Here is a 57,671-nt window from a genome sequence, read left to right on the forward strand (position 1 = left end):
TTTTGTGGGAGAGTATGTCGTCGCCTTTCTTTTGAGAATCCTCATCATTCACTTGATGAGGATTTTTTTTGTTTTTATGGATATTTTATTCTTGCTACTTTTGCAGGAATTGAAAGGCTTATATGTACCCATATTCATCTGTATAATCTGTTAAATTAAAGTCAATTTTAGGTTTTAAAGTTAAGGGAGCTAGCCTTTTTGACTACTAATCCCTATTTTTGTTTTTTTAAATATTATAATATAAGTATGAAAAAAACTATTGTATTGTTGACATTGTTTGTTATCGTAAATTTAAATGCTCAACAGCGTCCTAAGTTAGTTGTTGGTATTGTTGTGGATCAGATGAAAATGGAATATTTATATCGTTTTTCTGATGACTTTACGCAAAATGGCTTCAAGAGATTAATGAATGAAGGATTTACTTTTCAGAATATGCATTATAATTATATGCCAACTTATACTGCACCGGGTCATGCTTCAATTTACACAGGTACAACGCCAGCAACTCATGGTATTGTAGGTAATGAATGGTTCAGCAGAACTTTAGGCAAAGAAATGTATTGTACAGATGATGCAGGTGTAAAAACTGTTGGTGATGGAACTGCTGAAGAAGGTGCAATGTCTCCAAGAAATCTTCAGAGTACTACTATTACCGACGAAGTTAGAATGGCGACTAATTTTCAAGGTAAAGTTATCGGAATGAGTCTTAAAGATCGTGGCGCAATCTTACCTGCTGGGCATTTTGCTAATTGGGCTTTTTGGTACAGTAAAACAGGTTCGTTTATTTCCAGCACTTTTTATGGGGAAAAATTGCCAGAATGGGTAACTGAGTTCAATAACGAAAAAAACTACTTGAAATATATTAATAAAGGTTGGGATTTATATAAGCCAGCTTCTGTTTATAATGAAAGTCTTCCTGATAATAATCCGTATGAAGGTAAGTTATACGGAAGTGCTACTCCAGTTTTTCCTTATGATTTAAAAAGCATGTATGAGAAAAATGATGCAGGAATTTTAAGATCTACTCCATTTGGTAATGATCTTTTAGCTGAATTCGCTAAAAAAGCTATCGAAAAGGAAAATCTTGGTAAAGATGATATTACAGATTTTTTGACGGTAAGTTTTTCTTCAACGGACTATGTTGGACATTTACTTGGACCACGTTCAATGGAACTTCAAGATACATATTTGAGATTAGATCAAACTATTGCTGACTTTTTAGAATATTTAGACAAAACTGTTGGTAAAGGAAATTATTTATTGTTTTTAACAGCTGATCACGCCGGTGCTGAGAATGTAATTTATCTGAAAGATCATAAGTACAACGTTGATAATTATCCATCAAAGGACGTGCGTAAAAGTCTTCAGGATTTTTCAGTTAAAACATTTGGTGTTGATTTAGTATTGAATTATTCTAATTTTAATCTTTTCTTTAATAAACAAATTATACAAGATAAAGGCTTAGAATTGTCAAAAGTAAAACAAGCTTTTAAAGATTTTTTAATTGCGCAACCTCAAGTTAAAAAGGTGTATACAGAAGAAGAAATTTTAGCTAACGGAGGAAATGATTATTACTTAAATTTTGTTGCAAAAGGTTATGATGTAACGCAAGATGGTGATATGATTATAATAGATAAAGCTGGTAATATTGAATATTCGACGACAGGTACATCACATGGGACACCTTATAGTTATGATACTCATGTGCCTGCTATATTTTTTGGATGGCATATTAAAAGAGGAGAATCGTATGACAAAAAAGCAATAACAGAAATTGCTCCAACTGTTGCACAAAAAATCAAAGTTGCTTTCCCTAATGGAACTGAAGCTAAGGTATTGCAGGAAGTTTTAGATGAGAAAAAAGAAGTTTTGAGTACAAAAAAATAATTCAGAATAATTACAAAATAAAAAGCCAGTCAAATTGACTGGCTTTTTATTTTGTAAAAAAAATGACTTTTCAATTAAGAAAAGCCATTTAGATAGTGTTTAGTAAGCACTAGTTTTAATGTTAGCACTATGCGTTTGCTAACACTAATTCTTCGTTATAAGGAAGATTCCAAGCTTCAGCAACTCCTTTGTAAAGGATTTTTCCATTCGCTACGTTTAATCCTTTTCTTAATTCTTCGTTTTCTGCACATGCTTTTTCCCATCCTTTATTTGCTAATTGTACAGCATATGGTAAAGTTGCATTAGTTAAAGCTAAAGTAGATGTGTAAGGAACTGCTCCTGGCATGTTTGCTACACAGTAGTGAACAATATCATCAATAATAAAAGTTGGATTTTCGTGTGTTGTTGGAGTACAAGTTTCTATACAACCACCTTGATCAACCGCAACGTCAACAACAACTGCTCCTGGACGCATTAGTTTAAGCATATCACGAGTAATTAAGTGAGGTGCTTTTGCTCCTGGAATTAAAACAGCGCCAACAACTAAATCAGCATCTTTAATTGCTCTAGTGATATTATAATGATTTGACATTTCTGTATTTACGTTTGCTGGCATAATATCGTCTAATTGACGTAAACGTGGCAAACTTAAATCCATTATAGTAACTTGAGCTCCTAGACCTGCAGCCATTTTAGCTGCTTGAGTTCCAACGATACCTCCACCTAAAACCAATACTTTTGCTGGTGGAACACCTGGAACACCACCTAAAAGAATTCCTCTTCCTTTTAATGGTTTTTCAAGATATTTTGCTCCTTGTTGAATAGCCATACGACCTGCAACTTCAGACATTGGAACTAATAAAGGCAAACTACGATCTGTTTTTTCTACAGTTTCATAAGCTAAACATACAGCTCCTTTTTCAAGCATTGCATGAGTTAATTCTTCTGATGAAGCAAAGTGGAAATAAGTGAAAAGTAATTGATCTTTTTTGATTAAAGGATATTCAGATGCAATTGGCTCTTTTACTTTAATGATCATTTCTGCAATAGCATAAACTTCTTCAATAGTTCCTAAAACTACCGCACCTGCAGTTGTATACTCGTCATCACTAAATCCGCTTCCTAAACCTGCAGTTGATTGTACATAAACAACGTGTCCGTGTTTTTTCATTTCAGAAACACCAGCTGGAGTTAATGCTACACGATTTTCATTGTTTTTAATTTCTTTTGGAACACCTATTATCATATTGTTATATTTTTTTGTTTTTCTTGAATTTGTTTTACAAAGTTACTAGTAGAGAATATATTATTGATTATAGACTCATAAATAAGAAAATATTATTTTATTTTATACTTTTACAGAAATATTTTCTGTTTGAAAGCATCTGAGTTTCTCAAAAAAGAAAAAATAACTAATTTTTATTAATTAAAGAAAACGTTTTCGTTATGGTTTTAGATGATATTGACAAAAAAATCTTACGTCTTTTGCAGGAAAATGCACATTATACTCTAAAAGACATAGCAAACAAAATAAATTTGTCTCTCACACCTGTTCATGACCGGGTTAAACGTCTTGAAAAAGAAGGTGTTATAGAGAAATATGTATCTATTTTAAACAAGAAAAAATTGGGCAATAATCTAACTGTTTATTGTCAAGTTACTTTAACCAAACAAACTTATGATACTTCTGAAGGATTTAATCAAGCTATTTTAGAAATGCCCGAAGTTGTAGAGTGCAATTATGTTTCTGGAAACTTTGATTACATGCTAAAAATTATCATTCCAGACATGGAAAGCTATCATCATTTTCATCAAAAGAAATTATCTGTTTTGCCTGAAGTTTCTTTAATAAATACAGTTTTTGTGATTTCCGAAGTAAAAAGTACAACCGTTCTTCCCATTTAATAAATAAAAAACCACCAAGTAAACTTGATGGTTTTTAGAAATGGTTGGTTTTGGTTTTATATTAATAGTATGTAAATCGTCTTACTTTTGCAATGTATTTTGCAAGACGAATTACCTGATGGCTGTAGCCATATTCATTATCGTACCAAATGTAGAGCACAATATTTTTCCCATCTTTTGAAACAATTGTAGCATTACTATCATAAATTGCCGGAGCAGAAGTTCCCACAATGTCAGATGAAACTAATTCATTGTTCAAAGAATATTTGATTTGCTCAACAAGTTCGCCTTCAAGAGCATATTTTTTCATGATTTTATTTATTCCTAAAATCGTAGTTGCCTTTTTTACTTCTAAATTCAAAACCACTAATGAACCATTCGGAACCGGAACACGAATAGCATTCGAAGTCAATTTTCCTTCTAATGAAGGTAAAGCTTTTGCAACAGCACTTCCTGCGCCAGTTTCTGTAATAACCATATTTAATGCAGCAGCTCTTCCACGACGGTATTTTCGGTGCATATTATCAACCAGATTTTGGTCGTTTGTATAAGCATGAATGGTTTCCAAATGTCCTTTTACAACACCAACTGTATCTTCAATAGCTTTTAAAACTGGGGTAATGGCATTTGTAGTGCATGAAGCTGCAGAAAAAATATTGATTTCATCTGGATTAAAATCATTATGGTTTACGCCATGAACAATATTTGGGACCCCTTTTCCAGGAGCAGTAAGTAAAACTTTGCTAGCTCCGTTTGAGGTTAAATGTCTTTTTAGTGCTTCTTCTGTGGTAAATGCTCCAGTATTGTCAATTACAAGGGCATCATTGATTCCATATATAGTATAATCAATTTCTTCAGGTGTATTTGCAGTTATAACATGAACAGTTGTTCCGTTAATTATTAAAGCGTTATTTTTTGGATCTGCCGTAACTGATCCTTGAAAATCTCCGTGAATTGAATCATAACGCAAAAGAGAAGCTCTTTTCTCTAAACTTGATGCATCATTTTTATCACGTGTCACAATTGCTCTCAAACGCAATTGATTTCCTTTTCCGGTTTTAGACATTAATTCCCTCGCTAATAAACGTCCAATTCTTCCAAAACCATATAAAACAACATCTTTTGGCTGAATTTCTTCTGAAGATTTTGCTTTCTTTAGTTTGTCCATTACAAAGTATCTTGCATCTGGATATTTTTCATCTTCTAAGCGATATTCGTAAGTCAGTTTGCCTAAATCTATTTTTGCAGGTGGCAAATCTAACGATAAAACAACTTTTGCGATTTCAACCGAATCAAAAATGGTAATTGGCTTGCCAACAAATTCACCTGCATATTGATGCAAATTGATTATATCGCTGACATTTTTGTCCAATAATTGGTTTTTAAATAAAACCATTTCGATGGATTTGTCATACCATAAATCACTTATAACTTTGATTAATTCGACACCAGCTCTTCTTCGGTCGACTTGTAATGATACCTCTTTTTGGTACAAGGATTTTTTGCTCATAATTGACTAAATTGAAAAAATAAAATGCTCACTATTTTAAAATTTGGCGCAAAAGTATCCATTTCAATCGATTTCGTAAACTATTTTAGCATTTATTTTCGAAAATAAAAAAGCCACCTTAAATTTTTTTAAGATGGCTTTTTTTGAGTTTTCAGTTGGAGTCACAGTTTTCACTTTTAAAAAGAAACTGAAAACGAAACTGAAAAGTGTGATTAAATAATAATTCTAAATCTCTCTCCGTTTCTGTTTATCATTTCGATTCGGACACTTTGGCCTTCATCTTTTTTGCTCAAAAGTTTAGAAACAGTTTCAACATTTGTTGCTTTGACATTATCAATGCTCAAGATAATATTTCCTTGCAATTCATCTTGATATTGCATTAAATTCTCATTTGTGATGTTTTTGATTTTAACGCCATAATCAATTCTGAATCTCTTTTTATCGGAAGCATCGATATTTTCGAGTTCGATTCCTTTAAATTCAGCGCTGTAAAATTCATTTTTACTTAACGTTACAGGAACTGTTTTTGTTTTTCCGTCTTTGATGTAAGTGACTTTTACAACATCATTTGGTCTTTTTGTATTGATATATCCAGAAAGATCGGCATATGTTGAAATGTTTTGATCATCTAATTTTACAATAATATCGCCTTTCATAAGTCCTGCTTTTTCTGCTCCAGAATTTTTAGATACTCTATTGATGTAAAAACCTTGCGTTTCAGTAACTCCTAATTCTTTTGAAGCAGTACTGTTCAATTCACCACCTTCGACACCAAGAATTCCTCTTTGAACATTTCCGAATTCCATGATATCTTCAATAATTTTTCGGGCAATATTGGATGGAACTGCAAAAGAATATCCAACATAAGAACCTGTCATAGATGAAATCATTGTATTGATTCCAATTAATTCTCCACGGGTATTTACTAACGCTCCACCGCTATTTCCTGGGTTTACTGCGGCATCAGTTTGAATAAAAGATTGGATACCACTTTGATCTAAATTTCTGGCTTTCGCCGAAACAATTCCCGCTGTAACAGTCGAAGTCAAGTTATAAGGATTACCTACGGCCAAAACCCATTCGCCTACTTTCACAGAATCTGAATTGGCAAAAGCAGTGTATGGAAGTTTTTCATCGGCATCAATTTTTAATAGCGCGATGTCCATTTTAGAATCGGTACCAATAAGTTTTGCCTTATATGATTTTTTATTGTTCAGCGTAATTTCAATTTCTGAAGCATCTTTGATCACGTGATTGTTTGTCACAATATATCCATCTTCGGAAATAATAACTCCAGAACCAGTTCCAACTTGTTCTTGCTGTTGTCCTCCGCCATAACCATAGAAAAATTCCAGCATCGGATTATTTACTGTTCTACGCGAGACATTTTTTACGTGAACGACAGTATGAATTGTCTTATCGGCAGCAGCTGTAAAATCAACTGTTTCGGCTGATAATGCGACATTTCTGCCAAATGAATCGGGGGCTTGAGTAACAACAGAATTTTCTCTTCCAAAAAAAGAATTGCCGCCATCAAATAATAATTTGTACGCACCAAGTGTAGTAGCACCACTTAGCAATGACACTAAAAATAAGGTTGAAAATCTTTTCATAATTACAATTTATGTTTAAGTTACTAACGTAAAATTAAAGCAAAAAATTATTTGAAAAAACGCTTTAACGCTCTTTAACAATGATTAACATTTCATTAATTAATCTTCGCAGTTTCTTCGTACTTTTGTATTTCTTAACCACTAAAAAATGCAAATAGAATTTTATAAATATCAAGGTACAGGGAACGATTTTGTGATGATTGATAATTGTTCTAATTTTTTTCCAAAAGAAGATATTCAGTTAATTGAACGTTTGTGCGACAGACGATTTGGTATCGGCGCAGACGGACTTATTTTACTCGAAAATGACTCAGAAACTGATTTCAGAATGGTTTATTATAACTCTGACGGAAATGAAAGTTCAATGTGCGGTAACGGCGGACGTTGTCTTGTAGCTTTTGCTAATCAGCTAGGTGTAATTAAAGATAAAACAACCTTTATTGCGACAGATGGTTTGCATCATGCTTCAGTAGGAAATGATGCTATTGTTTCATTGCAAATGATTGATGTTGATGAAATTCAAAAACACGTTTCACATACTTTTTTAAATACAGGTTCTCCGCATCATGTTCAAATAGTTGAAAATTTAAAAGAATATAATGTAAAAGAAAACGGAGCGGCAATTCGCTACGGAGCATTATATGGCGAAAAAGGAAGCAACATTAATTTTGTTAAAAAAATTGATGAAGATACTTTTTCACTTCGAACTTACGAAAGAGGAGTTGAAGACGAAACCCTTGCTTGCGGAACGGGAGCAACTGCAGTCGCTATCGCTATGAACGCAATTGGACAAACCGATAAAACTTCGATTAATTTAAATGTTGAAGGCGGAAAACTAGTTGTTTCATTTGATAAATTAGGGGAGCATTTTTCGAATGTTTTCTTGACAGGACCAGCAAAATTTGTTTTTAAGGGAACAATAGAAATATAATTAATAATGTCAGTTTGAGTGAAGTCGTAGAGAAATTCCAAATTTAAAATCGACAATATACAATCTGAACTCTAAAATCTAAAATTATTAATGATCACACTCAAAGGCGAAAATATTTATCTGCGTGCATTAGAACCTAATGATTTAGAGTTCGTGTACAAAATGGAAAATGATCAAAGCATTTGGGAAGTCAGCAATACTAATACACCTTACAGCAGATATTTAATTAGGCAGTATCTTGAAAATGCACAGCAGGATATTTATGAGGCAAAGCAATTACGTTTGGCTATTTGCCAAGATGAAGATTTTCCGGCAATCGGATTGATTGATTTATTTGAATTTGATCCCAAAAATAATAGAGCTGGTATTGGAATTGTGATTAAAAATAAAGAATTTAGAAACCAAAATATTGGTTCTGAGGCACTAGAGTTGCTAATAAAATACTCTTTTCACAATTTAAATCTGCATCAGCTTTATGCAAATATTAATGTAGGAAATGTAGCTAGTATAGCACTTTTTACTAAATTTGGTTTTGAGAAAATAGGAATTAAAAAAGATTGGATTTTGCTGAATAACCACTATCAAGATGAAGCAATTTTTCAGTTAATTAACAAACAAATTTAAAATTTAAACTTTGAGCTTAAAAAAAATTATCACGATAGTAGCTGTAGCCGTAATTTCAGTTTTAATGATTTACGGATTTATTTTAATTAATAAAATTTTCAGCTCGAATACCAAATTTGAAAAAGAAGAGCTTTACGTTTATGTGCCAACTGGCGCAAATTATACAGACGTAAAAAAGATACTAGAGCCATATGTCAAAAACTTTGATAATTTTGAAATGGTTGCCAATAAAAGAAGTTATCCTGAAAATGTAAAATCAGGACGCTTTTTGCTTAAAAAAGGGATGAATAATATTGATTTAGTTCGCGCCATGCGTTCAAATGTTCCTGTAAAATTAGCTTTTAATAATCAAGAGCGTTTGGAAAATTTTGCTGGAAGAGTTGGTTCTGAAATCGAAGCAGACAGTTTGTCTTTATTGAAAGCGATTAAAGATTCTACTTTTATGGCTCAAAATGGTTTCAATGAAGACAATGTTTTTGCAATGTTTATTCCAAATACGTATGAAATTTATTGGAACACTTCTGCAGAGAAATTCCGCGATAAAATGATCAAAGAATATCATAAATTTTGGACAGATGAAAGAATCGCAAAAGCAAAAAAACAAGGACTTACTCCGGTTCAAGCCACAATTCTGGCTTCTATAGTTCATAAAGAATCTGTAAAGAAAGATGAAAGACCGCGTATTGCCGGTGTTTATTTAAACCGTTTGCGTTTAGATATGCCACTTCAGGCAGATCCAACTGTTATTTATGCTTTGAAATTGAGAGATAATAATTTTGACCAAGTTATAAAAAGAGTATTTTATAACGATTTGGTTATGAGATCTCCATATAATACTTATGTAAATACCGGATTACCTCCAGGGCCAATCGCAATGCCTGATATTACGGCTCTTGAAGCAGTTTTAAATCCGGAGAAAAACGATTACATCTATTTCTGTGCAAGTGTTGACCGTTTTGGTTATCATGAATTTGCATCTACTTTAGCGGAACATAATGTAAATGCAAAAAAATATTCAGATTGGATTGCCAGCCAAGGCGTTACGAGATAATATTTTTTATTATATAAATTATTGAACCGAAGTAAATTTACTTCGGTTTTTTTGTAGATAAAATTTACTTGATAATTGAGAAAATACTATCATTATTTTTCTTTCGCATTTAAAAGTTAACTCAAATTTGATGTTTTGGTGATTTTCAAAACTGTTTTTTTATTCGAAAAACCTAAAAAACATTCAATTTTTAGGTTTTTTACTACAAAATTATTTCGAATATTTTCCATTTAAAATTATATTCAGGCTAAAAAAGAGTGATTTTTGTAAGCTTTATCTTTGTTTTTTAACTATTTTGATAAAAAAATGATAAAAATGACATTTTTTTGCTTTTAATTTTCTTTGTTTTTTAGCGAATTTTGACTTAGGCGAAAAAGCTCGTAAACTGCATGAGCAAAGGAATTAAACGGTATTTTTGATTTTTATATTTTATGTAAATACCTGATTTACAGTATTGTTTTGTATTTGTTATCTTTGCACTGTAGAAATTTCAAGAGGGTGACAGCGTCTTGAAGAAAAACAATTTATGATAAAGAAATGGTATTTTTATGCGAGTTTAGTCGTTATTATTACATTTTTAAGTTTGGGTTTTAGGCCCTTCAATCTAGAAACCAAAAGATGGTTTCTCACCGAAACAACAGATGGAGCCGAATACATTTTTCCATCACAAGAAAAGGATGATTATCCTAATTTAAACTTCCCATACACAGGAAATCATTTTATAGGTTTTAAAGAAGCAGTAGCTTTCAAAGAATCTCAAGGAAAGTACCGCTTAGTTAATTCACTTGGTTATATGGGAAAATACCAGTTTGGTTCTGAAGCTCTAAGAGCTATTGGTATAAAAAACAACAAAGCCTTTTTAAAGGATCCTGCATTACAAGAAAAAGCTTTCATTGCATTATTGTCTAAAAACAAATGGATTTTGCGCTATGAAATCGAAAAGTACGAAGGAAAAGTAATTAATGGTATTGAGATTACCGAATCTGGAATTTTAGCCGCGGCACACCTTGGTGGAGCTGGTTCAGTTAAAAACTTCTTTAAAAATAAGGGAAATAGACATTTTAGAGATGCTTATGGAACTTCTTTAAGAAGCTATATGAAAGATTTTGGAGGTTATGATCTTTCTTATATTGAAGCGGATAGCAACGCCACAATACACAAGATCTAAAAAAAAAGCATAAAAAATCCCGAATATTACTTCGGGATTTTTTATGCTTTTTAGTCAATTAATATTTCTAATATTTGAATTGCGGCTTCGCTTATTTTTGTTCCTGGACCAAAAACAGCAACTGCACCTGCATCAAATAAATATTGATAGTCCTGCGCCGGAATTACGCCGCCTACAATGACCATAATATCCTCTCGACCGTGCTTTTTTAATTCTTCAATAACTTGCGGAACTAAAGTTTTATGTCCAGCAGCTAATGAAGAAACACCAAGAATGTGAACGTCATTTTCAACTGCTTGTTTCGCTGCTTCTGCAGGAGTTTGAAAAAGCGGCCCTATATCAACGTCAAAACCAACATCGGCATAACCTGTTGCCACTACCTTTGCGCCGCGATCGTGACCGTCTTGCCCCATTTTGGCAATCATAATTCTTGGGCGTCTTCCTTCTTGTTTTGCAAAAGCATCAGCTAATTGCTTTGCTTTTTCAAAATGTTCGTCATTTTTTATTGCTGCACTATACACACCGCTAAAGGATTTAATTTGCGCTTTAAATCGTCCAAAGACACTTTCCAGAGCATCGCTTATTTCACCTAAAGTTGCTCTTTCACGAGCAGCTTCAGTAGCGATTTCTAATAAGTTTCCTTCTCCCGTTTTGGCGCAATGAATTAATTTTTCCAGTGATTGATTTACTTTCTCAGTATTTCGTTTTGCTTTTATTTCTGTAAGACGTTCAATTTGCTGTTTTCGAACCATTTGGTTGTCAACATCTAAAATATGAAGCGGATCTTCTTTTTCTAATCTGTATTTATTAACGCCAACAATAATGTCTTGTCCGCTATCAATTCTAGCTTGTTTTCTTGCAGCAGCTTCTTCAATTCGAAGTTTCGGAATTCCGGCTTCAATTGCTTTTGTCATTCCGCCTAATTCTTCAACTTCTTCAATTAATTTCCAAGTGCTTTCTAGAATTTCATTTGTCAACGATTCAACATAATAACTGCCTCCCCAAGGATCAACGGTTTTAGTGATTTTAGTTTCTTCTTGAAGATAAATTTGCGTATTTCTTGCAATTCTGGCCGAAAAGTCAGTTGGTAAAGCAATTGCTTCATCTAAAGCATTGGTATGAAGAGATTGCGTTCCACCAAAAGCGGCCGCAGTGGCTTCAATACAAGTTCTGGCGACATTATTAAACGGATCTTGTTCGGTTAAACTCCAGCCACTGGTTTGGCAATGTGTACGCAATGCTAATGATTTATCGCTTTTCGGATTAAATTGTTGAATCAGTTTTGCCCAAATCATTCTTCCGGCTCTCATTTTTGCAATTTCCATAAAATGATTCATTCCAATTGCCCAAAAGAAAGATAAGCGTGGAGCAAATTCATCAATCGTCATTCCTGTTGATAGACCTGTTCTAATATATTCTAAACCATCTGCTAAAGTATAGGCCAATTCAATATCAGCCGTTGCTCCGGCTTCCTGCATGTGATAACCTGAAATTGAGATGGAATTGAATTTCGGCATTTTTTTGCTCGTAAATTCAAAAATATCAGCAATAATTTTCATTGAAGGCGTTGGCGGATAAATATAAGTATTACGCACCATAAACTCCTTCAAAATATCATTTTGAATAGTTCCCGATAATTTTTCGATTGCAACGCCTTGTTCTTCTGCCGCAACAATATAAAATGCCATAATAGGTAAAACGGCGCCATTCATGGTCATTGAAACCGACATTTCATCAAGTGGAATCTGATCAAATAATACTTTCATATCTTCAACCGAATCGATTGCAACGCCTGCTTTTCCAACATCACCAACCACGCGTTCATGATCTGAATCATAACCACGGTGTGTAGGCAAATCAAAAGCAATAGAAAGTCCTTTTTGACCTGCGGCAAGATTTCTTCTGTAAAAAGCATTGCTCTCTTCTGCAGTCGAAAATCCGGCGTACTGGCGAATTGTCCAAGGACGACGAACATACATTGTTGCATATGGTCCGCGCAAGTTTGGAGCAAAGCCAGCTCCGAAATCCAGAAACTCTAAATCTTCTATATCCTTTTCAGAATAGTTTTTTTTGAGTTCGATTCCTTCGGCTGTAATGAAGTTATGAGTTATGAGTTTTGAGTTATGAGTTTGTTCACTTAACTCATGACTTTTAACTTCTAACTTAATATGTTTAAGGTCTTTTCTCATCATGGAGACACTTTCTTTGGTGTGAATATAATTACGTTTAAAAAGGATTATTCAAGCTCAAGTCTTTCTTGTTCCAATTTTTCAGCTAATCTTTTTTCTATTATTGGCGTAATTAAAGTTTTTCTTGGTTTTATTTTTACAAAGGGAAACAATTCCAAATCCTGTTTCATCCTGTCTTCTTTGTTTGGATATTTATTGGTGCCTAACAAAATTTCCTTTTTAGAGTCGAATAATTCTTGCTCTTTGGTAGCGCTTTCTTGAATTTTCTTTTTTATTGTTCCGTCATTCAAAAGCTTTAAGAAACCTCCTTCGGCTTCGATATCTTTAAATAATTTTAGACTTTTTTCTGCCAATTGCATTGTTAGACTTTCAATGTAGTAACTTCCATCAGCTGGATTATCGACTTTATCAAAATAGCTTTCATGTTTTAAAACTAAAAGCTGATTTCTAGCAATTCGATCGCCAAATTCATTGTCTTTATGATATAATGCATCGTAAGGTAAGTTTGCAACAGCATCGGCTCCGCCTAAAATTGCCGACATACATTCGGTCGTCGTGCGAAGCATATTTACATTATAATCGTAAATTGTTTTGTTTCGTTTGGTTGGTGTAACTAGAAAATGACAATCTAAATCTGGATTATATTCGGCAGCGATTAATTTGAAAAGCATTCGCAAAGCACGAAGTTTTGCAATTTCAAAAAAGTAATTTGTTCCAACAGATATCTGAAAAACTATTGGTTTTGCCAAAGTCGGAAAACGATTCAAATATTCATTGGCATGTGCTAAACTATAGGCGATTTGCTGTGTAATATTAGCTCCAGAATTTTGATACAAACCTAAATCCACACTTAAGAAAGGCAGATTGGTTTGATTCGAAATTTTTTCAAGCGTTTCAAAATTGTTTTTATCCGATGTTGTAAACCAATTTCCGTCACGCGCTAATTGCCCGATTGGATCTAAATTACAATAAAATATTGCTTTTTTCTGAGCAGAAGTTACGTCCAGTTTTTTTACGAAATCGATTGAGAGAAAACTTAAATGAAAATAAACCGTTCTGTTTTCTAAAGGAAGATTTTCTAGTAATTTTTGAACATCAGTGTTTTCGTTTTGAATTGTAAAACGCAAACTTTCAGCACCTCTTTCAATGGTGTTAATTGCTTTTTTAATCGATTTTTCGATGTCAAAAACAAATATATTTTGGCAGATTTTAAAATTAGAAGACTGAGTTTCAACAGAAGCGCCTTTTGTAAATTCATCAATATGATAAAAAGGCTTTACCTGAATGTCTTCTGGAGAATTCCAAATTACAGTTTGGTTATAGTCGGCTCCATCCAATTCAAACTGAATTTTTTGTTTCCATTGTTTGGATGAAATCGGATTAAAATCTTCGAATAGGTTAGTGGCCATTGGGTATTTTTTCTGAATTATTCTTTATCTTGAATAGTGTCTCCTTCAAAGTGGATGATGTAAATATCTTCGCTGTCTTTTTTCATAAAGTACTTTTCGCGAGCATATTTTTCTATTTGTTCAGGATTTTTAAGTTGTTTTATCTGTTCTTGATCTTTTCTTATTTCTTCCTGATAATATCTTTTATTGTCTTGTAATTCATTGATTTGACCGTCTAGAAAGCGATGATCAAAATAAGAATAATTGTCTAAAAACAGCATCCAAATACAAAAAAACAGCAAAACCCAAACGTATTTGTTTCCTAGGTATTTGAACCATTTTTTGTCTTTATATGGATTTTTGAATTTCATTTTTAAACGAATTTTTCTTTTGAATACGATTGGTCTTTTCTAGCCCCGATAGTAGTGAAAATCCTTTTGTGTCTCGTTTTTTTCTAACGAGACACAAAAGATTGTAACGTATAGCGGGAAATAGCTCCTAACTTTTATGGTTTAAATTTACAATAAAAATTATGAAATTCGCTGATTAATTACGGCGCGAACTACATCAATTGCTACGGTATTGTATTTGTCGTTCGGGATAATAATGTCTGCAAAAGCCTTTGATGGCTCGATAAATTGCTCATGCATAGGTTTTAAAGTTGTTTGATAACGGTTTAAAACTTCGTCAATATCACGTCCGCGTTCTGAAATATCTCTTTTTAAACGACGAATTAATCTTTCGTCCGAATCTGCGTGAACATAGATTTTAATGTCAAACATATCACGAAGTTCAGGATTTGTCAAAATCAAAATTCCTTCAACAATCATTACTTTTCTAGGATGCGTCGAAACTGTATCGTCTGTTCTGTTGTGCTGAATAAATGAATATACCGGCTGATCAATTGTCTCACCAGCTTTTAACGCTTTTAAGTGTTTTACCAATAATTCAAAATCGATAGCGCGCGGGTGATCAAAATTGATTAATGCTCTTTCGTCAAAAGATAAATTATCGGTTTGTTTGTAATACGAATCCTGAGAAATTACGCCAACTTCTGTGTCTGGTAATTCGTTCATGATTTGGTGTACTACTGTTGTTTTTCCACTTCCTGTTCCTCCTGCAAGTCCAATAATGAGCATAAAATTTTTGTTTGATATTTGTTTGACAAAATTAATAATTAAAGTGAATTTCTAAACATATAATTTAATTTAACCATATAAGTAATGTAAGTAAATTTAAGCTATAAAATGTTTATGCGATGCAGTACTTAACTGAGCTTATATCACTTATATGGTTAAAAATATGGTGAAAAACATAAAAAAAATCCCGAAAGTAAACCTTCGGGATTTCGTGCAATCAGTATAGTTTTTAAAAAATATTCTGAATTTAGTAAGCACTTGTAATTATTTATTCTTTTTTGCTTTTATCATCATTTCAAGCTGATCCCAAAGTTCTTCTGGAATTGCTTCAAGTAAGTTAAATTGTCCTGCACCTTTCAACCATTCACCTCCGTCAATTGTAATCACATCACCATTTACATAAGCTGAAAAATCAGAAACTAAATAAGCAGCTAAATTTGCCAATTCTTGGTGATCTCCCACGCGTTTTAAAGGTACTTTTTTTGCCATATCGAACTTTTCAGAAAGATCTCCAGGCAATAATCGGTCCCAAGCTCCTTTTGTTGGGAATGGTCCTGGTGCAATGGCATTCGAACGAATTCCGTATTTTGCCCATTCTACAGCAAGACTTCTTGTCATGGCCAAAACTCCTGCTTTTGCAGTCGCACTTGGCACAACATAAGCTGAACCTGTCCAAGCATAAGTCGTTACAATATTTAAAATCGTTGCCGATGTTTGTTTTGTGTCGATCCAGTGTTTCCCAAAAGCAAGCGTACAGTTTTTAGAACCTTTAAGTACGATATCTATCACAGTATCAAAAGCATTTGCAGATAAACGTTCTGTTGGCGAAATAAAATTTCCGGCAGCGTTATTTAAAAGAACATCTACTTTTCCAAAAACTTTTAAAGTTTCTTGAAGCATATTTTCTACTTCTTCATAATGACGAACGTCACATTGAAGTGGCAAACATTTTCCGCCAGTTTCACTTTCAAGTTCTGCAGCAGTAGTTTTCAGTTTTTCTAAATCTCTTGAAGTAATCGCTACCTGAGCGCCTAATTCTAAGAAATATTTGGTCATTGCTTTTCCCAAACCGCTTCCGCCGCCTGTAACTACAATAACTTTGCCTTTTAAGGCGTCATCGCGCAGCATTTTATCTGTATAGCTCATACTTTTCTTTTTTTACAATATTAATTAAAAAAATAGGATGCACGCATAATAATGTTATAAAATTTTGATAAACTTTATATATCGCACAGTTTTTTTGCGGCAGCTTCTAAGGTGAAATTGTCTTTGGCGAAACAAAAACGAATCAGTTTTTGATCTTTATGATCGGAATAAAAAGTAGAAATTGGTATTGCAGCAACACCGTGATTAATGATTAGATTTTTGCAGAAAGTCACGTCGTCTTCATCAGAAATATTGGCATAAGAAGCCACTTGAAAATAAGTTCCTTCACAGGGTTTCAATTCGAAGCGACTGTTTTGAAGCAGTTTTTGGAAATAATCTCGTTTTTCTTGATAGAACTTTCCAAGCAAATTGACATCAACAACATCTAAATATTCGTTGATCGCAAATTGTGAAATACTATTCACGCTGAAAACCAAAAATTGATGCACTTTTTTGATTTCTTTCATTAAATATTCTGGTGCAATCGTATAGCCAATTTTCCACCCCGTAATATGAAATGATTTCCCGAAAGAAGAAACCATAATACATCGGTCTAAAAGAAAGCTTTTTGTGTGTGCCGAAATATGTTTTTCTTCAAAAGTGATGTATTCATAGACTTCATCGGACAAAACTAAAAGATCTGGATATTTTGAAAGGATTTTTTCTAGTTGAAGAAAATCGGCTTCATTCAATATTTTTCCTGTTGGATTATGCGGATTATTAATGATGATCATTCGGCTTTTCGCTGAACAGGCTTTTTTGATGGTGTCCCAATTTGGCGTATAATCGTCATTTAAGGCAACTCGAACAGGTTTTGCATTACAAAGTAAAACTGGTGACTCATACGAATCATAACTTGGATCTAGAATAATTACTTCATCATTTTCTTTTACTAAAGCTAAAATCGAAGTGAAAATTCCTTGTGTTGCTCCGGCTGTAACCAAAAGTTCTAATTCAGGATTAATTGTTCTGTTATAAGAATCGTGAATCAGTTTTGCAATTTTGCTCATCAACGGCGGATAACCAGCCATTGGTGTATATTGGTGTACGTTTTCTTTTGATAATCTGGCAACAATATCCGTCAATCTTTCGTCAACAGGAAAATTTGGAAATCCCTGCGAAAGATTGATAGCATTATATTCGGCTGCCATTTTAGACATTACCGTAAAAATGCTTGTCGTTATGTTTGGGAGTTTACTCATAATAAAGTTTGATTTGGGGTAACTTGTGAGTAATTAATTCGAAGGAATATTTATGTACAATGGAGCAGAATAAAGAACTCTTACTAATTTATTGTTCTGTTTTCCTGGTTTCCATTTCGGAGATAGTTGCAAAACACGGATCGCTTCAGAACCTGTTTCATACCCAATATCTCTTAATATTTTAATTCCGCTTAAAGAACCATCTTTTTCAATAATAAAAGTGGTGTAAATTTTACCTTTTAAACCGTCTTTTGGAATTTTGAAATTCTTTTCAATAAATTTATTAAATTCCTGTACACCGCCTGGAAACTCAGGTTTTTCATCTAATCCTGCAGTATTATAAATAGTGTTTTCTTCAGAAGTACTTGCTTGAGAAGTATCTATAGTAAGAGCTTCATGTGTTTCTTTTGCAGGAAATATTTTTTGGGAAAAAATGTTTTGTGCCGAACAAATTAAAACAAAGAGAATAAGTTTTTTCATAAGGTGGTTTAAAGGTTAGTTTACATTTTATGAATAATAAAAATCGTAGGGCGTTTATCAATATCAATTTTTAATTTTTTCCAATCCGTAATTTTCATTGTTTTTATGAATTCTGTTGGCAAAGTTATGTCAGTAGCAATACACAAATGTGTTGACGGATTTAAAATCTGCAAAAGATCTTCGATCAGTTTGTTGTTTCTGTATGGCGTTTCAATAAAAATCTGCGATTGGTTTTTGTCCTGAGATAATCGCTCAAAATGTCTCAATGCCGATTTTTTCTCGTCTTTATCGATTGGCAAATAGCCATTAAAAGTAAAGCTTTGGCCATTCATTCCAGAAGCCATCATAGCTAATAGGATAGAAGAAGGTCCAACTAACGGAACAACTTGAATTCCTTTTTCATGTGCCAGTTTTACAATTACAGCTCCGGGATCAGCAACGCCAGGGCAACCGGCTTCGCTCATTAATCCCATATTTTTTCCTTCTAATAAAGGTTTTATGAAGTCTAAATGTTCACTTGGTTCGGTGCGTTTATTCAAAGTAAAAAGCACCAATTCCGATTGTTTTTTCTCAGGATAAACTGCTTTTATGGATTTTCTAGCCGTTTTATCGTTTTCAACAATATAGTGATCTATAAGTTCGATACTTCTTTTTACAGTTTGCGGTAACACATCCATTGGATCGCTTTCGCCCATTGTAGTTGGAATTAAATATAATTTTCCTAGAAGTTTCATTGTGTATTATTTTAAATTAAAAAAGAAAATGTACTTCAATTATTTTGTAAATAACTGAAATACAAGTTATGAATGTTTTTCGATAAGTTTATTTGCGATTATTTCAGCAGCTTCATCCAACATTTTGTAAACATTGTCAAATCCATTTGCTGATCCGTAATAGGGGTCTGGAACATCAACATTTTCATTTGGAAATATTTCATTCAGAATAAGATTGACTTTGTTTTTGTGTTCAGGGGTTTTTGCAAGATGAATGACATCGCGAAAATTTGAGTTGTCCATTACATAGATATAATCAAATTCATCAAAATCAGAAGATTTAAATTGTCTTCCTTTTTGATTGCCAATACTTAAACCATTTTTTTGAGCCACCGCAATTGAGCGTTTGTCTGGTGCGTGCCCCACATGCCAAGATCCAGTTCCGGCTGAATCGACAATAAATTTGTCTGCGGGTAATTTAGATGCTAAAATTCCTTCGGCTAAAGGAGATCTGCAGATATTCCCCAAACAAACCATTAAAACTTTTACTGGCATGATTCGCGTTTATAGCGTTAATTTCTTATTGATGTCTTCGACAAATTTTTTGAATTGTTTGTCTGTAGAAACTAAATTGTCAACAGTTTTACATGCGTGCAAAACGGTAGCGTGGTCGCGGTCTCCAATTTGTGAACCAATATTTGCCAAAGATGCTTTAGTGAATTTCTTTGCGAAAAACATGGCCAATTGTCTCGCTTGAACAACATGCCTCTTTCTGGTTTTAGATTGAAGTGTTTCAATATCTAATTGGAAATAATCTGAAACGATTTTTTGAATATAATCGATAGAGATTTCTCTCTTTACGTTTTTAACAAATTTCTCAACTACACTTTTCGCTAGTTCAATTGTAACTTCTTTTTTGTTGAAAGAAGATTGAGCGATTAACGAAATAATAGCACCTTCAAGTTCACGAACGTTAGTTTTGATATTGCGGGCAACATACTCCAAAATATCTTCTGGCATATCCACACCATCTCGGTATAAAATATTTTTCAAAATCGAGATACGCGTTTCATAATCAGGTTGATGCAATTCTGCAGACAATCCCCATTTAAAACGAGACAATAAACGTTGTTCAATATCCTGCATGTCAACAGGCGCTTTGTCTGAAGTTAAAATTACCTGCTTTCCGTTTTGGTGCAAATAATTGAAAATGTGGAAAAATACGTCCTGAGTTCCTGATTTTCCAGATAAAAACTGAACATCATCAATGATTAAAACGTCGATTAATTGGTAAAAGTGAATAAAATCATTACGATTGTTCTTTTTAACCGAATCGATATATTGTTGTGTGAAAATCTCGGCAGAAATATATAAAACCGTTTTTTCAGGATATTTATCTTTTACTTCAACTCCAATAGCGTGCGCTAAGTGTGTTTTTCCTAAACCAACTCCTCCAAAAATCAACAACGGATTAAATGAAGTTCCTCCAGGTTTGTTGGCAACAGCCATACCTGCAGAACGAGCCAAACGGTTAGAATCTCCTTCAAGGAAATTGTCAAAGCTATAATTAGGGTTTAATTGAGATTCAATTTTTAAATTTCTGATACCAGGAATTACAAACGGATTCTTTAGTTCAGGATTTAAGTTTTTAAACGGAGCATCAACCTCTTGCGGTTTCATTGGCACTCTATTGGAACTTGGCAGCTGCTCGGTAAACGGCTGTTTATTTCCATAAGTGTTTTCCATTTTGATTTTATAGAGTAACTTTGCGTTTTTTCCCAGTTCTTTGGTAAGCGCAACTTTCAATAATTTTACGTAATGTTCTTCTAGCCATTCGTAGAAAAATTTACTAGGTACCTGAATGTATAATGCGTTGTCGGTTAGCTCAACTGATTTGATTGGTTCGAACCAAGTTTTATATGCTTGATCTTGAATATTGTCTTTTATAAAGGACAAACAGTTTTCCCATACCGATTGAGCAGTTTTAGTCATAGATTCAGATAAGTTTTTTATTATTGATAAAGATTCTCCTAATAAAAAAGGAGCAAAATTTTTCCGTATTTCGGGATAACAAATATGTGAACAAATTTCTGTAAAAAAAAATATTTTGGGGTCTAATTTTATAAAAAAATGTTGTAAGTAAACTTTTTGAAGTTAATCTTTTTTAATCTATAAATAATGAAAAATCATCAAACGCAAGTGCGTGTCCGATACTCAGAAACGGATCAAATGGGAGTTGTTTATCACGGAAATTATGTGCCTTATTTTGAGATTGGACGCGTGGAATGGCTTAGAAATAAAGGGATTTCGTATGCTAGCATGGAAGAAAGCGGTATTGGATTGCCAATTGTTTCGATGCAAATAAATTATAAAAAATCGGCGCGTTATGATGAACTGCTTACGATTCACACAACCTTCAAAAGTCAGTCTTCTGTCAAGATTGAATTCGACTGCGCAATCTATAATGAGGCAAATGAGTTATTAACAACAGCAGTGTTTATTTTAGTATTTATTTCGTTAAAAACGGGTCGTCCAACTGCACCTCCAGATTACATTTTAGAATTATTTAAAACACTGGTATAATTGTTAAAATCAGCTATGTTTTTATATCGATTTATATAATTTTAATATCGATTTCAAACATTAAATCAAAAATGTCGAATACAGATTCGGCATTTTTTTTTCGCGTTTTGGTGATTATTTTTCCAATTGGAAGTTCAGAATTTTCATCAATTTCCATTTCCTGAGACGTAATTTCCAGTTTTTTTTCTTTGATGACTCGCATTACTTTGTTCATGTTTTTATAATCAAAAGAGATTAAAAAATGAACGTCAATTGTTTTTTCAACAATTTCACAAATGTCAAGGGTCATTTGTGCCGTTGTTCTATAAGCAGTAATCAAACCTCCGACTCCTAGTTTTGTGCCACCAAAAATACGAACCACGACTACAAGAATATTGGTTAACCCAAAAGACTGAATTTGTCCGTAAATAGGTGCGCCCGCTGTATTGCTAGGTTCGCCGTCATCATTTGCTCGATATGATATTTTTGGCGCTGTGCCTAATTGATACGCATAACAGAAATGTACGGCATGCGGATGCTGTTTTTTTAGATCTTCAATAATTGGTTTTACCTCGTCTTCGCTTTCAATAGGAAAAGCATAGCCAAAGAATTTGCTTCCTTTTTCTTTAAAAAGAATCTCTTCAGATTCAAATGCTATGGTTTGATAAGTATCGTTATATTCCAAAATTAAAATTCTAAATTTGTTTTGTTTGCCACAGATTTAATGGATTTGAAAGATTTTTTTTCGCCACGAATTACACAAATTTCCGCGAATTTTAATTTCCGTTTTTAAACCTATTCAATTAGTGAAAATTTGTGTAATTCGTGGCAATATATTTTTGAATCCTTTTAATCTGTGGCTAAAATAGTTTTATAATATTCCCTTGCTAAACAAATCCACAACATCTTCTTTTCCAACTTGCAAATTCCAAACTTTAATTCCTAAAGTTGCAGCACTGTCTGTGTTTTCTGTTTTATCATCAACAAATAAAGTGTTTTCTGGAACTAAATTGTGTTTGTCAAGTAAAACTTGGTAGATTTTTGGATTTGGTTTTCGCAATCCCATTTCAAATGAAAAATAAACTTTTTCAAAACAGTTGTAAAAATCAGTGTAAAACCGAATGCCGACAGTTTTTTCAAAAGTGGCAATATGAATAGCATCTGTATTGCTTAATAAAAACAGGCGGTATTTTTTTGAAAGTTCTTTTAAGAAATCCAATCGATAGGAAGGAAAATCGGCTAAAACGGCGTTCCAAGCAGCTAGGATTTCTTCTAAGGAAGCATTTGGAAGCTCTTTTTGAAATCCGCCTACAAAATCATCGTACGAAACATCACCCGTTTCAAACAATAAATTCAAACGATCCATTTCTGAACTCCATTCGGTCATACCTAATTTTTGCAATCCCGAAATAGTTTCTTGTTTGTTCAAATTGATAAAAATATCGCCAAAGTCAAAAATAATTGTATCAATCATGGTTTCTAATATAAAGTAATTCGTCGCTTTGAATATTGGTTTTGATGGTGTTTTTCTTCGTAATAATCGGTGCTTTTACGCCTTTTTCAAAATTGGTTTTTCCGATAAAAATTCGAGCTTCGTCCCAAATATTTTCATCAATAAACGATTGTAAAGTTTGTCTTCCGCCCTCAATAATTACTGATTGAATTTGATGTTGATACAAAACATTTAAAATCTCGGAAATCGTATTTTCATTAAAATCGATTTTTTCAAAAAAGGTATTTTCGGTTGAGGAATTGTTTTCTTCTTTTGTAAATACAATTGTTTTAACGCTGTCGTCAAAAATAAAACTGTCTTTTGAAATTCGGTTATTTTGATCCAAAACCACTCTTACGGGATTATTTCCTGACCAATCTCTAGTGTTCAATTTTGGATTGTCATCAATAACAGTCTGCGTTCCAACTAAAATAGCTTGTTCTTCGCTTCGCCATTTGTGAACTAATTGTCTAGAATATTGATTGGTTATCCAGATCGGTTTACGCTCTTGATCGGTTAGTTTTTCAGGTGCCAAAAATCCGTCTTGACTTTCTGCCCATTTTAAAATAATATAGGGATGCTTTTTTTGATGAAAAGTAAAAAAACGTTTATTGAGTTCATGGCATTCTTTTTCTAAAATACCAACTGTAACATTTGCACCGTTTTCAAGAAGTTTTTTAATTCCTCTTCCAGCTACTTTTTCATTTGGATCAACAGTTCCAACAACAACATTCGGAATTTCATTTGCAATTATCAAGTCGCAACAGGGAGGTGTTTTTCCAAAATGTGAGCAAGGTTCTAAGCTCACGTAAATTGTTGCTTTTTTTAGCAATGATTTATCTTTTACAGATTTTACGGCATTTACTTCGGCGTGTGGTTCGCCAGCTTTTTTATGCCAACCTTCGCCAATAATTTTGCCATCATAAACGATTACACTTCCCACCATCGGATTTGGATACGTTGTTCCAAAGCCATTTTGTGCTAGTTCGATACAGCGTTTTATGTATTTCTCATGTATATTCACACTGCAAAAGTAGTTATTTTTGACTTTAGTCATAATAGTTCTCGGGATTGTTAAGAAACTATCAAAAAAGTATTTTTACTTTTGTAGTGATATTACACGATAAAAAATTATGAAAAATTGCATAATACGAGCAATTAAAAAAGAAGATAACAAAGCTGTTGCTCAATTAATACGTTCTGTTTTTGATGAAATGGAAATCCCAAAAGTAGGCACTGCATACGCTGATCCTTATCTTGATTTAATGTTTGAAGAATACAATAAACCAAAATCGGTTTATTTTGTTGTTGAAAATGAAGGTGAAATTGTGGGTTGTTGCGGAATTTCGCCTCTAGAAAATGGTGCTCCAGAAATTTGCGAACTGCAAAAGATGTATTTTTTGCCAAAAACTCGTGGACTTGGAATTGGAAGTCAAATGATGGAGAAATGCCTGAATGAAGCAAGAAATTTTGGCTTTAAAAAATGCTATATTGAAACAATGCCATTTATGCATGCCGCACAAAAATTATATAAAAAATCAGGTTTTGAATATTTAGATGCTCCTTTAGGATGTACTGGGCACAGTTCTTGCCCGGTTTGGATGTTGAAAGTTTTGTAAAACCATGTAACAAATTAGTTATTTCGATACTTATTTGGAAGAAAACAGCTTTTGCTGAAAAAATTCTCAGAGACCAAAAATGAAAATCAAACAATACCGCACTCAGTTTATAAAAGAATTATCGCCTTTTTATGATGCATACGAAGCGGAGAGTTTTTTTTATTTAATTTTAGAAGACAAGCATAAATTACGCCAGATCGATTTAGCTTTAAATCATGAGCTAAATTTTTGTGAGAAAGATTTTGTGGTTTGGGATATGCTGTTGGATCAGCTGAAAAAAGAAGTTCCGATTCAGTATTTGCTAGGAAAAACCAGCTTTTATGGTTTGGATTTTGAGGTTAATGAAAATGTTTTGATTCCGAGGCCAGAAACGGAGGAATTAGTGGAATGGATCATCAACGAAAATAAAAAAGCTGACAAATCTAAAGAATTAAAAATCCTAGATATTGGAACCGGAAGTGGCTGTATTGCAATTTCATTGGCTAAAAATCTACCGAATGCAAAAGTATATGCAATTGATGTATCTAAAAAAGCATTGGATACCGCTAAACGAAACGCTATAAACAATAAAGTAGAGGTGACGTTTATGCTTAAGAATATTCTGGAATTGGATATCTTGAAATCAGATTATGATATTATTGTTTCAAATCCTCCTTATGTTCGAAATTTAGAGAAAGTCGAAATCAAAAAGAATGTTCTGGATTTTGAGCCACATTTGGCTTTGTTTGTAGATGATAACGATGCTTTGATTTTTTACAGAAAAATAGCTGAATTGGCTCAGAAAAATCTTTTAGAAAAAGGACAATTATATTTTGAAATCAATCAATATTTAGGCAAAGAAATGATCGAATTGCTTGAAAAAATGAATTTCAAAAACATCGAACTCCGCAAAGATATTTACGATAACGACCGAATGATTTCCTGCAAGGTTTTCAAAACCTTGTAGGTATTGTTTGTATTGCCGATAACTTTACACCTACAAGGTTTTGGAAACCTTGCAGGAGCTTAAACTATTCATAGCGCAAAGCCTCAATTGGGTCTAATTTGGAAGCTTTTATTGCTGGATATAATCCTGACACAATTGCAACAGTAAAACTGGTTGCAAAAGCTGCGAAAATCGCGCCCCACGGAATCACAAATGAAAATTTCATAGCCGTTGCTAGCGCAAAACCAATTAAAATTCCGATAACAATTCCAACTAATCCGCCAATTTGTCCAATCAATAAAGTTTCGATAAAAAACTGAAACGAAATAGTCGATTTTGTTGCTCCTAATGCTTTTCGAACTCCAATTTCACGTGTACGCTCCGTAACCGAAACGATCATAATATTCATCAAAGCAATTGACGAACCTAGAATCGTAATAATAGAAATTATCCAAGAAGCCCAACCTAAATATTGCGTAATTCCAAGAATTCGGTTGATTAAATCGTCGCTTCGTCCAATTCCAAAATTATTGTCGCGAACGGGATTTAATTTACGAACTCTACGCATTACACTTGTTGCATTGTCAATTGCGGGATCTAAAAGTTCTTTTTTAGAAACCATGACACTTACTGTGTAATTGATATTTGGCGCCGTAAATAAAGAACGCGCCACTTGAATCGGGATTAAAACTCTTAAATCTTGGCTGTTTCCAAAAGTCGAACCTTTCTCTTTTAAAACGCCGATTACTTTGAATCGCGCTCCTCGAATTGAAATAATTTTGTCGATTGGATTGACATCTTTCAGCAAACCTTTTTCAAAATCAGAACCAACGATGCAAGAATAGGTATTGTTGTCAATATCAAATTGGTTAAAAGAACGTCCTAAAGTAGTTTCTAAGCCTGAATTTGATATAAAATGCTCGTCAACGCCTAAAACTTTTATTTCTGGATCTGTTTTTTCGTCTAGAAATTTAACTTCTGCTTTTGAAGTTGCTGTAAAAGAAAGAGAAGTTTCGGTAAATGGATATTTGTATTTGTTTTTGAAGGCAACCGCTTCTGGATAAGAAATGATCGGATTTACGATTTCACGCTCTTTTCCGCCACGATTTTTCAGATTGTTTTCGTATTGATTGATATTGAAAGTGTTGGCGCCCATTGAAGCAAAATTGGTCGAAACGGTATTTTCTAAAGCCGTAACAACAGTCAAAATTCCGACCAAAGCGGTAATCCCGATGGCAATAATTAAAACGGTAAGAATGGTTCGAAGAATTTGTGTTTTGATGGAACCAAAAGCAATTCGGATATTTTCTTTAAATAATTTTAGCATCATGACCAATTTGTCACGAAAATACGGTTTTTGTTACAAGTTTGTTTTCGAACCGCTATTATTTATTTTAAAAAGTAAGATATTTGCAAACTTATTTAAGTCGAAAGTTGGAAAGTCATAAAGTCGAAAGTCTGAAGCACCAGCAATCAAAAAATAGAAATAAATTAACTTTAAAGGTTTTTGAATTTAAGTTTCAAAAGAAATCTAAAATCCAAGATCTAAAATCTAAAATAAAAAAAAGATGGCTTCAAAACCAAGTATTCCAAAAGGAACCAGAGATTTTTCGCCTGCAGAGGTGTCAAAACGTCAATATATTATTCAGACAATAAAAGCTAATTTCGAGAAATTTGGTTTTCAGCCAATCGAAACGCCTTCGTTTGAAAATTCAGATACGTTGATGGGGAAATATGGAGAAGAAGGAGATCGCTTGATTTTTAAAATCTTAAATTCTGGTAATTTTTTCTACAATAAAAGCAAAATTGAATTGCCACAATCAATTGAAGAATTGCAAATCAATTCGGCTGAAAAAATCAGTTTAGAACAAAGAATAGAACTGAATAAATTCACCGGAAAAATTTCTGAGAAAGCCTTGCGTTACGACCTGACAGTTCCTTTTGCAAGGTACGTCGTACAGCACCAAAGCGAAATTGAATTTCCTTTTAAAAGATACCAGATTCAACCAGTTTGGAGAGCTGATAATCCGCAAAAAGGGCGTTTTAGAGAATTTTTTCAATGTGATGCCGATGTTGTGGGGTCAAAATCATTGTGGCAAGAAGTTGAATTGGTTCAATTGTATGATACTGTTTTCACTTCTCTAGGTTTAGAAGGCGTAACCATCAAAATCAATAACCGAAAAATATTATCTGGAATTGCTGAAGTTATTGGCGCTTCAGATAAATTAATTGACTTTACAGTTGCTCTTGATAAATTGGATAAAATTGGAGAAGATGGGGTAAAGAAAGAAATGATTGAAAAAGGAATTTCTAAAGAAGCTTTGGTAAAAGTACAGCCACTTTTTAGCTTCAGCGGAACTTTTGCAGATAAAATCAATCAACTTTCAGAATTGTTGTCTTCATCAGAAGAAGGAATGAAAGGTGTAGAGGAATTGAAATTTATATGTGACAATGTTGCAGATTTAGGTTTGGCAACTGCAATTTTAGACTTAGATGTGACTTTGGCACGCGGTCTAAATTATTATACCGGGGCAATTTTTGAAGTTGCAGCGCCAAAAACAGTTGCAATGGGATCTATTGGCGGTGGCGGAAGATACGACGATTTGACTGGTATTTTTGGTTTGAAAAACATGAGTGGTGTCGGAATTTCTTTTGGGTTGGATAGAATCTATTTGGTTTTAGAAGAATTACAATTGTTTCCAGAAACTGTTGCGGCAACTTCAAAAGCGATTTTTATCAATTACGGAGATAAAGAAGCTTTGTATGCTTCAAAAGCGATTCAGAAATTAAGACAAGAAAATATAAAAGTGGAATTGTATCCTGACAATGTAAAAGTTGGAAAACAATTTCAATATGCAGATAAACGCTTGATTCCGTTTGCAGTAATTGTTGGCGATCAAGAAATTGCTTCAAATACTTATTCACTTAAAAACTTAGTGTCAGGTGAACAGGTTTCTGTTGACTTTGAAGGATTGAAAAACGCATTACTGGCATAAGAATTTAACGGCAAAGTGCGCTAAGATTTAATTTCATTTCGCGCATAAAAAACACAAAGTTCGCAAAGCTGAATCAATACAAAGCTTTGCGAACTTTATATTTTATAAAAATCAGACTTTTAAAAATTTTAGCGCACTTTGTAGTTATTTCGCAAAGCTTTGGTAACGATTGTGTTAATGAATTATCACCTCATATAAGCCTAAATATTTTTTAAAATCTGCCTAAAATAGTTGCCGGAGAAGAAAAAATACTTTTAATTTGCCGACCTTAAGTTACGGGCGTAGTTCAAGGGTAGAATAGCGGTCTCCAAAACCGTTGATGGGGGTTCGAATCCCTCCGCCCGTGCAATATTTTTACCGCAAAGAACGCAAGGTTTTTATCTTGGTTCCTTGAAAAAAAAAAACAAAAAGTTCGCAAAGCTAAATTTATATAAAGCTTTGCGAACTTTTTGTTTTATATAGTTTAAAGAGTAAAAAAAACTTTGCGTTCTTTGCGGTAAATTTTTTGCTTTTCAAATTTTTAGTATTGATCAGGCTGCGTAAAAAAAAAGCTTCGGCTGAATGAGGCGAAGCTTTTTTTAATATAAGGTAAATTTGAATTAATAATTATTTATAAGGCCAGAAGCCAACCCTTAAATTCAATTTTGATAGATAATAGATTTGTGATTTATTTACGTCTCAAAGATAAAATAAACTATAACGTAATAGTCTTAAAATTATACTAATTTTTTTTAAGGTATATTTGGATTTTAAAAGGCTCAGTTTTAATAAAGTGACAATTTGACATTTTACAAGATTTGGCAGTACTTTTGCAATCCAACAAAAAGAATAAAAATGAAGTTTAAGAATATTTTTAAAAATAAAAGTAATATGACTACGGAAAATACAGAATTCGATCAGGAATTAGATGATGTAACGTTAGAGAACAATGCCAACGGAGAGCAATTAATTGTTGAAGAATTAAGTGTTGAAGAGCAATTGGCTCAAGACTTGGCAAAAGAAAAAGATAAGTTTTTGAGATTATTTGCCGAATTTGAAAATTACAAAAAAAGAACTTCAAAAGAGCGTATCGATTTGTTCAAAACTGCAAATCAAGAAGTTTTGTTAGCAATGCTTCCTGTTTTAGATGATTTTGACAGAGCGACTGTTGAGATCAACAAATCTGACGATGAAAATCTGAAAAAAGGAGTAGAGTTGATTCATGAAAAGCTGAAAAGTACTTTGGTTTCTAAAGGTTTAGAGCAAGTGGATGTGAAAACTGGTGACGCTTTTAATGCTGATTTTGCTGAGGCAATTACCCAAATTCCAGCTCCATCTGACAAATTAAAAGGGAAAATTGTTGATGTTATTGAAAAAGGCTACAAATTAGGAGACAAAATTATTCGTTTCCCTAAAGTGGTTATCGGAAACTAAAATGCAAATTAAAATTTCAGTTTCATTTTTGGAATTTGGAATTTAGAAATTTGGAATTTAAACCTTATTATGAAAAAAGATTTTTACGAAATACTAGGCATTTCAAAAAATGCTGATGCTGCCGAAATTAAAAAAGCGTACCGAAAAAGTGCTTTGAAATATCACCCTGATAAAAATCCAGGCGACAAAGAGGCAGAAGAAAACTTTAAACTTGCGGCAGAAGCGTATGAAGTTTTGAGCGATCCGCAGAAAAAGGCGAAATACGATCAATATGGTCATCAAGCTTTTGATGGTTCTGGCGGATTTGGCGGCCACGGTGGTATGAATATGGATGACATTTTCAGCCAGTTTGGTGATATTTTTGGAGGCGGATTTGGCGGTTTCGGGGGCGGAGGCGGAGGTCCTCGTCGCGCTAAAGGAAGCAATCTTCGAATTAAAGTAAAATTGACTTTAGAAGAGATTGCAAATGGAGTTGAGAAAAAAGTAAAAGTAAAACGTAAAGTTCAGGCTAAAGGCGTAACGTATAAAACTTGTACAACTTGTAATGGTCAAGGTCAGGTAATGCGTGTAACAAATACTATTTTAGGTAGAATGCAGTCGGCATCGACTTGTCCTACTTGCGGTGGTTCTGGACAAATTTTAGATAAAAAACCTTCTGAAGCAGATGGCCAAGGTATGGTGGTAGAAGACGAAACAGTTTCTATCAAAATTCCAGCTGGTGTTGTTGACGGAATGCAATTAAAAGTTTCTAATAAAGGAAACGATGCGCCAGGAAACAGTATTCCAGGTGATTTGATTGTTGTGATTGAAGAAATTGAACACGAATTTTTGAAACGTGAAGGTGAAAATATTCACTTTGATTTGTATATCAGTTTCCCAGAAGCAGTTTTAGGTGCTTCAAAAGATATTGAAGCAATCAACGGAAAAGTTCGTATTAAATTGGAAGAAGGAATTCAGTCTGGAAAAATCTTAAGATTAAAAGGAAAAGGAATTCCAAGCATCAATGGTTACGGAAGCGGAGATTTATTAGTTCACGTAAATGTTTGGACGCCAAAAACATTGAACAAAGAGCAAAAACAGTTTTTTGAAAATGCTTTAGACAGTGAGCATTTTGCTCCAAGTCCTGAAAAATCAGAAAAATCATTTTTTGAGAAAGTAAAAGATATGTTTTCATAAAACATACTTTTTCTAAAAGATGTAAACAAATATAAAACCCATTCTAACATAAATTTAGGATGGGTTTTTTGCGCATTATTACACAGATTTGCTAGTAATTATTTACTTTTACATTCGCTGAGCCAGAATGGTTAAGAGCGACGCAGAAAAATCCAAAATATAGCATGAGCAACTTACTCGAAGTACATAAAGTCGTAAAACAATACGGTGATTATGTAGCGCTTAACGAAGTTTCATTAAATGTGCCGAAAGGCAGTATCTACGGACTTTTAGGTCCGAATGGAGCTGGAAAAACTTCTCTAATAAGGATCATCAATCAAATTACAATGCCTGATAGCGGCGAGATAATTTTAGATGGTGAAAAATTACAGCCAAAACACGTACAGACTATCGGTTATCTTCCGGAAGAAAGAGGTTTGTACAGTTCGATGAAAGTGGGGGAACAGTGTTTGTATTTGGCACAAATGAAAGGACTTTCTAAAGCTGAAGCTAAAAAGCAATTAGATTATTGGTTTGACCGTCTTGGAATTCAAGGCTGGTGGAACAAAAAAATCCAGGAGCTTTCTAAGGGAATGGCGCAGAAAATTCAATTTGTAGTTTGTGTGCTTCACAAACCTAAATTGCTGATTTTAGATGAACCTTTCTCTGGATTTGATCCTGTAAATGCTAATATTATCAAAGATGAAATTTTGGCTTTGAAAGAACAAGGTTCTACGATTATTTTTTCGACTCACAGAATGGAAAGTGTTGAGGAACTTTGCGAAAATATTGCTCTTATTCATAAATCAAATAAATTGATTGAAGGTAAAGTTGTTGATGTTAAACGCCAATTTAGAACCAACAGTTTTGAAGTTGGGATTTTGACTGACAATGTTGAAGGCTTGATGTATGACATTACTCAGAAATTTACCGTTTCGCCTGCCAGTTTTAAATCTTTGAATGAAGATTTGAAATTGAATATTCAAATAGGGAATTCGGCGCCAAATGAATTGCTGCATCTTTTGACACAACGCGGACAAGTAACGCATTTCGTTGAAAAAATCCCAAGCATAAACGATATTTTTATTCAAACGGTAACAGAAAATAAAGTTTAGATTTCTGTCCCGAAGCTTCGGGATAGATTTTAGAGTGAAGGCCTAAAATCTAAAAATCTAAAGTCAACAATCTAAAATCTAAAATCAACAAATGAGTATTATTTCATTAATTATAAAAAGAGAATTTATTGCCAAAGTCCGCAATAAATCTTTTGTTGTCATGACTTTTTTGAGTCCGCTTATATTTGTGGCGATTGCTGTTTTTATTGGTTATTTGAGTTCGATGAAAGCCGAAACAAAACGCATAGCAATTCATGACGAAACCGGACTTTTTGCTAATGATTTTGTAAAGCAAAACAAGAAAAATGGCGAATATAAATATCTCAATTTATCTGAAATTGATGTAAATGCGTTGAAAGACAGTATTACAAAAGAAAATTTCAGTGGATTAATTGTAATTCCAAAAACAAATAATTCTAAAGATTTAGAAAGCAAAATCGAGTTTATTTCGAATAACAGTCCAAGTATTTCTTTTATTGAAAATACACAAGAGATTATTGGTTCAAAAATTACAAAATTGAATCTTGAAGAAGCAAAACTGGATACTTTAGCAATTCAGAAAGCGCAGTCAAATGTCAATATCCATTTGGTTAAAGCTTCGGGAGAAGAAAGTTTAAAAGGGTTGAATGAAATCAAAATCGCAATTGGTGGTGCTTTTGGTTATTTGATTATGATGTTTATTATCATCTACGGAAATATGGTAATGAGAAGCGTAATTGAAGAAAAAACAAACCGAATTATCGAAATCATTATTTCATCGGTAAAACCATTTCAGTTAATGATTGGGAAAATCGTCGGAACTTCATTAGCGGGAATTTTGCAATTTATGATTTGGGCTATTATTGGCTTGGGATTAATGTTTGCTGCTTCAGCATTTTTTGGCGTGAATGTTGGGCCAACAGCCAGAATTTCACCAGAAATGATGCAATCAGCGCAACATCAATTATCTGGTTCGGCACAAATGTATATTGCTGAATTATGGAATTTGCCAATTGCCAGCATTATAATTGGATTTGTAATTTATTTTATTGGGGGTTATTTCCTTTATAGTTCATTTTACGCAGCAATTGGAGCCGCAGTTGATAATCAAACCGACTCACAGCAGTTTCTTTTGCCAATATTAATGCCATTGATTTTAAGTGTTTATATCGGATTTTTCACGGTAGTAAATGATCCGCACGGAACAATCGCTGTTGTATTTTCGATGATTCCACTTACGTCACCAATAGTTATGTTAATGCGTATTCCGTTTGGCGTGCCGTGGTGGCAAATTGCAATTTCGGTATCATTATTGTTTGCTTCCTTTTTCCTTGTAGTTTGGTTTGCAGCAAAAATCTACCGAATAGGTATTTTAATGTACGGTAAAAAACCAACGTGGAAGGAATTGTATAAATGGTTGAAGTATTAGTTTTTTGAGGTTGCAAAGGTTCAGAGGGACAAAGATTCAAAGGTTTTTTGAATTTTTGTAACTTAGAAAAGCGACTTTAAGAAATGCACTAGAACCAGAAGAAATATTATATAACAGGTTAAAAGGTATAATTGTAGACAAAGATTTTAAACTTTGTACCTATGAACCTTTGCAACTTTGAACCTTAGAAAAAAATGAGTAAAATACTAATTATCGAAGACGAAGCAGCGATCAGAAGAGTTTTGGTAAAAATATTATCAGAAGAAAATGATTCATACCAAGTTGATGAAGCTGAAGATGGTGTTGCGGGACTTGAAAAAATAAAAAACAACGATTACGATTTGGTTTTGTGCGATATCAAAATGCCAAAAATGGATGGTGTTGAGGTTTTAGAAGAAGTAAAAAAAATAAAGCCAGAAATCCCGATGGTGATGATTTCGGGCCACGGCGATATGGAAACGGCAATTCACACGATGCGTTTGGGAGCGTTTGATTATATTTCAAAACCGCCAGATTTAAATCGTTTGTTAAATACGGTTCGTAATGCTTTAGACAAAAAACAATTAGTTGTTGAGAATAAAATTCTAAAGAAAAAAGTCAGTAAAAATTACGAAATGATTGGTGACAGCGAATCAATTGATCATATCAAAGTGATGATTGATAAAGTAGCCCCAACAGAAGCCAGAGTTTTGATTACGGGTCCAAACGGAACTGGAAAAGAATTAGTAGCGCATCAATTACATGAAAAAAGCGAACGTGCTAATTTTCCTTTGATCGAAGTAAACTGTGCTGCGATTCCGAGTGAATTGATCGAAAGTGAATTATTCGGACACGTAAAAGGTGCATTTACATCGGCAGTGAAGGATCGCGCAGGGAAATTTGAAGCAGCTGACAAAGGGACTATTTTCTTAGATGAAATTGGTGATATGAGTCTTTCGGCGCAAGCCAAAGTTTTACGTGCGCTTCAAGAAAGCATGATTACACGAGTTGGTGCCGATAAAGATATTAAAGTTGATGTTCGCGTTGTAGCGGCAACAAATAAAGACTTAAAAATAGAAATTGCCGAAGGTCGTTTCCGTGAAGATTTATATCATCGTTTGGCAGTTATTTTGATAAAAGTGCCGCCGTTGAATGAAAGACGTGATGATATTCCGGCTTTAATCAAGCATTTTGCAGAAAAAATTGCTTCGGAACAAGGAAATGCGGTTAAAGGATTTTCGGCGCAAGCCATACAATTGTTGCAGGAATACGATTGGACAGGAAATATTCGTGAACTTCGAAATGTGGTAGAAAGATTGATCATTTTAGGAGGAAACGAAATCTCTGAAAGTGATGTAAAAATGTTCGCAAGCAAATAAAATTAATTTAATGATTTAAAAATTTAATGATTGAAAGATAATCAGCAGCGATTTAATCTTTTAATTTTTTTTCAATTTTTTAATCTTTCAATCTCAATAGATGAAACTAAAAAAAATAAACGAGAAACTACAGGACGGACTAATTGAAAACGGTTTAACAGAAGCAAATGTTTTGCAGATGGAGACTTTTTCAACAATTAAAAGCGGTGCCGACTGTGTGATTGTTTCTCCAGCGGGAAGTGGGAAAAGTACAACGATTGTATTGAATGTAATTCAGCAATTGGCAGGAAAAACCGAAGAATCGCCACGTGCATTAATCTTCGTTGAAGACAAAGCAAAGGTTTTAGAAATGGTAGAGCTTTTTGAGAAGTACGGAAAATATACGAATCTAGAAGTTTATGGAGTAAACGAAAAAGGCGACATGGATTATGATAAGAATTACATTTCCACCGGAATCGATGTTTTGATTGGAACACCAACAAAACTAAACGATATGTTTAGTACAGCGGGTTACAATGTAAATCGTCTTAAAATGTTCATTCTAGATGATGCTGATCCTATTTTGAAATTGCGCCACGAACCAAAAATTATGCGTATTTCAAATAGTATTGCAAAAACGCAGCGTTTAATTTTTACCGAAACCTTGACAGAAAGAATCGAAATTTTGGCAGATAAAATGCTGATAGAACCTTATTTATTTGATATGGATGAGGAAGGCGAGGATGAACTTGATGAAGAGGAAGACGACGTAGAGGAAGAATAGACTTTTCAGTATATGATAGAAATGATAAAAACATTTAAATTTTTGACGATTGCGCTTCTGGCTTTTTTCGCAATTATTTATATGCTTATTGTTTCTTATGTTTATTTTAATCAGGTTGGGATGGTTTTTCAAAGCCAAGCGCTTCCAAAAGAATATAAATTTAATTATGAAAGTCCATTTGAAGAGCTGAATATCAAATCTTTTGATGGCGTAAATTTAAATGGCCTTTTATTCAAGGCTGAAAATTCTAAAGGCTTAGTATTCTATCTTCATGGAAATGCTGGAACTCTTGAAACTTGGGGTAGCATCGCCAAAAACTACACCAATTTAGGATACGATATTTTTATTCTAGATTATAGGAGTTTTGGGAAAAGTGAAGGAGAAATTGAAAATGAAGAACAGTTAAACAAAGATGTCGCAACGGTTTATAAAAAATTAACGCAACGATATCCTGAAAATAAAATTATTATTGCGGGGTACTCTATTGGATCAGGTTTGGCAACAATTTTAGCTTCAGAAAATAAACCAAAGGCTTTGATTCTTCAGTCTCCTTATTTTAGTTTTACGGAGTTATCAGGAACTAGAGTTCGATTTTTTCCTGATTTTATGAAAAAGTTTCATTTAGAAACGTATCAGTATCTTCCAAAAGTCAAAGCGCCAATTTATATTTTTCATGGTTTGGATGATCAATTAATTCCAGTTAAAAATTCGGTCCGATTAAATAAGATTTTAGGTACTAAAGGTCATTTGTATCTTTTAAAAGGACAAGAACATATTGGAATGAATGAAAATGAAAGTTTTCAAGAACAATTAAAAGTAATATTAAAATAATAAAAAATATAATGTCATGGGATTAATGAAGGTGTTTTCAGGAAGTGAAGTTTTAGCAATTGCTTTGCAGGAAAGATTAGAAGAAGCTGGAGTAGAAACAGTAAAAAAAGATAATATTCAATCCGCTCGTTTGGGAGGTTTTGGCGGAACAGATTTAGCAGTTGAGGTTTTTATTCAAGAAACCGATTTTGCAAAAGCAAATCCAGTTATCGAAGATTTCAGAATGAGTATTTAAATAGTATTCAGTGTTCAGCATTCAGTCACAGTTTCATGCTGTAATTGCAAACTACGAGTGAATACTAAATACTGAATACTGCGAACTAAAAAAATATGCAGTACAAAATGTTAGTGCTCGACATGGATGACACCTTGTTGACAGACGATCATAGAATTTCAGATTTAAATAAAAAAGTTTTATTAGAAGCTCAAGCAAAAGGAGTTTATGTGGTTTTGGCTTCTGGTCGACCAACTTCGGCAATGACGGCTTACGCAAAAGAACTTGAATTGGACAAAAACGATTCTTATATGATTTCGTTTAACGGAGCCATTATCAGCCGTGTTAAGGATGATTTGGTTTTATTTGAGCAGAAATTGAGTGTTGAACAAATTCACGATTTGTATGATTACAGTGTGAAAATGAATACGCATATCATAACTTATTTAGACGATGAAATTATCAGCGAAACCGATTCTGAATTCATCGAAATCGAAAAAGAAATTACTGGAATGCCACATCTTTTGGTTTCTAGTTTTAAAGATTATGTTGACAGACCGGCTGTGAAATGTATTTTATTAAAAGCGCCATCTGAATTAAAAGAATTAGAAGAAGATCTGAAAGCTAAAATGCCACATTTGAGTGTTTCAATGTCTAAACCTTTTTTTCTTGAAGCGGCGCAGCAAGGAATTGACAAAGCTGCAAGCTTGAAACTTCTGGCAGATAAATTAGGAATCCTTCAAGAGGAAATTATCGCTGTGGGTAATGCCGGAAATGATTTGACAATGATCGAATATGCAGGTCTCGGCGTTTGGGTTGATAATGTTACTCCCGAATTGCGTGATAAAGCTGATTTGATTGTAGCGTCAAATAATAATGACGGAGTTGCAGAAGTTGTGCAAAAATATATCTTGAATTAATCGGTCTTTTTGTAGAATCAGAATACCAATTTTATTTTAAGAAATGCGTTCCAAATCTTTGCAACCTTTACAAAGTTTGCAAAGATTTGGAAAACGTAGTTTCTTATTATTTTTTAGCTACAGAAACAAAATATTTATTTCCGTCACCCATTGTTAATTTTACGCGTTCGTCGCAAAGATCGATTGCAAAAGCGGCGCTTTCATAACAGCTGCAAGTTGTGTTTTTGTCTTTAGACATTTCTGTTTTACAGTTGTTGTTTTTAAAAGCTGCTAATTGCGGAGTGTACAAACTAACTAAATCTGTAGAAGCAGTAACCAGAGAAATAATACTTGCCGAATTGTTGTTCGTAATTCTGTAAACAATTCTATCAGTATAATTGACATCATTTACAGTTACTTTACGAATATACGTATAAGCAGTTGACTCTGCACCTGGTTCTTTTACTTCAAACTTAAAACCAACAGCACGAATAGCAACATCAAATTGCTGCTGCGAGTTTAAACTTGCCCAAGTCGTTAAGGTACTAATCGAAGGAAATGGATTTGCGGCTGGAGCATTAGTTTGCGCTTGCGAACTAAAAATGGTTAAGAACATCAAGCAGATTGTGGGTAAAAATGCTTTCATAAAGTGTGGTATTTGTATTTTGATTTTGCCTACTCTCTTTGGTTTTCGGCTTTCCCATTTCATTTTGTAACACAAAACAACAACATAACGGTTGAAATTCAAAATTGTTATGTCCGATTTATTATTAAATTAATCAACACGTTCTATGATTTCCAAATCAGCCTAAATTCTCATAAAGAATTTAGTTCTAGTAAATGTAAGATTTTTTTAATTTAAATTGCAAAAAAATGTATTTAATCGATGAAATTTGCATTTAATCGATGTTTTTGTCGTTTTATTCTTATTGAATTGTGTTACGTAAAGTTCGAAAAAAATATCGTTAATCAAAATGTTTGCGCAATTTAAGTGTTTTTTATTTTCAATTAAATGGATATTTGTCCAAATTGTTGAAACGAAGTCGATTATTGATTTTCTTTTACAAATATTGTTCGTAAATTTGCAGCCTTAAATTTTTTGACAACGATTTCATTAATTTAAGAGAATTATGGAAAATAGAAAGAAAGTTGCCTTTTATACGCTGGGTTGTAAACTGAATTTTTCAGAGACTTCTACAATCGCCAGAAATTTTAATGACGAAGGTTTTGACCGCGTCGATTTTGAAGAAGTTGCCGATATTTATGTCATAAATACCTGCTCGGTAACCGAAAATGCTGATAAACAGTTTAAACAAGTAGTGAAAAAAGCCATGAAGCTTAATGACAAAGCTTTTGTTGCCGCTGTTGGTTGTTATGCACAACTAAAACCAGAAGAATTGGCAGCTGTTGATGGCGTTGACTTGGTTTTAGGTGCTACAGAAAAATTTAAAATCACTGATTATATTCATGATTTAAGCAAAAATGATATGGGTGAAGTTCACTCATGCGAAATTGCTGAAGCCGATTTTTATGTGGGAAGTTATTCCATTGGTGACAGAACTCGTGCTTTCTTGAAAGTTCAGGACGGTTGCGATTATAAATGTACATACTGCACAATTCCATTAGCAAGGGGAATTTCTAGAAGTGATGCTCTAGAAAATGTGCTGAAAAATGCAAAAGAAATCTCTGCTCAAAATATCCGTGAAATTGTTTTAACGGGTGTGAATATTGGTGATTACGGGAAAGGCGAATTCGGGAATAAAAAACACGAACACACTTTTCTAGATTTAGTTCAGGCATTGGATAAAGTAGAAGGAATTGAGCGTTTAAGAATTTCTTCGATTGAACCGAATTTATTAAAAAACGAAACGATTGAATTCGTTTCTAAAAGTCGCACTTTTGTTCCTCATTTTCATATTCCGCTACAATCAGGAAGCAATGATATTTTAAAATTGATGAAACGCCGTTATTTGCGCGAAGTTTATGTTGATAGAGTAAATAAAATTCGTGAAGTAATGCCTCATGCTTGTATAGGTGTCGATGTAATTGTTGGTTTTCCAGGTGAAACCGATGAACATTTTTTAGAAACCTATCATTTCTTGAATGAATTGGATATTTCATATCTGCATGTTTTTACCTATTCTGAAAGAGATAATACAGAAGCTGCTGAAATGGATGGCGTTGTTCCTGCAAACGTTCGTGCCAAAAGAAGTAAAATGCTTCGTGGCTTATCAGTTAAAAAACGTCGTGCTTTTTATGAAAGCCAATTAGGAACTAAAAGAACTGTTCTTTTTGAAGGAGAAAATAAAGAAGGATATATTCACGGTTTTACCGAAAATTACGTAAAAGTAAAAACGCCTTGGAACCCAGAATTGGTAAATACTTTGCAAGAAATCAATTTGACTAAAATCGACGAAGACGGAAGTGTTCGTATGGAGTTTGTAAATAAATTAGCGGAAGCTTAAAAATATACTCAAAGTATTGTCATTGCGAGGAACGAAGCAATCGCACTAACAATAAGCGGGTTTGCTAATCAAAAGTAATACTGAATGTGATTGCTTCGTTCCTCGCAATGACAAATAAAAAAGCCCTTTTTTAAAAGGGCTTTTTTATTGTATCAAAAAATCTACTTCTTATCCTCAGAAACAATCAATTTCAAAGAATTAATATAATCCGTATCAAATTCAATCACTCGAATTTTTTCGGGATTAAAATTCAATTCACCGCCAAATTCGCCTCTAATATCTAAAAAATCAATTAAAAGTTCTTCCTCTGTAAGTGAAAGCAATTTTCCTAAATAAGCCGATTTAGCTGATTTTTTAGCAATCTGAAAAATGCCGTATTTACTGCTTACATAGTTTAAAATCGATTCCAAATCTTTAATAGGGATAATATCCTCAGAATTGATTTTTAAGCCTTTAAGCCGAATCACTTTTTCGGTAAAAGCCAAATCGTGATCACGATTCACGGCAAGGATATTTTTGTTTCTCAAAATCACAAAACCATCCAAAATAAAATCAACCGGATTATTTCGAAGCAAAATCCAATCGTCAGAATAGTCAATTAGGAATCCGGTAAAAATCTGTTTTTTATCCTCAAATTCTATTTCAACTAATTGTCTTAAATATTGTTCCATCATAATTGTTTTTGGAATTCCATCTCGAAGCTATCGCGATGAAATTTAAATTTTTAAGGGTTTGTTGACCAAATACTACTGTTTTTAATAAAAACTCTTCTGTTCAATTTTAATTGTGCTATAATCAAATCTGCCATATCTTCAGACTGCATTACTTTTTCAGGATTTCCGTCTGTCAGGTTTAGTTCCTTTGCCATATCAGTTGCCACCGTGCTCGGTGTCAGAGCAGTTACACGAATATTGTGTTTTCTCATTTCCTGCATCAAAGAATCGGTTAAACCTAAAACAGCAAATTTCGAAGCGCTGTATGCACTTGTCAAAGCGTTTCCGTTTAAGCCTGCAGTCGATGAAATATTGATAATATCACCAGTTTGTCTTTCAATCATATTTGGGATTACGGCACGAGTTGTATAGTAGGTTCCCATTAAATTCACCTGAATTATTTTTTCCCATTCGCTTGGTTCTAATTCTAAGAATTTCCCAAAAGAAGCAATTCCGGCATTATTGATTAAAATATCAATGTTTTTAAATTCGGCTAAAGCTTTTTCTACAGCTGTGTTTATCGAATTCATATCTGCAACGTCTGCTGCCAAAGCCAACGATTTTACACCTAAGTTATTCGTTTGATCGGCAAGCTGGTCAACATCGGCTTGAGTTCTTGCAAGTAAAATTAGATTTACGCCTTCTTTGGCTAAAGCAATTGCAATGGCTTTTCCAATTCCTTTTCCTGCTCCAGTAATTAGGGCAGTTTTATTTTTTAAGTCTGTCATGATCGTATTTTTTGAAATGCAGAAAGCATCATTTGAGTTACACAAAAATACAGTTTTTGCTTCCTAAAATGATGCTTTAAATGCTTTCTTAATCTAAGTTTAACATGTTTTTGATGTGTAAAAACCTAAGATTTTTTATAAAGAACATCAACTTGATTTATTCTAATAAAAATTGGACTTCAATATTGCTTTCAATTTTTATTTTTTTGAATTGAATGAATAGCTCTAAATTTTTAAAGCATAGATTTTAGAAATTATGTAAAAAGAAATTTGAACTATTTTTTAAGCGTAATAATGATAACTCCGTTTGCACCTTTGTCTCCATAAATTATTTTGGCTTTGTCTTCTTTCACGATATTGATGGATTCAATACTATTTGGGTTTATAGTAGAAAATTCTTTGGAGTTAATTACTTTTCCATCTACAATAACGAGAGGCTCTTTTGCAGAAGATCGAGAGGGAGCACAAATGATAACTCGAGTATTTGGGGGGATTTCTGCAGCGTGAATACTATCTTTTGAAAGAGTATTTGCTTCAGCAGAATTATTTTTTGGAGTTTCTTTTGAAACTGTTTTTTCTTGTGCCGTCATAACGAAACATGAAAGCATAGTTAGGACTAATGAAATAAGTTTTAGACTTTTCACGCTAAATGATTTTAGATAAATGTTAGAATTAAACCTTGTCAAAATCCTCGAAACTTTGACAAAGTTGTGCTGGATTTCAGTTATTTCTTCGGAGTTGGTTTTCCTGTTTTTGTGGTAATGATTACAACTCCTTTTTTGCCTTTTTCGCCATATTTTTCAGTGGCTTCAAGGTCTTGTAAAATGGTTATTGTTTTAATATCCTGTTGATTTAAGGGCGCATACGGACTTGTTGGATTTTTTCCGAATAAATCTTCTTCAGAATAATATATGCCATCAATAATATAAAGCGGTTCGTCAAGAATTACTAATGATTCGACATTTTCCGGTTGTACATTCGGAAGTTCTGCCTGCATCATTTTATCTCTTTTTGAGTCATCGCTATGTGCGATTGCGTTTCCATTCATGATGATTAAAGGCGCGCTTTTTTTAGCTTTTGCAGCTTGTTTGTCGGCAAAAGCAACTTTTGCGCCCTCTTTTTCGGGATAGCCTATATACCCAACTTGTGAATTGTTTTCTTTTTTTGAAAGTATATTATCGTTTTCTTCATCAGCATTTTCTTCACTAGCAATTACGGTTTCTGCTTGGGTTCCAACGATTAATGGTGAAGATGCTACAGTTTCAGTGTTTGAGCCTGTTGTTTCTTGTATTGCAACTCTTTCTTTATGTTTTATCTGATTTTCTAAAATTGCTTTGCCTTCTTCTTTTGTAACTAATTCTGAATTTGAAGAAACTGCTGCATTGTTATTTTCTTCCGAATTGTTTTTAGTTGTTTGATTTTGTGTATCATTGGTTACAACTGAGTTAGTATTTTCTATAGTCGTTTTTTTATCTGTTTTCAGAAATTGATAACCTAATGAGATTACTAATAAAAGTGAAGCTGCAACAGCAATTTTTTTCCAAAGCGAAATGGCTTTTTTATCTTCTTTTTTATCGAGTTTTTGCTCAACACGCGACCAGACTTTTTCCATTCCGGGAAAATCCTTTGCTGGAGCATTTTCAGCAGCTTCTTTAAATTTGTCGAATATTTTATCTTGATTGTCCATGACTATTTTGCTTTTTGATAATACAATTTATTAACCAGATCTTTTAGTTTGGTTTTTGCGGCATTCAATTGTGATTTCGAAGTGCCTTCTGAGATATTCAGCATCGCCGCAATTTCCTTATGTCCAAAACCTTCAATAACAAAAAGGTTAAAAACAGTTTTACAGCCATCCGGAATATGATTTAATAAATTGAGTAAATCCTCTTCTTCCAGTGCGCTCATTTCGTGGGTAAAAGGCTGAGAAAGCACTTTTACATCATCAAGATACATGTTGAAATTGGTGTTTTTCTTGATCGTTGCTAAACAATGATTCACAGTAATTTTTCTTGACCAGGCTTCAAAGGCTTTGTCTTCCTTAAGCTGATCCAGTTTTGTGAAAATAGTATAGAAAGCGTCGGCCAAAGCTTCTTCAATTTCTTCTTCTTTCTTGAGGTATCGTTTGCAAACGCGATACAATTTTGGAGCCAAATGCTCATAAACCTGACGCTGGGCGTCGCGGTTCATTTTTTTGCAGTTAGAAATTAGCGTTTCGTTTATCACAATGTTGGTCTTTATTTATAAAGAGAGCGAAAAAGATAAAAAGGTTGGGACAAGGATGAAAAAAAAAGTTTTTTTTTTAGGTTCAGAGGGGCAAAGGTTCAAAGGTTTTTATCGTAGAGGCGCACAGCAGTGCGTCTAACGTCTTGTAAATCTGCAATTTTGTCAATCATTTTTACATTCTTTGCGGAGACGCACTGCTGTGCGCCTCTACGGTACTATTGTAATTGAAAGGCTTTGTGCGGTTTTGTGTAACTCTTATTTAATCGGCAAGGTCAATTTATAAATCTTCGTTTCTAAAACTTCGGTATCATTATCCTCGCAAAGTAAAAATTCGATTTTGTTGTTTTCTTTTTTATAGAAAGTCAAACCTTCAAATTTATTTGTTGAGGTTATTTTTTGAGTAAAATCAATTTTCAAGGTTTTAAGATCAATTCTTCCAATAAAACTTCCTAGAATTTCGCCATCGTCGTAAGTTGATTTTGTGTCTTCGGCAGTTGAAAGGAAATAGATTTTGTCTTCGACTAAAATCGCATCTGTAAAACTGGAACGAACGCCTTTTATTTTTGGCAGTTTGTAATTTACAGCAATCAAAGCAAATTCTTCGTCTAGCTTTTTGGCGTGAATTGTAAAAATGGTGTTTTTATTTGTAACGCCGTTTCCTCTATTGAATAAATACCAGTTTTCGCCATCGAAAATGGCACCTTCTAAATTGAAATCTTCTGGTTTTATTTCGCCGAAATTCTGCATTAAGCCATATAAATCGACTAGATTATTTTTCTGTAAAACGGTTTTCGATTTAAGATCAAATTCGATCATTTTATTTCGGTTTTCGGTGGAACCAGAACCAAAAACATATAAAGTATCATTATGATGCGTGATCGATTCAAAATCAGGTTTTAAGTTTTTGGGAATATTTTGTGTTGGATTATCAATTAAAGGATGTTGATTTAATTGCTGATTCTGCATGTTGTATTCGTAAAGAAATCCGCTGTTGTCGCCAATGACATAAAGTGCGTCATTATTGTAAAATAATCCTGATGCAGAACCGATTCCGATGATTTGAAATAATATTTCTAATGTGAATTTTTCCATGAATGTTGTTTTGAAAAGTAATAAGTCACAAGTCTTCAGAAAGATATGCCATGTAAAATTAGACTATTTAGCAGGATAAAAAAATCAAAAACCAAATAAATTTTGTAAAAATTAACCTACATTTGAATTGAAGGAAAAATCGCAATTAATTTAAACATAAATATCATGAATACAAGCACTTTTAGATTTGGAGAAAAAAACGATTTAAAACCTTCTAAAGATAACAATCTATTTGGAGATCCGTTTTGGGGAGAAGCAGGAAGTATGAAGTCAAGAAGCGTATATGTGCAATTGAACGAAAAAGAAAAAGCTTTGATGCTAAAAGCAAACTACATTCAAATGATTAAAAAAGCCCGAGAAAGAAATTATAATATGGCGGCAGATTGTTTGCAATGGTGGCTAGATGGCACGGGATTTACAAAAAATATCGATTTTAAGTGGCTTAGAAGACAAAGAGAGGTCATGTCAGCTGAAGATTTGAATTTAAAGCGTTTTGGTGAAAAACTTGAAGAATATGGAAAGACCTTAGAAGAGGGTGATACAGCAAAATATGACGATCATTTTGAACATCAGGTTAGGGCTGGCATCTTCGGAGAATTATATTATGCTAGCGGAGACAGTACTTTAAGTTCGCAATGTTATTTTAAGATAACGAAAAAAGGCGACAACTATATTGTAACTGGAATTATAAAACATTTTTGGTCGGATCGATACGATTGGCACAAAGGTGCATCTGCCTATATTCCTAGTTTTGGAAACATCGGAGATTCGGATGCTCTTTTAGTTGAAAAATATTGCGGAGCAAAACCGTTTGAGATGAGAGCCGAGTGGAAGCAAAGTTTTGACAAAATATTTGAATCAGGTTTTTTAGGAAGCTTAAACATTAACTTAAAATGAAAAAAAAGATTTATGTAGTATTAACGATTCTAATAGTTTTATTTTCTACATATTATTATTGGAATAATAGATACGTAGAACTTCGCCCTGTAGTTTTAAACAATGATGTTCCCAGATTTAAAGTGTTTAATCGTCAGATAGTAATTTTTCAAAATGATTTTTATAGAATCGCCGGGCGAGATGAAATTCCGTCAAATTTCTACAAGAATATTAGATTTGTTTTAGACCATGAACTAAAAGATTATATTGTAAAAGATGGTGTGATTTATATTAAATATAAAAATATGAATGATTTAGAAATGATTTGGAATTATACCACTAAAACCAACGATTTAGATTGGATAAAACAGAAAAAGGAAGAAGATAGATTTAATAGAGAGAATAAAAAGCACTCTAAAGATTCTAAAATAGAAAAATGAAAAAGAAAATATTTATCGTATTAATTGTATTAGTTCTTTTGTTTTCTACTTATTATTATTGGCAAAACAGATATGTCGTAGTTAAACCGATAATAGCCATGGAGTACGATCGTCAAATAATATTATTTGACAATAGTTACTTTAGATTCGCTGAACCAAGTGAGATTTCGCCAAATTTCTATAAGCATATAAAATTTGTTTTGAGCCGTTCTGCCATTGATTATGTCGAAGAAAACGGCATTATATATGTTCGAAATAAATTCTTTAATGATATGGAGCTTGCTTGGAATTACACTAATAGAGCTAACTCTGTGGAATATTTTAAAATGGAAAGAGAAGTGGATAGTATTAATCTTATTTACGAAAAAGAATATGTAGATTCACAGAAAAAAATAATAGATGGTTATCTAAAAGAAATCAAAGCTACCTCTAAAAATAATTTTTATTATTATAGATTTTGAAAAAGGAAGATTTAAAAAAGAGTCTTAAAGTAAGGCTCTTTTTTTTGTTTGAATGTTACTGCAAGTTTATGAGTATTTTGTATTACTAAATTATTGTTAATTTTTTCAGCAAGACAGGTTCTTTGTGGTAAAAATCTTCTTTTTATGATAATGTCAAAATGATTTTCAGTTAAAATGGCGGGATTTACTTTGTAAAAAAATAAAAAACCTTTTTAGCTCATGAAACGAATTATTCTACCATTAATTGTTTTAGGCTCGCTGGTTGTTTCTTGCAACAACGATTCTAAAGATGACACTGTACCAACAAGTGTTGTATTGAAAGACCAATCTGTAACGCCAAGTTTATTAAAGGCGCAGGCAGGATTTGAAAATTTAAAAATTTATTCTCTTTTTAGTTCAGATGATGTTTTGCCAGACAGTCCAAGTTTTGTTTTTGGAGGTTCTGCCGATGGTTCTGGTTTATTAAAAAACACAGATGGGACTTTCACTTTTTTAGTAAATAACGAAGACAATTTTGCAGTTTCTAGAATTACTTTAGACAAAACATTCAAACCTACAAAAGGAGAATATTTGCTGAATTCTAGCGGAGGAACTTGGAGATTGTGCGGTGCAACTATGGCTACGCCGGCAGAACATGGTTTTGGTCCCGTTTATTTGACTTGTGGAGAATCTGGAGAAGAATCTCGTACGCATGCATTAAACCCTTATGGAGATGTAGGTTCTGCATCTGTATCTAAAGAATTACCTGGTTTTGGACGTTTAAGCGCTGAGAATGCTTTGCCATTACGTTCTAGCGCATACAGCGGTAAAACAGTTGTAGTAATTGGCGATGACGATTCTGGAACTTATGGAGGTCAGGTTTTTATGTATGTATCAAATACTATTGGCGATTTAACAAATGGTTCTTTATACATGCTGAAAAGAAATGATGATAACCAAAGAGAAAAAGATATGGAAACAGGTAAAACATATCCGGTTTCTTTTGTGAAAATCGATAATCACACAACGCTTACAGGTGCGCAAATCAATGCGGCTGTAAATACGTTGAAAGCAATCAAATTTGGTCGCGTTGAAGATTTAGATTACCGAAAAGGTGGTGGAAATGCTGACCGTGAATTGTATTTTAACGTAACTGGACAGGCAACAACTGGAACAAATGCTGATGGTTCAAGAACAAAATACGGAAGAGTTTACAGACTTAATCTTGATGCTGCTGATCCTTTAAAAGGTACATTGGAAGTTGTTTTAGATGGAGATAACAGAAGTGGAATTGCAGGTAAATTTCAAAATCCGGATAATGTTTGTGTGACTAAAAACTACGTTTACGTTCAGGAAGATGCAAATGGATATGGAGATGAAACGCACGATGCCTATATTTATCAATACAATATCGCTACAAAAGATTTAAAAGTTGTAGTTGAGTTAGATCACCGTCGTACTGCTGCAGATGCTGCAAAATACAATGTAGGCGGAACGTCAAAATTTGGAGATTGGGAATACGGTGCTTTGATCGATGTTTCGGAGCAAGTTGGTATTGCTGATACTTTTATGTTAAGCGTTCAGCCACATACTTGGACAGGCGCAAAATATAAAAGCCCAGACGGAGGAAAAAATCGTCCTGATGAACAGCAGGCAAGTCAAATTGTAGTTATTAAAGGTTTGGCGAGATAAACGCTTAATTCATTATAAACAGATATCCACTATTTCAATTTGAGGTAGTGGTTTCTGTTTTTCTAAATATTCCTCTTTTAATCGTTACTATAACATGAAAAAAATATATTGTTTGTTATTCTTGTTTGCATTTGTTGCATGTCAGAAAAAAAACAAGCATCAGGAAATCAATGAAATGTTTCAGAAAGACATTGTTTTATTAACCGAAAAAGTTGCTAAACTAGAATATTCTGTAAAGTCAGATTCTACGGAAACACAAATTCAGAGACAATTTCTGGAAGCGCACGAATGTTACAAAAAAGTCGAAATGATAAGTGAATATTATTCGCCTGCAGTTTCGAAATCAATTAACGGCCCAGCAATACCTGAATTTGAAGAAAATGATAAAGTGACCGTTCAGCCCGAAGGATTTCAGGTTATCGAAGAATTGGTTTTTCCGAAATACAATAAAGAAAACAAAAAAGAATTGCTTCAGGAATTAGGTGTTTTATCTGGAAATTTAATTCGGTTAGAAAAAGTTTCGAGTTCCAATGAATTGACTGATGCTCATGTTTTTGACGCGATGCGATTAGAAGTGTATCGAATTCTAACACTTGGAATTACTGGTTTTGATTCGCCAGTGGTTTTAAATTCACTTCCTGAAGCTCAAGTTTCTTTGGAAACAATTGAAAACTATTATCGTGTTTACACTCAAAATCAAAAAACAACAAATTCAAAACAAGTACTTCAGATTTTAGAAAGCGGAAAAAGGTATTTAAAATCGAATACCAATTTTAATGCTTTTGACCGAGCTTATTTTATAAAAGAAATTTTAAATCCGCTGAGCAGAGGAATTTTTAAAACACAGTCCGAATTAGGAATTCCGTTAATGAAAGAACAGCGCGGTTTAAAAGTTACGGCTCAGACTTTATTTGACAAAGATGCTTTTGATGCCGAAGCATTTTCGGGATTTCCAGATTATAAAACCACACCAGAAAAAATTGCATTAGGCAAAAAGTTATTCAATGATCCAATTCTTTCGGGAAATAATACGCGTTCTTGTGCTTCCTGTCATCATTCTGAAAAAGCACTTACAGACGGATTAGAAAGAGCAGTTTCGCTTGACGGAAAATCGATGATTCAGCGCAATACGCCAACGCTTGCCAATATCGCATTTCAGCGTGTATTTTTTGCAGATTCCAGAGTGAGTTACCTCGAAGATCAGGTGGTCGCGGTTATTAAAAATGAAAACGAAATGCATGGTTCCCTGGAAAAATCGGTTTTGGCAATCAAGCAAAATGACGCTTATGTAGCGTCTTTCAAAAAAGCGTTCCCGAAAGGTGAAATAAATGAATTTGCAATCAAAAATGCGTTAGGATCTTACATTCGTTCGTTAAGCCATTACGATTCTAAATTTGATCGTGTGATGCAAAACAAAGAAACTTTTACTGCCGATGAAAAAGTAGGTTTTAATTTATTTGCCGGAAAAGCAAAATGTGCAACTTGTCATTTTATTCCGCTTACAAATGGAACGGTTCCGCCAAATTTTGACCGAACAGAAAGTGAAATTTTAGGCGTTCCCAATAAAAACAAAAAACTCGATGGCGATTTGGGAAAATTTGTAATTACGCAGGCAGCGATTCATAAAAACTCGTTTAAAACGCCAACTATCCGAAACATTGAACTTACAGCGCCATACATGCACAACGGAGTTTATAAAACGCTTGAAGAAGTAATCGATTTTTATAATGAAGGTGGCGGAATTGGTTTAGGTTTAGATGTTCCAAATCAAACTTTGCCCGAAGACAAATTGAATTTATCTGATAAAGAAAAAAAGCAGTTAATTGATTTCATGAAGACTTTGACGGATAAAAAATATTCTAGTAATTAGATAATGTGTCAATTTGATATAGAGATAATTTTTCATCTTTGTCAAAGTTTTATCACAATCTACAACAAACCCGACAGGTTTTGAAAACCTGTCGGGTTTACTTTTTAATTAAATAGGGACTTTTATAAAACACCAAACCCGGCAGACTGTGCGATCTGCCGGGTTCATACCAAAAACAAAAAATAAATTAAACCTTAACTTTTATAAATCAAAACCATAAGCGACGCGCAATGCGACTTGATTGGTTTTGAAGTCGTGATAATCTTCGTAACGTACGCTCAAATCAATGTATTTGTTTGCGTATCCAATTCCTGGCGCCCATAAAAAAGTCGTTTTGTCATAACCATTTGTTACTGCAAAACCGGCACCAACTTCACCTAAAACATAGAACTGGTCTTCCCAGACAAAGGCTTTAAAGCCAGCTTTTGCAGGAATAAACCCAAGATCTTTGATGTCATTTCCAAGATCATCTTTACCCATAAATAAATTGGTAAATCCTGTTGTTAAGGTTAGTGATGTTCTTTTAGACAAGTCATATTGTAAACGAACATCTCCGCCAAGCGACCAATTATAGTCATTATCTGTCGGAATTCCTCCATTTAAACCAAAACCTAATCTAAAACCCTGATCGTAATTTGTTGCTGCATTGTCCTGTGCAAAAGTGTTGTTAGCGTATAAAAATGCAAATGCAGCGAGGCATATAAATTTTAATTTTTTCATGGCAGATATATTTGAATTATTAATAATGTAAAAGTATAATCAAGGGCTTTTGGACTTGTTATATAATTTTTTGAAATCGTTACATAATATTAGGGTGCGCTTAATTTTGCCTTAAAAATGGGATATATTTTTATTGATAGGACAGAATTCACCGCTTCTGATTATCTTTGCCGACTAAATAAAAATAGAAGTGAATTTAAAGCAGTACACTAAAGAGTTTTCTTATAATTTAAAACTGGCATATCCTGTAATTCTGGGAATGGTCGGGCATACTTTAATAGGTATTGTCGACAATATTATGGTTGGAAAATTAGGAAGTACTGAGCTCGCTGCAGTTTCATTAGGTAACAGCATGATTTTTATTGCGATGTCTTTAGGAATTGGGTTTTCGACTGCCATTACTCCAATTGTTGCCGAGGGCGATGCCGAGAAAAATGATGTTAAAATTCGTTCTGCATTTCATCACGGATTATTTTTATGTACAATTTTAGGATTGTTTCTTTTTGGTGTGATTGTTTTGGCAAAGCCAATAATGGAAATGCTGGATCAACCTGCAGATGTAATTAAATTAGCAAAACCATATTTGGATTGGGTTGCTTTTTCACTGATTCCTTTAATCGTTTACCAAGGTTACAAACAATTCGCCGATGGATTATCGCTGACAAAATATTCCATGTATGCTATGATTATGGCAAATGTGCTTCACGTAGGAATCAATTATATGCTGATTTACGGAATTTGGATTTTCCCTAAAATGGGAATTATTGGTGCTGCACTTGGAACCGTAATTTCTAGAATATTTTTGGTGTCATTCATGCATATTATGCTGTCAAGACGAAAGGATTTAAAGCGTTTTTTCAAAAATTTCAGTTTCAATGAAATTAAAAAAGCGACTCTAAAAAAGATAATCAGCATTGGGTTTCCATCGGCCATGCAAATGCTTTTTGAAGTGGTATTGTTTACAGCATCAATCTGGCTTTGTGGTAATATTGGAAAAACAAGTCAAGCAGCAAATCAAATTGCTTTGAGTTTAGCCTCAATGACTTTTATGTTTGCAATGGGATTAAGCGTGACTTCGATGATCAGAGTCAGCAATCAAAGAGGCTTGATGGATTATAAGAAACTGGTTGTAGTGGCGAGATCTATTTTCCTTCTTGCTGTTATTCTTGAAACTGTTTTTGCCATTTTGTTTGTCGCTTTTCACGACTATTTACCATACATCTTTTTAAATATGGAAAATACGGGACAGGTTCTGGATAATAGCGAAGTAATCAGTATCGCGTCAAAATTGCTTTTAATTGCGGCTGTTTTCCAAATTTCTGACGGAATTCAAGTTGTGGTTTTAGGTGCTTTGCGCGGTTTGCAGGATGTAAAAATTCCTATGTACATCACTTTTGTGGCGTATTGGGTAATTGGTTTTCCCGTTTCCTATTATTTGGGAGAATACACAGAACTCAAAGCACAAGGTGTTTGGATTGGTCTTTTAGCTGGTTTAACTACGGCGGCCGTTTTCTTGTATCTTCGTTTTCATTACTTAACAAAGAGATTAATAACTAATTCAGTTCCAAATAGCTAAATTTGAAGCATAAAAATATATTTGCCACAGATTTCCCAAATTAGCACAGATTTAAGTGTTTAGCTTTTTAAATAAAATCCTTTTAATCTGTGAAATCTGTGGCAAAAAAAAATAGCCTGTACAGCAGGCAATTATAAAATCTAAAATAAACTTATATACTATGGAATTACCTAAATTTTTACTTGGAGACAATACTGATTTTCCAGATGATATTTTCATCATTCACTTAGATTATCCTCGATTTATTATCAATTTGAAAGATGATGAGGTTGAGTTTCTAGAAGAAGCTGAAGATCTTGATGAAGCCGAATTAAATGCTGAAATGGAAGGCTTGATCGAAAAAGCAAATGATTTTTACGATAGAGAAATAAATCGTTACGAAGAGTAAAAACGTACTGCATACGTGTGATTTTTTTCTTCTGTGTTACTACTTAACGCAAAGTTGCGAAGTCGCAAAGTTTTTTATCATGAGGCTTTGAAATAGAACTTTGCGACTCTGCGACTTTGCGAGATTAAAAATCAATAAATGTGACTTCGTATTTCTTCTGTTTCAACCAAAAAATAATGCAAATCATCTAATGAAAAAATTAAGTTATTTAAAACCTATTTTCAATTTTATTTTAATCGGATTACTGATTACGACGTTAAGTCGAATATTTTTGTTTTTCCTTTTTAAAGAAAGAGTAGAACAAACTCCAGATTTCTGGTACATTTTTCCAATCGGTCTTCGAATGGATTTGATATTGCTTTGTTATTTGTCATTTCTACCGGCTGTTTTAATTACGTTTCTACCAAATAAATGGCTGAAATTCACCAATAAATTTCTGGTAATCTACAGTTTCTTATTTCTGTTTCTGATTCTTTTTATGGAATTGGCTTCGCCAGATTTTGTAAAACAATACGATACGCGTCCGAATAAGATTTTCTTGGATTATCTTATTTATCCAAAAGAAGTAATTGGAATGCTTTTAAAAAGTTACCTGATTTCAATTATTGTGACGTTCTCAATTCTTGGAGTTGCACTTTATTTTGCTTTTAAAAAAGGGAAAAAATACTTTCAAACTACAGGTTCAACATATAAATTCAAATTAATGGTTTTTCCATTACTTGCGTTTTTATTGTTTTTTGGAGCGCGTTCAAGCTTGACTTCAAAACGTCCTATTAATGGTAGTAATGCTGTTTTCTCATCAGACCAATTGACAAATACTTTAGGTTTGAATTCATTTTATACCGTTGCTTTTGCTGCTTATTCGATTAAGAACGAGGGGAATACCAAAATGTACGGTAAAATGGATGAAGCCGAAGCCATTGCACGTGTAAAAAAATACATGATCGCGGGTCCAAATGATTTTACCGATGCTGAAATTCCGTTTTTGCACGTACAGCAACCTGATTCAGTTGTGAAAAGGCCATATAATTTGGTAATCTTTTTACAAGAAAGTTTAGGTGCAGAATATGTTGGAATTTTAGGAGGAAAACCATTGACGCCAGAATTTGATAAATTGTCAAAAGAAGGAACATTATTTACCAATTTATATTGTACAGGAACCAGAAGCGTGCGCGGAATCGAAGCAGTCGTTACCGGGTTTTTGCCTTCGCCTTCTGAAAGTGTTGTTCGACTTGGAAACTCACAGCAAGGATTTTTTACACTTGCCGATGCTTTAAAACGCAAAGGTTATGACACTAGTTTTATTTATGGTGGAATGGCGAATTTTGACAATATGGCTTCGTTTTTCAACGGAAACGGATTTAGCGATATTGTAGACCAAACTGATTTTGAATCCGATGGAAATAAATATGCTTTTAAAGGAACTTGGGGATATTCTGATGAAGATTTGGTTACAAAAGCAAATAACTATTTCAAAGCAAAAGGAGACAAACCATTTTTCTCTTTAATGTTTTCGACTTCAAATCACGAACCTTTTGAATATCCGGAAGGAAGAATAAAACCTTACGATAAAAAACCGGCAACAGTAAACAACGCTATGAAATACGCCGATTTCTCAATTGGAAAATTCTTTGAAATGGCTAAAAAAGAAGCTTATTTTAAAAACACGATTTTTATTGTTATCGCAGATCACAATACGAGAACATACGGCAAAAATTTAGTGCCAATTAATAAATTCCATATTCCGGCATTTATTATGGGACCAGGTGTTCAAAAAGGAGCCGTTTATGATCGATTAGCAAGTCAGATAGATATTCCGCCAACATTATTAGGCTATTTAGGAATTCCATTTGAAACTCCAATGGTTGGCCGAAATCTAACAAAATTAGATCCAAAAGTTCAAGGAAGATCGATTATGCAGTTTAATGATATCAACGCATTTAGAGTTGAAAATCAGGTTGTGATTATGCAGCCAAATTTGAAACCTTTGCAATTTGAAATTAAAAACGATACGACTTTAGTTCCAGTAAAATTAAATGAAGAATTAGCAAAAGATGCTTTGGCGCATGTAATTACAGCTGGAAATTTATATAGAGAAAATAAGTATAAATTGAGGCGTTAAGATTCTAAGATGCTAAGGTTCTATGTTTTTAGTTTAAGGACTTGTCTCAGGTTGTCACATTGAGCGAAGTCGAAATGTTTTGAGGGTTCTCGACTTCGCTCGAACTGACAATATTGAGGAAAAAATCTTAGGATCTTAGCATCTTAGCATCTTAGAACCTTAGTGACTTTTAGAAAAATAAAATTTTAATAAACTAGAAGCAGCTGTAAAAGGTGAAATTTCATCATTTTGCACTGCTTTTTTATTTTGTTCCAAAAGCGAAATGATTTCAGGTTGATTATAGAAATTGGACTTCAATTGTTCGTTGATGGTTTCCATCATCCAAAACTGATTTTGTTCATGTCGTTTTTCCTGAAAAAAACCTGACTCTTTTGTCATTTCAAAATAATCAGAAATTGTATTCCAGATTTCCGAAATTCCATCTTTAGTAATCGCACTGCAAGTAGTGACTTTTGGTTGCCAATTCGATTTTTTTGGCGGAAATAAATGCAAAGCCCTGTTGAATTCCAGTTTTGCCTGATTTGCTTTTTTAATATTATCGCCGTCAGCTTTATTGATTACAATAGCATCCGCCATTTCCATAATGCCGCGTTTAATACCTTGAAGTTCGTCACCGGCACCGGAAATTTTTAGTAACAGAAAAAAATCAACCATGCTGTGGACGGCGGTTTCACTTTGTCCAACACCAACTGTTTCAATAATAATCGTATCAAAACCTGCAGCTTCACATAATATAATTGATTCACGGGTTTTGCGCTCAACACCGCCAAGGTTATCTCCAGATGCGCTTGGACGAATAAAAGCATTTTCATCTTTAACCAATTCTTCCATTCGGGTTTTATCGCCTAGAATACTTCCGTGTGAAATCGAACTGCTTGGATCAACCGCCAATACGGCAACTTTTTTTCCTGCTTGCGTTAGATAAGTTCCAAAAGCCTCAATAAAAGTACTTTTCCCGACTCCTGGAACTCCTGTAATTCCTATTCGGACCGATTTGTTAGCATATGGCAAACAACCGTTGATAATTTCCTCTGCTTTTGCAGTATGTTCTGGATTTGTGCTTTCAATAAGTGTAATCGCTCGGCTCAGAGAAGTTCTGTTTCCTGATAAAATTCCAGAAATTAATTCGGATGCTGAAGGTTGTTGTCTGCGTTTGTTTTTAATGTTGTTTATAGCCGAAACATTGGTAATTTCAGGAGGTGAAATCCCAGCTTTTTCAGTTAAACTGCTCGACTGTTTCTTTAAACTTGACAAAATACTTTTTTAGTAATGTAAAAGTACTGAAAACAAAAACAGTTTCAAAAGACAAATATCCCTTTGAAACTGTGTTGTTAAGTTTGCCACAAATTACACGAATTTTTATGTCATTGCGAGGAACGAAGCAATCTCATTTAGTATGACACTAAAGCTGATTGTTGTTAGTGTGGTTGCTTCGTTCCTCGCAATGACTTTGCTTGTGTTTAATACCCAGCAGTAAATCTAACTTGGTGGTGTTTTGGAGTTTCAACTTCATCAGCGATTACAACCGCTAGATCTTCCACAGATAAAATGCTTCTTTGTTCATCGTTAAAAACAGGATTTTCTAAACCCAAACGGTATTTTCCAGTTCTTCCGGTTTTAGTTCCTTGGTGCATTTCAAAAGCCGGAGAGAAAAACGCCCAATCTAAATCTTTTTCTTCTTGGATGATGTTTAGATAATCTCTTGCTGCATTTGCGCCGTCATAAATTTCTTTTGGAAAATCTGGAGTGTCAATTGCCTGCAAACCTGGTGCAACAAATAAACTTCCTGCTCCGCCAATTGTGATGAATCTTTTTACGCCCGCTTTTTTTACCGCTTCTTGAATAGCTTTTGAACCTTTCATTGAATCGTTATAAATGTTTGGGTTTGACCATCCTGGGTTAAAGGCATTTACGACAACATCATGTCCTTTTAAAATTTCAGCCAATGCATCTGCATTATATACATCAGCTGCAACCCATTTTGCATTTGAAGTATCTTTTGGAGTTCTTGCAATTGCTGTTATTTCATGTTTTCTGTCTGCGAATTCGTTTACTAGGGCCGAGCCAACAAATCCTGTAGCTCCAATAATTGCGATTTTCATAATATATAAATTTATTTAGTAATAAAAAATGTTACAGTTTTAAGTAAAAAAATAGCTTTAAAATTGGTTAGAAAAATCATCTAAAGATATTCCTTCCAATTGTGCACTTACTTTTTGATTCATTTCAGCATATAATGCATCAAGATTTTGATTGATTTTTTTTCCAACCGGACAATCTGGATTTGGCTGATTTTTAGCGTAACCCAAATTAATAGTTTCAAAAGTCATTTCGAAAATCTCCTTTAATGTCAGTTTTGAGGAATCTACGGCTAATTTTGTACCGCCATTTTTTCCTTCTTTGCTTTCTACAATATGGTGCGCTTTTAGGTTTGCAATTTCTTTTCGAACCAAAACCGGATTTAAATTAATACTCCCCGCAATATATTCTGATGACAAATAATCATTCGGAAATTTATTGAGCAGAGTAAGAATGTGAATCGTTATGGCAAATTTACCTGAAAGCATACTGTAATAAAATATGTTACAAATATAATGAGTTTTATAACACAAAAAATAATTTTAACT

56 protein-coding genes and 1 tRNA gene are annotated in these 57,671 nt (G+C 33.5%); 29 read left to right on the forward strand and 28 right to left on the reverse strand.

Annotated features, from left to right (window positions below; translation table 11 throughout):
* Positions 1-246: 246 nt before the first annotated feature.
* On the forward strand, positions 247-1,887 hold the full coding sequence (gene pafA / locus FND99_RS11560) for an alkaline phosphatase PafA (protein ID WP_144338129.1): 1,641 nt from the start codon (positions 247-249) through the stop codon (positions 1,885-1,887).
* Positions 1,888-2,014: 127 nt separating this feature from the next.
* Here the strand turns inward: pafA and ald are convergent, their stop codons facing one another.
* Positions 2,015-3,133, reverse strand: coding sequence for an alanine dehydrogenase (gene ald / locus FND99_RS11565; RefSeq protein WP_144338130.1), 1,119 nt, complete (start codon positions 3,131-3,133; stop codon positions 2,015-2,017).
* A 200-nt stretch (positions 3,134-3,333) separates the two neighbouring features.
* Here ald and FND99_RS11570 point away from each other — a divergent pair, with 200 nt between their 5' ends.
* Entirely contained in the window at positions 3,334-3,792 is a 459-nt protein-coding gene (locus FND99_RS11570) for an Lrp/AsnC family transcriptional regulator (protein WP_026727933.1), read from the forward strand.
* Positions 3,793-3,853: 61 nt separating this feature from the next.
* On the opposite strand, the gene FND99_RS11575 is transcribed toward FND99_RS11570, so the two are convergent.
* Positions 3,854-5,302, reverse strand: coding sequence for a glyceraldehyde-3-phosphate dehydrogenase (locus tag FND99_RS11575; RefSeq protein ID WP_144338131.1), 1,449 nt, complete (start codon positions 5,300-5,302; stop codon positions 3,854-3,856).
* Between the two features lie 212 nt (positions 5,303-5,514).
* Positions 5,515-6,915 (reverse strand): Do family serine endopeptidase, encoded by a 1,401-nt coding sequence (locus tag FND99_RS11580; protein WP_144338132.1) that lies wholly within the window; start codon positions 6,913-6,915, stop codon positions 5,515-5,517.
* Positions 6,916-7,063: 148 nt separating this feature from the next.
* Between FND99_RS11580 and dapF the strand changes: the two genes are divergently transcribed.
* The 4 genes from dapF (at position 7,064) to FND99_RS11600 (ending at position 10,689) form a co-directional block, all read left to right on the forward strand.
* On the forward strand, positions 7,064-7,846 hold the full coding sequence (gene dapF / locus FND99_RS11585) for a diaminopimelate epimerase (protein ID WP_144338133.1): 783 nt from the start codon (positions 7,064-7,066) through the stop codon (positions 7,844-7,846).
* Positions 7,847-7,936: 90 nt separating this feature from the next.
* Positions 7,937-8,470 carry a GNAT family N-acetyltransferase gene (locus FND99_RS11590; protein ID WP_144338134.1) on the forward strand — a complete coding sequence of 178 codons (534 nt, stop codon included), beginning with the start codon at positions 7,937-7,939 and terminating at the stop codon, positions 8,468-8,470.
* A gap of 10 nt (positions 8,471-8,480) precedes the next feature.
* Complete coding sequence (gene mltG, locus FND99_RS11595) at positions 8,481-9,521, forward strand: endolytic transglycosylase MltG (RefSeq protein WP_144338135.1); 1,041 nt, start codon at positions 8,481-8,483, stop codon at positions 9,519-9,521.
* A gap of 526 nt (positions 9,522-10,047) precedes the next feature.
* On the forward strand, positions 10,048-10,689 hold the full coding sequence (locus FND99_RS11600; protein WP_144338136.1) for a peptidoglycan-binding protein LysM: 642 nt from the start codon (positions 10,048-10,050) through the stop codon (positions 10,687-10,689).
* 50 nt (positions 10,690-10,739) lie between these two features.
* Here FND99_RS11600 and scpA read toward each other — a convergent pair whose 3' ends face one another.
* From scpA to dnaA, 10 genes are all read right to left on the reverse strand, one after another.
* Positions 10,740-12,881: a methylmalonyl-CoA mutase gene (gene scpA / locus FND99_RS11605; RefSeq protein ID WP_162615551.1), complete on the reverse strand. Its 2,142-nt coding sequence runs from the start codon at positions 12,879-12,881 to the stop codon at positions 10,740-10,742.
* Positions 12,882-12,925: 44 nt separating this feature from the next.
* Entirely contained in the window at positions 12,926-14,287 is a 1,362-nt protein-coding gene (locus FND99_RS11610) for a methylmalonyl-CoA mutase subunit beta (RefSeq protein WP_144338137.1), read from the reverse strand.
* 17 nt (positions 14,288-14,304) lie between these two features.
* Positions 14,305-14,637 carry an FtsB family cell division protein gene (locus tag FND99_RS11615; protein WP_144338138.1) on the reverse strand — a complete coding sequence of 111 codons (333 nt, stop codon included), beginning with the start codon at positions 14,635-14,637 and terminating at the stop codon, positions 14,305-14,307.
* A 159-nt stretch (positions 14,638-14,796) separates the two neighbouring features.
* Entirely contained in the window at positions 14,797-15,405 is a 609-nt protein-coding gene (udk, locus tag FND99_RS11620) for a uridine kinase (protein WP_144338139.1), read from the reverse strand.
* 264 nt (positions 15,406-15,669) lie between these two features.
* Positions 15,670-16,551 carry an SDR family oxidoreductase gene (locus FND99_RS11625; protein WP_053474060.1) on the reverse strand — a complete coding sequence of 294 codons (882 nt, stop codon included), beginning with the start codon at positions 16,549-16,551 and terminating at the stop codon, positions 15,670-15,672.
* Between the two features lie 74 nt (positions 16,552-16,625).
* Complete coding sequence (locus tag FND99_RS11630; RefSeq protein ID WP_144338140.1) at positions 16,626-17,753, reverse strand: methionine aminotransferase; 1,128 nt, start codon at positions 17,751-17,753, stop codon at positions 16,626-16,628.
* Positions 17,754-17,786: 33 nt separating this feature from the next.
* Complete coding sequence (locus FND99_RS11635; protein ID WP_144338141.1) at positions 17,787-18,233, reverse strand: energy transducer TonB; 447 nt, start codon at positions 18,231-18,233, stop codon at positions 17,787-17,789.
* Between the two features lie 20 nt (positions 18,234-18,253).
* Positions 18,254-18,967 carry an SAM-dependent methyltransferase gene (locus FND99_RS11640; RefSeq protein ID WP_144338142.1) on the reverse strand — a complete coding sequence of 238 codons (714 nt, stop codon included), beginning with the start codon at positions 18,965-18,967 and terminating at the stop codon, positions 18,254-18,256.
* A gap of 66 nt (positions 18,968-19,033) precedes the next feature.
* A complete protein-coding gene (locus tag FND99_RS11645) occupies positions 19,034-19,501 on the reverse strand; it encodes a low molecular weight protein-tyrosine-phosphatase (RefSeq protein ID WP_144338143.1) in 468 nt (155 codons plus the stop codon).
* A gap of 9 nt (positions 19,502-19,510) precedes the next feature.
* Entirely contained in the window at positions 19,511-20,938 is a 1,428-nt protein-coding gene (gene dnaA, locus FND99_RS11650) for a chromosomal replication initiator protein DnaA (RefSeq protein ID WP_026727948.1), read from the reverse strand.
* A gap of 186 nt (positions 20,939-21,124) precedes the next feature.
* Between dnaA and FND99_RS11655 the strand changes: the two genes are divergently transcribed.
* The gene (locus tag FND99_RS11655; protein ID WP_115888982.1) at positions 21,125-21,529 is read left to right on the forward strand and encodes an acyl-CoA thioesterase; all 405 of its coding nucleotides are present in this window, start codon (positions 21,125-21,127) and stop codon (positions 21,527-21,529) included.
* 31 nt (positions 21,530-21,560) lie between these two features.
* Here FND99_RS11655 and FND99_RS11660 read toward each other — a convergent pair whose 3' ends face one another.
* The 3 genes from FND99_RS11660 to ribD all read right to left on the reverse strand — a co-directional run bounded on the left by FND99_RS11660 (position 21,561) and on the right by ribD (position 24,024).
* Complete coding sequence (locus FND99_RS11660) at positions 21,561-22,193, reverse strand: IMPACT family protein (RefSeq protein WP_144338144.1); 633 nt, start codon at positions 22,191-22,193, stop codon at positions 21,561-21,563.
* A gap of 186 nt (positions 22,194-22,379) precedes the next feature.
* Positions 22,380-22,982 carry an HAD-IA family hydrolase gene (locus FND99_RS11665; protein ID WP_144338145.1) on the reverse strand — a complete coding sequence of 201 codons (603 nt, stop codon included), beginning with the start codon at positions 22,980-22,982 and terminating at the stop codon, positions 22,380-22,382.
* Positions 22,975-24,024 carry a bifunctional diaminohydroxyphosphoribosylaminopyrimidine deaminase/5-amino-6-(5-phosphoribosylamino)uracil reductase RibD gene (gene ribD, locus FND99_RS11670; protein WP_144338312.1) on the reverse strand — a complete coding sequence of 350 codons (1,050 nt, stop codon included), beginning with the start codon at positions 24,022-24,024 and terminating at the stop codon, positions 22,975-22,977. The genes FND99_RS11665 and ribD overlap by 8 nt, the downstream gene beginning before the upstream one ends.
* 109 nt (positions 24,025-24,133) lie before the next feature.
* Between ribD and FND99_RS11675 the strand changes: the two genes are divergently transcribed.
* Together FND99_RS11675 and prmC are read left to right on the forward strand one after the other, a co-directional pair.
* On the forward strand, positions 24,134-24,619 hold the full coding sequence (locus FND99_RS11675) for a GNAT family N-acetyltransferase (protein ID WP_144338146.1): 486 nt from the start codon (positions 24,134-24,136) through the stop codon (positions 24,617-24,619).
* 79 nt (positions 24,620-24,698) lie between these two features.
* A complete protein-coding gene (gene prmC, locus FND99_RS11680; protein ID WP_144338147.1) occupies positions 24,699-25,565 on the forward strand; it encodes a peptide chain release factor N(5)-glutamine methyltransferase in 867 nt (288 codons plus the stop codon).
* Positions 25,566-25,629: 64 nt separating this feature from the next.
* Here prmC and FND99_RS11685 read toward each other — a convergent pair whose 3' ends face one another.
* Positions 25,630-26,874, reverse strand: a complete 1,245-nt coding sequence (locus FND99_RS11685; RefSeq protein WP_162615552.1) for an ABC transporter permease — start codon at positions 26,872-26,874, stop codon at positions 25,630-25,632.
* A gap of 238 nt (positions 26,875-27,112) precedes the next feature.
* On the opposite strand from FND99_RS11685, the gene hisS reads away from it, so the two are divergent.
* From hisS to FND99_RS11740, 11 genes are all read left to right on the forward strand, one after another.
* Positions 27,113-28,540 carry a histidine--tRNA ligase gene (gene hisS / locus FND99_RS11690; RefSeq protein ID WP_144338148.1) on the forward strand — a complete coding sequence of 476 codons (1,428 nt, stop codon included), beginning with the start codon at positions 27,113-27,115 and terminating at the stop codon, positions 28,538-28,540.
* Positions 28,541-28,815: 275 nt separating this feature from the next.
* A tRNA-Trp gene (locus FND99_RS11695) sits at positions 28,816-28,886 on the forward strand.
* A 488-nt stretch (positions 28,887-29,374) separates the two neighbouring features.
* The gene (locus tag FND99_RS11700; RefSeq protein WP_144338149.1) at positions 29,375-29,953 is read left to right on the forward strand and encodes a nucleotide exchange factor GrpE; all 579 of its coding nucleotides are present in this window, start codon (positions 29,375-29,377) and stop codon (positions 29,951-29,953) included.
* Positions 29,954-30,022: 69 nt separating this feature from the next.
* Positions 30,023-31,129: a molecular chaperone DnaJ gene (gene dnaJ / locus FND99_RS11705; RefSeq protein ID WP_144338150.1), complete on the forward strand. Its 1,107-nt coding sequence runs from the start codon at positions 30,023-30,025 to the stop codon at positions 31,127-31,129.
* Positions 31,130-31,293: 164 nt separating this feature from the next.
* Positions 31,294-32,223 (forward strand): ABC transporter ATP-binding protein, encoded by a 930-nt coding sequence (locus tag FND99_RS11710; RefSeq protein ID WP_144338151.1) that lies wholly within the window; start codon positions 31,294-31,296, stop codon positions 32,221-32,223.
* A gap of 91 nt (positions 32,224-32,314) precedes the next feature.
* Positions 32,315-33,631, forward strand: a complete 1,317-nt coding sequence (locus FND99_RS11715; RefSeq protein ID WP_144338152.1) for an ABC transporter permease — start codon at positions 32,315-32,317, stop codon at positions 33,629-33,631.
* A gap of 194 nt (positions 33,632-33,825) precedes the next feature.
* Complete coding sequence (locus FND99_RS11720; protein ID WP_144338153.1) at positions 33,826-34,989, forward strand: sigma-54-dependent transcriptional regulator; 1,164 nt, start codon at positions 33,826-33,828, stop codon at positions 34,987-34,989.
* A 100-nt stretch (positions 34,990-35,089) separates the two neighbouring features.
* Positions 35,090-35,752 carry a DEAD/DEAH box helicase gene (locus tag FND99_RS11725; RefSeq protein WP_144338154.1) on the forward strand — a complete coding sequence of 221 codons (663 nt, stop codon included), beginning with the start codon at positions 35,090-35,092 and terminating at the stop codon, positions 35,750-35,752.
* 21 nt (positions 35,753-35,773) lie between these two features.
* The gene (locus FND99_RS11730) at positions 35,774-36,583 is read left to right on the forward strand and encodes an alpha/beta hydrolase (RefSeq protein ID WP_246074209.1); all 810 of its coding nucleotides are present in this window, start codon (positions 35,774-35,776) and stop codon (positions 36,581-36,583) included.
* A 16-nt stretch (positions 36,584-36,599) separates the two neighbouring features.
* Positions 36,600-36,818 carry a putative signal transducing protein gene (locus tag FND99_RS11735; RefSeq protein ID WP_026727963.1) on the forward strand — a complete coding sequence of 73 codons (219 nt, stop codon included), beginning with the start codon at positions 36,600-36,602 and terminating at the stop codon, positions 36,816-36,818.
* A 95-nt stretch (positions 36,819-36,913) separates the two neighbouring features.
* On the forward strand, positions 36,914-37,717 hold the full coding sequence (locus FND99_RS11740) for a Cof-type HAD-IIB family hydrolase (protein WP_144338155.1): 804 nt from the start codon (positions 36,914-36,916) through the stop codon (positions 37,715-37,717).
* 106 nt (positions 37,718-37,823) lie between these two features.
* Here FND99_RS11740 and FND99_RS11745 read toward each other — a convergent pair whose 3' ends face one another.
* Positions 37,824-38,342: a hypothetical protein gene (locus FND99_RS11745; RefSeq protein ID WP_144338156.1), complete on the reverse strand. Its 519-nt coding sequence runs from the start codon at positions 38,340-38,342 to the stop codon at positions 37,824-37,826.
* A gap of 484 nt (positions 38,343-38,826) precedes the next feature.
* On the opposite strand from FND99_RS11745, the gene mtaB reads away from it, so the two are divergent.
* Positions 38,827-40,161 (forward strand): tRNA (N(6)-L-threonylcarbamoyladenosine(37)-C(2))-methylthiotransferase MtaB, encoded by a 1,335-nt coding sequence (mtaB, locus tag FND99_RS11750; RefSeq protein WP_144338157.1) that lies wholly within the window; start codon positions 38,827-38,829, stop codon positions 40,159-40,161.
* A 161-nt stretch (positions 40,162-40,322) separates the two neighbouring features.
* On the opposite strand, the gene FND99_RS11755 is transcribed toward mtaB, so the two are convergent.
* From FND99_RS11755 to FND99_RS11780, 6 genes are all read right to left on the reverse strand, one after another.
* Complete coding sequence (locus FND99_RS11755; protein WP_144338158.1) at positions 40,323-40,832, reverse strand: hypothetical protein; 510 nt, start codon at positions 40,830-40,832, stop codon at positions 40,323-40,325.
* A gap of 53 nt (positions 40,833-40,885) precedes the next feature.
* Positions 40,886-41,602: a 3-ketoacyl-ACP reductase gene (locus FND99_RS11760; protein WP_144338159.1), complete on the reverse strand. Its 717-nt coding sequence runs from the start codon at positions 41,600-41,602 to the stop codon at positions 40,886-40,888.
* A gap of 275 nt (positions 41,603-41,877) precedes the next feature.
* Positions 41,878-42,246 (reverse strand): TonB-dependent receptor plug domain-containing protein, encoded by a 369-nt coding sequence (locus FND99_RS11765; protein WP_144338160.1) that lies wholly within the window; start codon positions 42,244-42,246, stop codon positions 41,878-41,880.
* 80 nt (positions 42,247-42,326) lie between these two features.
* Positions 42,327-43,289, reverse strand: coding sequence for a hypothetical protein (locus FND99_RS11770; RefSeq protein WP_144338161.1), 963 nt, complete (start codon positions 43,287-43,289; stop codon positions 42,327-42,329).
* Between the two features lie 2 nt (positions 43,290-43,291).
* Positions 43,292-43,792: an RNA polymerase sigma factor gene (locus FND99_RS11775; RefSeq protein WP_144338162.1), complete on the reverse strand. Its 501-nt coding sequence runs from the start codon at positions 43,790-43,792 to the stop codon at positions 43,292-43,294.
* A gap of 291 nt (positions 43,793-44,083) precedes the next feature.
* The gene (locus tag FND99_RS11780) at positions 44,084-44,920 is read right to left on the reverse strand and encodes a DUF6929 family protein (RefSeq protein ID WP_144338163.1); all 837 of its coding nucleotides are present in this window, start codon (positions 44,918-44,920) and stop codon (positions 44,084-44,086) included.
* A 165-nt stretch (positions 44,921-45,085) separates the two neighbouring features.
* Between FND99_RS11780 and FND99_RS11785 the strand changes: the two genes are divergently transcribed.
* The 5 genes from FND99_RS11785 to FND99_RS11805 all read left to right on the forward strand — a co-directional run bounded on the left by FND99_RS11785 (position 45,086) and on the right by FND99_RS11805 (position 50,238).
* Entirely contained in the window at positions 45,086-45,817 is a 732-nt protein-coding gene (locus FND99_RS11785) for a hypothetical protein (protein WP_144338164.1), read from the forward strand.
* The gene (locus FND99_RS11790) at positions 45,814-46,236 is read left to right on the forward strand and encodes a hypothetical protein (RefSeq protein ID WP_144338165.1); all 423 of its coding nucleotides are present in this window, start codon (positions 45,814-45,816) and stop codon (positions 46,234-46,236) included. Before FND99_RS11785 ends, FND99_RS11790 begins: the two co-directional genes overlap by 4 nt.
* The gene (locus tag FND99_RS11795) at positions 46,233-46,697 is read left to right on the forward strand and encodes a hypothetical protein (protein WP_144338166.1); all 465 of its coding nucleotides are present in this window, start codon (positions 46,233-46,235) and stop codon (positions 46,695-46,697) included. The genes FND99_RS11790 and FND99_RS11795 overlap by 4 nt, the downstream gene beginning before the upstream one ends.
* A gap of 219 nt (positions 46,698-46,916) precedes the next feature.
* Positions 46,917-48,368 carry a PhoX family protein gene (locus FND99_RS11800; RefSeq protein WP_144338167.1) on the forward strand — a complete coding sequence of 484 codons (1,452 nt, stop codon included), beginning with the start codon at positions 46,917-46,919 and terminating at the stop codon, positions 48,366-48,368.
* Positions 48,369-48,462: 94 nt separating this feature from the next.
* Positions 48,463-50,238 carry a cytochrome-c peroxidase gene (locus tag FND99_RS11805; protein WP_144338168.1) on the forward strand — a complete coding sequence of 592 codons (1,776 nt, stop codon included), beginning with the start codon at positions 48,463-48,465 and terminating at the stop codon, positions 50,236-50,238.
* A gap of 201 nt (positions 50,239-50,439) precedes the next feature.
* On the opposite strand, the gene FND99_RS11810 is transcribed toward FND99_RS11805, so the two are convergent.
* Complete coding sequence (locus tag FND99_RS11810) at positions 50,440-50,958, reverse strand: hypothetical protein (protein WP_144338169.1); 519 nt, start codon at positions 50,956-50,958, stop codon at positions 50,440-50,442.
* A gap of 190 nt (positions 50,959-51,148) precedes the next feature.
* Between FND99_RS11810 and FND99_RS11815 the strand changes: the two genes are divergently transcribed.
* The 3 genes from FND99_RS11815 (at position 51,149) to FND99_RS11825 (ending at position 55,044) form a co-directional block, all read left to right on the forward strand.
* Positions 51,149-52,534 (forward strand): MATE family efflux transporter, encoded by a 1,386-nt coding sequence (locus FND99_RS11815; RefSeq protein WP_144338170.1) that lies wholly within the window; start codon positions 51,149-51,151, stop codon positions 52,532-52,534.
* A gap of 160 nt (positions 52,535-52,694) precedes the next feature.
* A complete protein-coding gene (locus FND99_RS11820) occupies positions 52,695-52,922 on the forward strand; it encodes a hypothetical protein (RefSeq protein WP_026984926.1) in 228 nt (75 codons plus the stop codon).
* A 190-nt stretch (positions 52,923-53,112) separates the two neighbouring features.
* Complete coding sequence (locus FND99_RS11825; protein WP_144338171.1) at positions 53,113-55,044, forward strand: LTA synthase family protein; 1,932 nt, start codon at positions 53,113-53,115, stop codon at positions 55,042-55,044.
* 159 nt (positions 55,045-55,203) lie between these two features.
* Here FND99_RS11825 and meaB read toward each other — a convergent pair whose 3' ends face one another.
* The 3 genes from meaB to FND99_RS11840 form a co-directional block, all read right to left on the reverse strand.
* Positions 55,204-56,298: a methylmalonyl Co-A mutase-associated GTPase MeaB gene (gene meaB / locus FND99_RS11830; RefSeq protein ID WP_144338172.1), complete on the reverse strand. Its 1,095-nt coding sequence runs from the start codon at positions 56,296-56,298 to the stop codon at positions 55,204-55,206.
* 206 nt (positions 56,299-56,504) lie between these two features.
* Positions 56,505-57,146 (reverse strand): NAD(P)-dependent oxidoreductase, encoded by a 642-nt coding sequence (locus tag FND99_RS11835; protein ID WP_144338173.1) that lies wholly within the window; start codon positions 57,144-57,146, stop codon positions 56,505-56,507.
* A 57-nt stretch (positions 57,147-57,203) separates the two neighbouring features.
* On the reverse strand, positions 57,204-57,611 hold the full coding sequence (locus FND99_RS11840) for an RrF2 family transcriptional regulator (protein WP_144338174.1): 408 nt from the start codon (positions 57,609-57,611) through the stop codon (positions 57,204-57,206).
* Positions 57,612-57,671 lie beyond the last annotated feature (60 nt).

The organism is Flavobacterium daemonense (genome assembly GCF_007341385.1).
Lineage (GTDB): Bacteria > Bacteroidota > Bacteroidia > Flavobacteriales > Flavobacteriaceae > Flavobacterium > Flavobacterium daemonense.

Bases quoted from the DNA above. Each gene is read 5' to 3' on its own strand.
- pafA (WP_144338129.1), top strand. From the start codon at position 247: ATGAAAAAAACTATTGTATTGTTGACATTGTTTGTTATCGTAAATTTA.
- ald (WP_144338130.1), bottom strand. From the start codon at position 3,133: ATGATAATAGGTGTTCCAAAAGAAATTAAAAACAATGAAAATCGTGTA.
- FND99_RS11570 (WP_026727933.1), top strand. From the start codon at position 3,334: ATGGTTTTAGATGATATTGACAAAAAAATCTTACGTCTTTTGCAGGAA.
- FND99_RS11575 (WP_144338131.1), bottom strand. From the start codon at position 5,302: ATGAGCAAAAAATCCTTGTACCAAAAAGAGGTATCATTACAAGTCGAC.
- FND99_RS11580 (WP_144338132.1), bottom strand. From the start codon at position 6,915: ATGAAAAGATTTTCAACCTTATTTTTAGTGTCATTGCTAAGTGGTGCT.
- dapF (WP_144338133.1), top strand. From the start codon at position 7,064: ATGCAAATAGAATTTTATAAATATCAAGGTACAGGGAACGATTTTGTG.
- FND99_RS11590 (WP_144338134.1), top strand. From the start codon at position 7,937: ATGATCACACTCAAAGGCGAAAATATTTATCTGCGTGCATTAGAACCT.
- FND99_RS11600 (WP_144338136.1), top strand. From the start codon at position 10,048: ATGATAAAGAAATGGTATTTTTATGCGAGTTTAGTCGTTATTATTACA.
- scpA (WP_162615551.1), bottom strand. From the start codon at position 12,881: ATGATGAGAAAAGACCTTAAACATATTAAGTTAGAAGTTAAAAGTCAT.
- FND99_RS11610 (WP_144338137.1), bottom strand. From the start codon at position 14,287: ATGGCCACTAACCTATTCGAAGATTTTAATCCGATTTCATCCAAACAA.
- FND99_RS11615 (WP_144338138.1), bottom strand. From the start codon at position 14,637: ATGAAATTCAAAAATCCATATAAAGACAAAAAATGGTTCAAATACCTA.
- udk (WP_144338139.1), bottom strand. From the start codon at position 15,405: ATGCTCATTATTGGACTTGCAGGAGGAACAGGAAGTGGAAAAACAACA.
- FND99_RS11625 (WP_053474060.1), bottom strand. From the start codon at position 16,551: ATGAGCTATACAGATAAAATGCTGCGCGATGACGCCTTAAAAGGCAAA.
- FND99_RS11630 (WP_144338140.1), bottom strand. From the start codon at position 17,753: ATGAGTAAACTCCCAAACATAACGACAAGCATTTTTACGGTAATGTCT.
- FND99_RS11635 (WP_144338141.1), bottom strand. From the start codon at position 18,233: ATGAAAAAACTTATTCTCTTTGTTTTAATTTGTTCGGCACAAAACATT.
- FND99_RS11640 (WP_144338142.1), bottom strand. From the start codon at position 18,967: ATGAAACTTCTAGGAAAATTATATTTAATTCCAACTACAATGGGCGAA.
- FND99_RS11645 (WP_144338143.1), bottom strand. From the start codon at position 19,501: ATGCCAGTAAAAGTTTTAATGGTTTGTTTGGGGAATATCTGCAGATCT.
- dnaA (WP_026727948.1), bottom strand. From the start codon at position 20,938: ATGACTAAAACTGCTCAATCGGTATGGGAAAACTGTTTGTCCTTTATA.
- FND99_RS11655 (WP_115888982.1), top strand. From the start codon at position 21,125: ATGAAAAATCATCAAACGCAAGTGCGTGTCCGATACTCAGAAACGGAT.
- FND99_RS11665 (WP_144338145.1), bottom strand. From the start codon at position 22,982: ATGATTGATACAATTATTTTTGACTTTGGCGATATTTTTATCAATTTG.
- FND99_RS11675 (WP_144338146.1), top strand. From the start codon at position 24,134: ATGAAAAATTGCATAATACGAGCAATTAAAAAAGAAGATAACAAAGCT.
- prmC (WP_144338147.1), top strand. From the start codon at position 24,699: ATGAAAATCAAACAATACCGCACTCAGTTTATAAAAGAATTATCGCCT.
- FND99_RS11685 (WP_162615552.1), bottom strand. From the start codon at position 26,874: ATGATGCTAAAATTATTTAAAGAAAATATCCGAATTGCTTTTGGTTCC.
- hisS (WP_144338148.1), top strand. From the start codon at position 27,113: ATGGCTTCAAAACCAAGTATTCCAAAAGGAACCAGAGATTTTTCGCCT.
- FND99_RS11700 (WP_144338149.1), top strand. From the start codon at position 29,375: ATGAAGTTTAAGAATATTTTTAAAAATAAAAGTAATATGACTACGGAA.
- dnaJ (WP_144338150.1), top strand. From the start codon at position 30,023: ATGAAAAAAGATTTTTACGAAATACTAGGCATTTCAAAAAATGCTGAT.
- FND99_RS11710 (WP_144338151.1), top strand. From the start codon at position 31,294: ATGAGCAACTTACTCGAAGTACATAAAGTCGTAAAACAATACGGTGAT.
- FND99_RS11715 (WP_144338152.1), top strand. From the start codon at position 32,315: ATGAGTATTATTTCATTAATTATAAAAAGAGAATTTATTGCCAAAGTC.
- FND99_RS11720 (WP_144338153.1), top strand. From the start codon at position 33,826: ATGAGTAAAATACTAATTATCGAAGACGAAGCAGCGATCAGAAGAGTT.
- FND99_RS11725 (WP_144338154.1), top strand. From the start codon at position 35,090: ATGAAACTAAAAAAAATAAACGAGAAACTACAGGACGGACTAATTGAA.
- FND99_RS11730 (WP_246074209.1), top strand. From the start codon at position 35,774: ATGATAAAAACATTTAAATTTTTGACGATTGCGCTTCTGGCTTTTTTC.
- FND99_RS11735 (WP_026727963.1), top strand. From the start codon at position 36,600: ATGGGATTAATGAAGGTGTTTTCAGGAAGTGAAGTTTTAGCAATTGCT.
- FND99_RS11740 (WP_144338155.1), top strand. From the start codon at position 36,914: ATGCAGTACAAAATGTTAGTGCTCGACATGGATGACACCTTGTTGACA.
- FND99_RS11745 (WP_144338156.1), bottom strand. From the start codon at position 38,342: ATGAAAGCATTTTTACCCACAATCTGCTTGATGTTCTTAACCATTTTT.
- mtaB (WP_144338157.1), top strand. From the start codon at position 38,827: ATGGAAAATAGAAAGAAAGTTGCCTTTTATACGCTGGGTTGTAAACTG.
- FND99_RS11755 (WP_144338158.1), bottom strand. From the start codon at position 40,832: ATGGAACAATATTTAAGACAATTAGTTGAAATAGAATTTGAGGATAAA.
- FND99_RS11760 (WP_144338159.1), bottom strand. From the start codon at position 41,602: ATGACAGACTTAAAAAATAAAACTGCCCTAATTACTGGAGCAGGAAAA.
- FND99_RS11770 (WP_144338161.1), bottom strand. From the start codon at position 43,289: ATGGACAATCAAGATAAAATATTCGACAAATTTAAAGAAGCTGCTGAA.
- FND99_RS11775 (WP_144338162.1), bottom strand. From the start codon at position 43,792: ATGAACCGCGACGCCCAGCGTCAGGTTTATGAGCATTTGGCTCCAAAA.
- FND99_RS11780 (WP_144338163.1), bottom strand. From the start codon at position 44,920: ATGGAAAAATTCACATTAGAAATATTATTTCAAATCATCGGAATCGGT.
- FND99_RS11785 (WP_144338164.1), top strand. From the start codon at position 45,086: ATGAATACAAGCACTTTTAGATTTGGAGAAAAAAACGATTTAAAACCT.
- FND99_RS11790 (WP_144338165.1), top strand. From the start codon at position 45,814: ATGAAAAAAAAGATTTATGTAGTATTAACGATTCTAATAGTTTTATTT.
- FND99_RS11795 (WP_144338166.1), top strand. From the start codon at position 46,233: ATGAAAAAGAAAATATTTATCGTATTAATTGTATTAGTTCTTTTGTTT.
- FND99_RS11800 (WP_144338167.1), top strand. From the start codon at position 46,917: ATGAAACGAATTATTCTACCATTAATTGTTTTAGGCTCGCTGGTTGTT.
- FND99_RS11805 (WP_144338168.1), top strand. From the start codon at position 48,463: ATGAAAAAAATATATTGTTTGTTATTCTTGTTTGCATTTGTTGCATGT.
- FND99_RS11810 (WP_144338169.1), bottom strand. From the start codon at position 50,958: ATGAAAAAATTAAAATTTATATGCCTCGCTGCATTTGCATTTTTATAC.
- FND99_RS11820 (WP_026984926.1), top strand. From the start codon at position 52,695: ATGGAATTACCTAAATTTTTACTTGGAGACAATACTGATTTTCCAGAT.
- FND99_RS11825 (WP_144338171.1), top strand. From the start codon at position 53,113: ATGAAAAAATTAAGTTATTTAAAACCTATTTTCAATTTTATTTTAATC.
- FND99_RS11835 (WP_144338173.1), bottom strand. From the start codon at position 57,146: ATGAAAATCGCAATTATTGGAGCTACAGGATTTGTTGGCTCGGCCCTA.
- FND99_RS11840 (WP_144338174.1), bottom strand. From the start codon at position 57,611: ATGCTTTCAGGTAAATTTGCCATAACGATTCACATTCTTACTCTGCTC.